The organism is Streptomyces sp. NPDC020780 (assembly GCF_044334475.1).
In the GTDB taxonomy this organism is placed as follows: domain Bacteria; phylum Actinomycetota; class Actinomycetes; order Streptomycetales; family Streptomycetaceae; genus Streptomyces.
The window spans coordinates 172,795-229,265 of record NZ_JBIRTB010000006.1; the positions used below are offsets into that span (position 1 = coordinate 172,795).

53 protein-coding genes and 1 tRNA gene (2 of these 54 only partly in view) are annotated in these 56,471 nt (G+C 71.5%); 37 read left to right on the forward strand and 17 right to left on the reverse strand.

The window, feature by feature from the left end; translation table 11 throughout:
• A protein-coding gene (gene bla, locus ACH4VO_RS13595) for a class A beta-lactamase (protein ID WP_360995575.1) crosses the window boundary here: on the forward strand, positions 1–655 show its 3' portion. Its footprint begins 335 nt before the window's first position; the window shows 655 of its 990 coding nt (coding positions 336–990); the start codon falls outside the window, past its left edge; its stop codon occupies positions 653–655.
• Between the two features lie 148 nt (positions 656–803).
• The gene (locus tag ACH4VO_RS13600) at positions 804–4,193 is read left to right on the forward strand and encodes a BTAD domain-containing putative transcriptional regulator (RefSeq protein ID WP_360995573.1); all 3,390 of its coding nucleotides are present in this window, start codon (positions 804–806) and stop codon (positions 4,191–4,193) included.
• 33 nt (positions 4,194–4,226) lie between these two features.
• On the opposite strand, the gene ACH4VO_RS13605 is transcribed toward ACH4VO_RS13600, so the two are convergent.
• Positions 4,227–5,231, reverse strand: coding sequence for a beta-ketoacyl-ACP synthase III (locus tag ACH4VO_RS13605; protein WP_360995570.1), 1,005 nt, complete (start codon positions 5,229–5,231; stop codon positions 4,227–4,229).
• A gap of 195 nt (positions 5,232–5,426) precedes the next feature.
• On the opposite strand from ACH4VO_RS13605, the gene ACH4VO_RS13610 reads away from it, so the two are divergent.
• The 15 genes from ACH4VO_RS13610 (at position 5,427) to ACH4VO_RS13680 (ending at position 19,377) form a co-directional block, all read left to right on the forward strand.
• Positions 5,427–6,932: a DHA2 family efflux MFS transporter permease subunit gene (locus ACH4VO_RS13610; protein WP_360995567.1), complete on the forward strand. Its 1,506-nt coding sequence runs from the start codon at positions 5,427–5,429 to the stop codon at positions 6,930–6,932.
• 309 nt (positions 6,933–7,241) lie between these two features.
• Positions 7,242–8,957: an AMP-binding protein gene (locus ACH4VO_RS13615; protein ID WP_360995564.1), complete on the forward strand. Its 1,716-nt coding sequence runs from the start codon at positions 7,242–7,244 to the stop codon at positions 8,955–8,957.
• Positions 8,954–9,931 carry a ribonucleotide-diphosphate reductase subunit beta gene (locus ACH4VO_RS13620; RefSeq protein WP_069171639.1) on the forward strand — a complete coding sequence of 326 codons (978 nt, stop codon included), beginning with the start codon at positions 8,954–8,956 and terminating at the stop codon, positions 9,929–9,931. Before ACH4VO_RS13615 ends, ACH4VO_RS13620 begins: the two co-directional genes overlap by 4 nt.
• Before the next feature lie 54 nt (positions 9,932–9,985).
• Positions 9,986–10,249 carry an acyl carrier protein gene (locus ACH4VO_RS13625; protein WP_069171640.1) on the forward strand — a complete coding sequence of 88 codons (264 nt, stop codon included), beginning with the start codon at positions 9,986–9,988 and terminating at the stop codon, positions 10,247–10,249.
• A gap of 30 nt (positions 10,250–10,279) precedes the next feature.
• Entirely contained in the window at positions 10,280–10,963 is a 684-nt protein-coding gene (locus ACH4VO_RS13630) for an SGNH/GDSL hydrolase family protein (protein WP_360995559.1), read from the forward strand.
• The gene (locus ACH4VO_RS13635) at positions 10,960–12,579 is read left to right on the forward strand and encodes a GMC family oxidoreductase N-terminal domain-containing protein (protein WP_360995557.1); all 1,620 of its coding nucleotides are present in this window, start codon (positions 10,960–10,962) and stop codon (positions 12,577–12,579) included. Before ACH4VO_RS13630 ends, ACH4VO_RS13635 begins: the two co-directional genes overlap by 4 nt.
• A 46-nt stretch (positions 12,580–12,625) precedes the next feature.
• Positions 12,626–12,997, forward strand: coding sequence for an SCP2 sterol-binding domain-containing protein (locus ACH4VO_RS13640; RefSeq protein WP_360995554.1), 372 nt, complete (start codon positions 12,626–12,628; stop codon positions 12,995–12,997).
• A gap of 148 nt (positions 12,998–13,145) precedes the next feature.
• A complete protein-coding gene (locus tag ACH4VO_RS13645) occupies positions 13,146–14,408 on the forward strand; it encodes an acyl-CoA dehydrogenase family protein (protein ID WP_360995552.1) in 1,263 nt (420 codons plus the stop codon).
• Positions 14,405–14,686: a hypothetical protein gene (locus ACH4VO_RS13650; protein ID WP_360995550.1), complete on the forward strand. Its 282-nt coding sequence runs from the start codon at positions 14,405–14,407 to the stop codon at positions 14,684–14,686. Before ACH4VO_RS13645 ends, ACH4VO_RS13650 begins: the two co-directional genes overlap by 4 nt.
• Positions 14,683–15,615, forward strand: a complete 933-nt coding sequence (locus ACH4VO_RS13655; RefSeq protein ID WP_360995547.1) for a hypothetical protein — start codon at positions 14,683–14,685, stop codon at positions 15,613–15,615. The genes ACH4VO_RS13650 and ACH4VO_RS13655 overlap by 4 nt, the downstream gene beginning before the upstream one ends.
• A complete protein-coding gene (locus ACH4VO_RS13660) occupies positions 15,612–16,514 on the forward strand; it encodes a ThiF family adenylyltransferase (RefSeq protein WP_360995545.1) in 903 nt (300 codons plus the stop codon). Before ACH4VO_RS13655 ends, ACH4VO_RS13660 begins: the two co-directional genes overlap by 4 nt.
• On the forward strand, positions 16,511–17,443 hold the full coding sequence (locus ACH4VO_RS13665; RefSeq protein WP_069171647.1) for a diiron oxygenase: 933 nt from the start codon (positions 16,511–16,513) through the stop codon (positions 17,441–17,443). Before ACH4VO_RS13660 ends, ACH4VO_RS13665 begins: the two co-directional genes overlap by 4 nt.
• An 18-nt stretch (positions 17,444–17,461) precedes the next feature.
• Complete coding sequence (locus ACH4VO_RS13670; protein ID WP_360995542.1) at positions 17,462–17,827, forward strand: DUF4873 domain-containing protein; 366 nt, start codon at positions 17,462–17,464, stop codon at positions 17,825–17,827.
• 30 nt (positions 17,828–17,857) lie between these two features.
• On the forward strand, positions 17,858–18,625 hold the full coding sequence (locus tag ACH4VO_RS13675) for a dienelactone hydrolase family protein (protein WP_360995539.1): 768 nt from the start codon (positions 17,858–17,860) through the stop codon (positions 18,623–18,625).
• Positions 18,626–18,759: 134 nt separating this feature from the next.
• The gene (locus ACH4VO_RS13680; protein ID WP_360995537.1) at positions 18,760–19,377 is read left to right on the forward strand and encodes a helix-turn-helix domain-containing protein; all 618 of its coding nucleotides are present in this window, start codon (positions 18,760–18,762) and stop codon (positions 19,375–19,377) included.
• A 59-nt stretch (positions 19,378–19,436) separates the two neighbouring features.
• Here ACH4VO_RS13680 and ACH4VO_RS13685 read toward each other — a convergent pair whose 3' ends face one another.
• On the reverse strand, positions 19,437–21,020 hold the full coding sequence (locus ACH4VO_RS13685; protein WP_398440939.1) for a BTAD domain-containing putative transcriptional regulator: 1,584 nt from the start codon (positions 21,018–21,020) through the stop codon (positions 19,437–19,439).
• A gap of 224 nt (positions 21,021–21,244) precedes the next feature.
• On the opposite strand from ACH4VO_RS13685, the gene ACH4VO_RS13690 reads away from it, so the two are divergent.
• The gene (locus ACH4VO_RS13690) at positions 21,245–21,787 is read left to right on the forward strand and encodes an RNA polymerase sigma factor (RefSeq protein WP_360995534.1); all 543 of its coding nucleotides are present in this window, start codon (positions 21,245–21,247) and stop codon (positions 21,785–21,787) included.
• 209 nt (positions 21,788–21,996) lie between these two features.
• Here ACH4VO_RS13690 and ACH4VO_RS13695 read toward each other — a convergent pair whose 3' ends face one another.
• The gene (locus ACH4VO_RS13695; RefSeq protein WP_360995531.1) at positions 21,997–22,713 is read right to left on the reverse strand and encodes a DUF5324 family protein; all 717 of its coding nucleotides are present in this window, start codon (positions 22,711–22,713) and stop codon (positions 21,997–21,999) included.
• 339 nt (positions 22,714–23,052) lie between these two features.
• Between ACH4VO_RS13695 and ACH4VO_RS13700 the strand changes: the two genes are divergently transcribed.
• Positions 23,053–23,580, forward strand: coding sequence for a peptidylprolyl isomerase (locus tag ACH4VO_RS13700; RefSeq protein ID WP_360995529.1), 528 nt, complete (start codon positions 23,053–23,055; stop codon positions 23,578–23,580).
• A gap of 250 nt (positions 23,581–23,830) precedes the next feature.
• A complete protein-coding gene (locus ACH4VO_RS13705; protein WP_360995525.1) occupies positions 23,831–24,736 on the forward strand; it encodes a rhomboid family intramembrane serine protease in 906 nt (301 codons plus the stop codon).
• A gap of 255 nt (positions 24,737–24,991) precedes the next feature.
• On the opposite strand, the gene crgA is transcribed toward ACH4VO_RS13705, so the two are convergent.
• Positions 24,992–25,246 carry a cell division protein CrgA gene (gene crgA, locus ACH4VO_RS13710; RefSeq protein ID WP_358684644.1) on the reverse strand — a complete coding sequence of 85 codons (255 nt, stop codon included), beginning with the start codon at positions 25,244–25,246 and terminating at the stop codon, positions 24,992–24,994.
• A gap of 178 nt (positions 25,247–25,424) precedes the next feature.
• On the opposite strand from crgA, the gene ACH4VO_RS13715 reads away from it, so the two are divergent.
• The 5 genes from ACH4VO_RS13715 to ACH4VO_RS13735 all read left to right on the forward strand — a co-directional run bounded on the left by ACH4VO_RS13715 (position 25,425) and on the right by ACH4VO_RS13735 (position 29,271).
• Entirely contained in the window at positions 25,425–26,150 is a 726-nt protein-coding gene (locus ACH4VO_RS13715; protein WP_360995522.1) for a DUF881 domain-containing protein, read from the forward strand.
• Positions 26,151–26,281: 131 nt separating this feature from the next.
• On the forward strand, positions 26,282–26,467 hold the full coding sequence (locus ACH4VO_RS13720) for a hypothetical protein (RefSeq protein ID WP_360995518.1): 186 nt from the start codon (positions 26,282–26,284) through the stop codon (positions 26,465–26,467).
• A complete protein-coding gene (locus tag ACH4VO_RS13725; protein ID WP_360995515.1) occupies positions 26,464–27,102 on the forward strand; it encodes an aminodeoxychorismate/anthranilate synthase component II in 639 nt (212 codons plus the stop codon). The genes ACH4VO_RS13720 and ACH4VO_RS13725 overlap by 4 nt, the downstream gene beginning before the upstream one ends.
• Positions 27,099–28,499 (forward strand): class E sortase, encoded by a 1,401-nt coding sequence (locus ACH4VO_RS13730; protein WP_360995513.1) that lies wholly within the window; start codon positions 27,099–27,101, stop codon positions 28,497–28,499. The genes ACH4VO_RS13725 and ACH4VO_RS13730 overlap by 4 nt, the downstream gene beginning before the upstream one ends.
• A gap of 37 nt (positions 28,500–28,536) precedes the next feature.
• The gene (locus ACH4VO_RS13735; protein WP_360995510.1) at positions 28,537–29,271 is read left to right on the forward strand and encodes a class E sortase; all 735 of its coding nucleotides are present in this window, start codon (positions 28,537–28,539) and stop codon (positions 29,269–29,271) included.
• Positions 29,272–29,517: 246 nt separating this feature from the next.
• Here the strand turns inward: ACH4VO_RS13735 and pknB are convergent, their stop codons facing one another.
• The 6 genes from pknB to ACH4VO_RS13765 all read right to left on the reverse strand — a co-directional run bounded on the left by pknB (position 29,518) and on the right by ACH4VO_RS13765 (position 37,583).
• A complete protein-coding gene (gene pknB / locus ACH4VO_RS13740) occupies positions 29,518–31,524 on the reverse strand; it encodes a Stk1 family PASTA domain-containing Ser/Thr kinase (protein WP_360995507.1) in 2,007 nt (668 codons plus the stop codon).
• A gap of 168 nt (positions 31,525–31,692) precedes the next feature.
• Positions 31,693–33,150: a penicillin-binding transpeptidase domain-containing protein gene (locus ACH4VO_RS13745; RefSeq protein WP_360995505.1), complete on the reverse strand. Its 1,458-nt coding sequence runs from the start codon at positions 33,148–33,150 to the stop codon at positions 31,693–31,695.
• Positions 33,147–34,547 (reverse strand): FtsW/RodA/SpoVE family cell cycle protein, encoded by a 1,401-nt coding sequence (locus tag ACH4VO_RS13750; RefSeq protein ID WP_360995502.1) that lies wholly within the window; start codon positions 34,545–34,547, stop codon positions 33,147–33,149. Before ACH4VO_RS13750 ends, ACH4VO_RS13745 begins: the two co-directional genes overlap by 4 nt.
• A gap of 23 nt (positions 34,548–34,570) precedes the next feature.
• Positions 34,571–36,046, reverse strand: a complete 1,476-nt coding sequence (locus ACH4VO_RS13755; RefSeq protein ID WP_360995653.1) for a Stp1/IreP family PP2C-type Ser/Thr phosphatase — start codon at positions 36,044–36,046, stop codon at positions 34,571–34,573.
• 141 nt (positions 36,047–36,187) lie between these two features.
• On the reverse strand, positions 36,188–36,703 hold the full coding sequence (locus ACH4VO_RS13760; RefSeq protein ID WP_360995499.1) for an FHA domain-containing protein: 516 nt from the start codon (positions 36,701–36,703) through the stop codon (positions 36,188–36,190).
• A gap of 10 nt (positions 36,704–36,713) precedes the next feature.
• Positions 36,714–37,583, reverse strand: a complete 870-nt coding sequence (locus ACH4VO_RS13765) for a DUF3662 and FHA domain-containing protein (protein ID WP_360995496.1) — start codon at positions 37,581–37,583, stop codon at positions 36,714–36,716.
• Between the two features lie 315 nt (positions 37,584–37,898).
• Here ACH4VO_RS13765 and ACH4VO_RS13770 point away from each other — a divergent pair.
• The 4 genes from ACH4VO_RS13770 to ACH4VO_RS13785 all read left to right on the forward strand — a co-directional run bounded on the left by ACH4VO_RS13770 (position 37,899) and on the right by ACH4VO_RS13785 (position 42,095).
• Positions 37,899–37,981: transfer RNA gene (locus tag ACH4VO_RS13770), tRNA-Leu, on the forward strand.
• Between the two features lie 1,155 nt (positions 37,982–39,136).
• The gene (locus ACH4VO_RS13775; RefSeq protein ID WP_360995493.1) at positions 39,137–40,597 is read left to right on the forward strand and encodes a DUF2252 domain-containing protein; all 1,461 of its coding nucleotides are present in this window, start codon (positions 39,137–39,139) and stop codon (positions 40,595–40,597) included.
• A gap of 57 nt (positions 40,598–40,654) precedes the next feature.
• Entirely contained in the window at positions 40,655–41,704 is a 1,050-nt protein-coding gene (locus tag ACH4VO_RS13780) for a hypothetical protein (protein WP_360995490.1), read from the forward strand.
• Between the two features lie 46 nt (positions 41,705–41,750).
• Positions 41,751–42,095 carry a rhodanese-like domain-containing protein gene (locus ACH4VO_RS13785; RefSeq protein WP_360995488.1) on the forward strand — a complete coding sequence of 115 codons (345 nt, stop codon included), beginning with the start codon at positions 41,751–41,753 and terminating at the stop codon, positions 42,093–42,095.
• Between the two features lie 326 nt (positions 42,096–42,421).
• Here the strand turns inward: ACH4VO_RS13785 and ACH4VO_RS13790 are convergent, their stop codons facing one another.
• The 5 genes from ACH4VO_RS13790 to paaA are packed head-to-tail and all read right to left on the reverse strand — an operon-like array spanning position 42,422 to position 45,982.
• A complete protein-coding gene (locus ACH4VO_RS13790) occupies positions 42,422–43,483 on the reverse strand; it encodes a 2Fe-2S iron-sulfur cluster-binding protein (RefSeq protein WP_360995485.1) in 1,062 nt (353 codons plus the stop codon).
• On the reverse strand, positions 43,484–43,978 hold the full coding sequence (gene paaD / locus ACH4VO_RS13795; protein WP_360995481.1) for a 1,2-phenylacetyl-CoA epoxidase subunit PaaD: 495 nt from the start codon (positions 43,976–43,978) through the stop codon (positions 43,484–43,486).
• A complete protein-coding gene (gene paaC, locus ACH4VO_RS13800; protein WP_360995478.1) occupies positions 43,972–44,673 on the reverse strand; it encodes a 1,2-phenylacetyl-CoA epoxidase subunit PaaC in 702 nt (233 codons plus the stop codon). The genes paaD and paaC overlap by 7 nt, the downstream gene beginning before the upstream one ends.
• Positions 44,670–44,960 carry a 1,2-phenylacetyl-CoA epoxidase subunit PaaB gene (gene paaB, locus ACH4VO_RS13805; RefSeq protein ID WP_069171673.1) on the reverse strand — a complete coding sequence of 97 codons (291 nt, stop codon included), beginning with the start codon at positions 44,958–44,960 and terminating at the stop codon, positions 44,670–44,672. Before paaB ends, paaC begins: the two co-directional genes overlap by 4 nt.
• Positions 44,957–45,982 (reverse strand): 1,2-phenylacetyl-CoA epoxidase subunit PaaA, encoded by a 1,026-nt coding sequence (gene paaA, locus ACH4VO_RS13810; RefSeq protein WP_360995475.1) that lies wholly within the window; start codon positions 45,980–45,982, stop codon positions 44,957–44,959. The genes paaB and paaA overlap by 4 nt, the downstream gene beginning before the upstream one ends.
• A 115-nt stretch (positions 45,983–46,097) precedes the next feature.
• Between paaA and ACH4VO_RS13815 the strand changes: the two genes are divergently transcribed.
• From ACH4VO_RS13815 to ACH4VO_RS13825, 3 genes are read left to right on the forward strand one after another with little or no spacing between them, the layout of a single operon-like run.
• Positions 46,098–47,018 (forward strand): DUF5819 family protein, encoded by a 921-nt coding sequence (locus ACH4VO_RS13815; protein ID WP_360995472.1) that lies wholly within the window; start codon positions 46,098–46,100, stop codon positions 47,016–47,018.
• Positions 47,015–48,286, forward strand: coding sequence for an HTTM domain-containing protein (locus ACH4VO_RS13820; RefSeq protein ID WP_360995469.1), 1,272 nt, complete (start codon positions 47,015–47,017; stop codon positions 48,284–48,286). Before ACH4VO_RS13815 ends, ACH4VO_RS13820 begins: the two co-directional genes overlap by 4 nt.
• Complete coding sequence (locus tag ACH4VO_RS13825; protein WP_398440940.1) at positions 48,283–49,062, forward strand: TrmH family RNA methyltransferase; 780 nt, start codon at positions 48,283–48,285, stop codon at positions 49,060–49,062. The genes ACH4VO_RS13820 and ACH4VO_RS13825 overlap by 4 nt, the downstream gene beginning before the upstream one ends.
• An 81-nt stretch (positions 49,063–49,143) precedes the next feature.
• Here the strand turns inward: ACH4VO_RS13825 and paaN are convergent, their stop codons facing one another.
• Positions 49,144–50,844 (reverse strand): phenylacetic acid degradation protein PaaN, encoded by a 1,701-nt coding sequence (paaN, locus tag ACH4VO_RS13830; RefSeq protein WP_360995466.1) that lies wholly within the window; start codon positions 50,842–50,844, stop codon positions 49,144–49,146.
• Between the two features lie 123 nt (positions 50,845–50,967).
• Between paaN and ACH4VO_RS13835 the strand changes: the two genes are divergently transcribed.
• Positions 50,968–51,561 (forward strand): TetR/AcrR family transcriptional regulator, encoded by a 594-nt coding sequence (locus tag ACH4VO_RS13835; RefSeq protein ID WP_360995463.1) that lies wholly within the window; start codon positions 50,968–50,970, stop codon positions 51,559–51,561.
• 81 nt (positions 51,562–51,642) lie between these two features.
• On the opposite strand, the gene ACH4VO_RS13840 is transcribed toward ACH4VO_RS13835, so the two are convergent.
• Positions 51,643–52,164, reverse strand: a complete 522-nt coding sequence (locus tag ACH4VO_RS13840) for an Lrp/AsnC family transcriptional regulator (RefSeq protein ID WP_360995461.1) — start codon at positions 52,162–52,164, stop codon at positions 51,643–51,645.
• 211 nt (positions 52,165–52,375) lie between these two features.
• Between ACH4VO_RS13840 and pdhA the strand changes: the two genes are divergently transcribed.
• From pdhA to ACH4VO_RS13860, 4 genes are all read left to right on the forward strand, one after another.
• Positions 52,376–53,530 (forward strand): pyruvate dehydrogenase (acetyl-transferring) E1 component subunit alpha, encoded by a 1,155-nt coding sequence (gene pdhA / locus ACH4VO_RS13845; RefSeq protein WP_360995458.1) that lies wholly within the window; start codon positions 52,376–52,378, stop codon positions 53,528–53,530.
• On the forward strand, positions 53,527–54,558 hold the full coding sequence (locus ACH4VO_RS13850) for an alpha-ketoacid dehydrogenase subunit beta (RefSeq protein WP_360995455.1): 1,032 nt from the start codon (positions 53,527–53,529) through the stop codon (positions 54,556–54,558). The genes pdhA and ACH4VO_RS13850 overlap by 4 nt, the downstream gene beginning before the upstream one ends.
• Entirely contained in the window at positions 54,558–55,988 is a 1,431-nt protein-coding gene (locus ACH4VO_RS13855) for a dihydrolipoamide acetyltransferase family protein (protein WP_360995452.1), read from the forward strand. Before ACH4VO_RS13850 ends, ACH4VO_RS13855 begins: the two co-directional genes overlap by 1 nt.
• Positions 55,989–56,310: 322 nt before the next feature.
• On the forward strand, positions 56,311–56,471 hold the 5' end (the start) of the coding sequence (locus ACH4VO_RS13860) for an NTP transferase domain-containing protein (protein ID WP_360995449.1). 715 nt of this gene lie beyond the right edge of the window; the window shows 161 of its 876 coding nt (coding positions 1–161); the start codon lies at positions 56,311–56,313; its stop codon lies off the right edge, out of view.

Genomic DNA, 56,471 nt, shown 5'->3' on the forward strand with positions numbered 1-56,471 from the left:
TGCCATGCTGGAGCGGAACACCCTGCGGCAGCTCGACCGGCTCGTGCGCTACGGCCGTGAGGAGCTCATCAGCAACTCACCGGTCACCGAGCGCCACCTCGCCACCGGAATGACCCTGCGCGAGCTGTGCGACGCCGCGGTCCGCTACAGCGACAACGCCGCCGCCAACCTCCTCTTCCGTGAGCTCGGCGGGCCGGGAGGTCTGCAGGACGCCCTCCGCGCGCTCGGCGACCGGGTCACGCGGTGCGACCGCTACGAGGTCGCCCTCAGTGACGGCGTTCCGGGCGACCCGCGCGACACCAGCACGCCCCGCGCCCTCGCCACCGACCTGCGTGCCTACGTCCTCGGCGACACCCTCCCCGCCGGCAAACGGGCCGTACTGACGGACTGGCTGAAGCGCAACACCACCGGGGACGACACCATCCGCGCCGGTGCCCCCGACGGCTGGCAGATCGGGGACAAGACCGGCACCGGCGGTTACGGCACCCGCAACGACATCGCCGTCGCCTGGCCCCCCGGCGGCGCCCCGATCACCCTGGCCGTCCTCTCCGACCGCGGCACGAAGGACGCCGCGCGCGACGACGCCCTCCTGGCCCGCGCCGCCCGGGCGGCTTTCGGCGCCCTCCTCCGCACGCAGGCCGGCGCTCCCGGGTAGTGCTGGACGGGTGTCATCGCGTTACGTTCGCCACATAGAACACAAAGTGCCCACTCTGAGACGTGTGTTCGACAACCCTGGGCCCTGCACGGGTGACGTAGCCATGGGGCCCGCCCGGCGATCGTCGCACTCTTGAGCGGAGTCCACTGTGATCGACCTGCGGGTGCTGGGACCGGTACGGGCGTTGGACGGCGGACGCGACCTCGACATCGGGCACGCGCGGCAGCGCAGCCTGCTGGCCATGCTGCTGGTGGACGTGAACAACGTGGTGCCCAGCAACCGGCTCGCCGAGCTCGTGTGGGACGACCGGCCGCCGGGCCGGGCGCGCAACACGCTCGCCGGCTACGCGACCCGGTTACGCAAGGTCCTGGCCGGCGCACCCGGACGGCCGTCCCTGGTGTCCCGGGACGGCGGATACGTCCTGCGGGCCGACCCCGCTGCCGTGGACCTGTACCGCTTCCGGGCCCTCACCTCCCGGGCCGCCGCGGCCGAGGGCGACGAGGAGCGCTGCGGGCTCCTGCGGTCCGCGCTGGCGCAGTGGACGGGGACCGCGCTCGGCGACCTGCTGGGAACCCGCGTCGAAGCGCTGCGCACGACCCTGGACGGCGAGCGGCAGGCCGCCCTGCTGGAATTCTTCGACGCGCGGCTGAGACTCGGCCGCCCCCAGGACATCCTCACCCAGCTCCAGCGGATGACCGAGGAACGCCCGTACGACGAGGAGCTGGCGCTCCGGCTGGTGCTGGCCCACCGGGACAGCGGAAACCCGGCCGCGGCGCTGCGGACGTACGAGGCGGCACGGGCGCGGCTGGCCAGTGAGCTGTCGACGCGTCCCGGCGAGGCGCTGCGGGCAGCCGGCGAGCGGCTGCTGAACCCCCGGCGGCCCGCTGAGGAGACGGGCACCGCCCTCGCGGTGGCCACGCGGGCCCGTGACCGGCTGCGGATGCCCCGGGGCGCCGGGTACTTCGCGGGCAGGGAACGTGAACTAGGCGAGCTGGACGCGCTGTTGACGCCGAGACGGGCCGCCACGGCGGCCGCCGCTCCGCCGGGCACCAACCTCGCCGTGATCAGCGGTATGGCCGGGGCGGGCAAGACGACGCTCGCCCTGCAGTGGGCGCAGCGGGTCCATGCGGCCTTCCCCGAGGGGCAGTTCTTCGTGGCGCTGCGGGGCCACGAGCCGCACCTGCCGCCCCTCGAGCCGACCGAGACGCTCGCCCGGGTCCTGCTCGCACTGGGGCTGCCCGCCGCCGACATCCCGTTCGGGCTCGACGAACGCGCCGCCCTGTACCGGACGCTGCTGGTCGGCCGCCGCGTGCTGATCGTCCTGGACGACGCGGCAGGCCCCGCGCAGGTGCGCCACCTGCTGCCGCCGAGCGCCGAAGGCAGCGCGGTCGTGGTGACCTGCCGGGAGCGGATGCCGGGACTGACCGCCACGTACTTCGCCGGCGAGGTGCTGCTGGACGCGCTGGACGCCACCTCGGCGCTCGCGCTGCTGTCCTCGCTGGTCGGCAGCGCGCGTGTGGCGAACGATCCGGCGGCGGCGGCCGGCATCGTACGGGCCTCCGGGCGGCTGCCGCTGACCGTACGGCTCAGCGGCGCCTATGCCGCGAACCACCCCGACGAGCCGCTGGGGCAGGTCCTCGCACGGGTCCCGACGGCGGACAGTGCGGACGCGCGCGGGGCGATGGGCCGCGCGCTCGACCTCTCGTACGGGAAGCTGCGGGCGGACCAGCGCCGGCTGTTCAGGCAGCTGGGCGTCGTCCCGGGCACCGAGTTCGGACGGGACGCGGTGGCGGCGCCGGCGGACGGCTCGTTCGCCGCGCTGGAGGAGCGCATCGGCGCGCTGGTCGGGGCCAACCTGCTGTCCGAGTACGCCCCGCGCCGGTACCGGATGCACGCCATGGTCAAGGAGTACGCGGTGGGGCGCGCGGGTGACGAGGACTCGTGGGAGGTGCGCCGGGACGTCCTGCTGCGGCTTCTGGAGTGGTACCGGCAGGCTGTGGAGCAGGCCAGCAGCGCCAACGGCATCCAGCGGGCGGGGGCGCACCGGGGCGCGGGCACGGCGCCCTCCGGCCCGGGTGCCCGGCCCAGGACGGACGCGGGTACGGGCGCGGATGCGGATACGGCTCCAGCGGATGCCGGCTCGCACGGCCCCCACGAGCCCCACGCACCCCACGAGCCCGGCAGCCCGGACGTCGGCGGCCTCGGTGACGGCGAGTTCGGCATGGACTGGCTGGACCGGGAGAAGGCCAATCTCTGCGCGGCCGTCAAGCTCGCCGCCGAACTGGGCCTGGGACCGGCGAGCTGGCGGCTGGCCGACGCCATGCTCGGCTACATCAGGCTGCATCCGGGCGGCGACGACTGGTCGGCCGCCGTGGAGGCGGCGCAGAGCGCGGCGGCCAGGTCGGGGAACCAGCGGGCGAACACCGCGATGCTGCTCAACGTCGCCGACTCGCGGTACCGCAAGGGCCGCTCCGCCAGCGAGCGGAGGCTGGCCCGGGAGGCACTCGCCGTCAGCCGGGACGGGGCGTGGCGGACCGGCGAGGCCCTCTCCCTGTCGGTTCTGGGCCGGTCCTACTGGGCGGTCGGGGCCATCGGGACGGCCGACCGCTACCTGCGCGCCGCGCTGCGCATCCACGAGAGCGTCGGGGACCTGGCGGGCCAGGCCAACGCCCTGGGCCGGCTGGCCCGCAACGCCTACGACACGGGCGACCCGGGGTCCGCCCTGCGCGACTTCCGCAGGGCTCTGGAGCTGGCGGAAGCGGCGGGTTCCCGGTTCGGGCAGATCCGGGTCCCCGCCTACATCGCGCTGACGCTGCGCCAGCTGGGGCAGTACACCGAGGCCGGCCAGTGGTGCGAGGTGGCGATCCGCCTGAGCCGCGACGTGGAGTTCCACGAGGGTGTGGCCATCGCGCTGACCTGCCGGGCGGCGCTCTTCAGCGACCTGGGCGAGCACGCCCGCGCGGTGGCCGCCGCACGGGAGGCGCACGTCGCGATCCCGCACCTGTCGGACCCCCGCATCGAGGCGGACTGCCTGATCCGGCTGGGCGGGGTGGAGGCCGCCGCGGAGCACACGGACGTGGCCATGCGCAGCTTCGGCAAGGCGCTGCTGCTCGCGGAGCGGATCGACTACCGGCAGGGCGTGGTGCGCGCCCAGGCGGAGAGCGCGGCCACCTACGTACGGCTGGGGCTGTACGAGGAGGCCCTGGCGGCCGGCCGGCGTACCCGGCGGGCCCTCCAGGGGTGCGACATGCGCCTGGTCGCGGCCCAGATGCTGGTCCTGGAGGCGGACTGCGCTCTGGCGTCCGGCCGGTGCGCGGCCGCCGTCGCGGGCTACCGCCGGGCCTCCGCGCTGTACCGGACGGCGGGCCACCGGCTGGGGGAGGTGCGGGCTCTGCTGTCCTGGGGCCGCGCCGCCGGGACCGTACCGGGGCACGGGCGCCCCGACCGGCCCTGGCACCGGGCGCTGCGGCTGGCCGGGCCGCTCGCCATCCCGGAGGCGGACACCCTGCGGGCCCTGCTGGGCACCGGGGCCCGGTGAGGTACGGCTCCGGGGCGCCCGGTGCGGGGCCGCTCAGACGCGGACCACCGTCCCGGCGTACGTGAGGCCGGCCCCGAAACCGATCAGTACCGCGAGGTCGCCCTCCCGCAGGGCCCCCGAGGTGCGCATGCGGTCCAGGGCGAGGGGGATGGAGGCCGCCGAGGTGTTCCCCTGGTCCACGATGTCGCGGGCCACGGCGACGTCGTCGGGGAAGCCCACGCTCTCCGCGACCGCCTCGATGATCCGCAGGTTCGCCTGATGGGGGACGAAGGCCTGGACCTCGCCGGGCCCGACGCCCGAGCGGTCCAGCACCTCCCGCACGAGACCGGGGAGGCGCGTCACCGCCCAGCGGAAGACCGACGAGCCCTGCATGCGGATCACGGGCCCGTCGTGCGCCGGCTCCTCCCGTACGGTGATCGCCTCGCCCAGCGCGGGGTCCGTGCCCCACACCACGGTCCCGATGCCCGGCTCCGTACCGCGTCCCACCACGGCCGCGCCCGCCCCGTCCGAGAACAGGAAGGCGGTGGAGCGGTCCTGCGGGTCGAGGATGTCCGACATGCGTTCCACCCCGATGACCAGGCAGGTGCGGGCCTGACCGGAGTTCACGGCCGTGGCCGCCAGGGCCAGTCCCACGGTGAAGCCGGCGCAGGCGGCGCCGACCTGCCAGGCGGCGCCGGGGACGCCCAGCCGGCGGCCGATCTCGACGGCGAGCGCGTGCGCCGCCGCCCCGGTGCCCGGTCCGCCGATGTCCGACATGGTGGCGACCAGCACCTGGTCGACCTCGTCCGGCGCGATCCCGGCGTCGGCGAGCGCCTTCCCGGCGGCGGTGGCCCCCATCTCGGCCAGCGTCTCGTCGGGGCCGGCGAAGCAGCGGGTCCGGATACCGCTGCGGCGCAGGATCCACTCGGGTGACGAGTCCAGGGTGCGGCAGACCTCCTCGTTGGTGACGATCCGTCGGGGCCGGTAGCCCCCGATGCCGAGCAGCACCGCGTGGTGGCGGTCCGGCCCGGGGACGTGCGCGGCGTGCGTGGTGTTCACACGGACTCCTGTCGTCGCTCGCAACTGCGTCCTTGCGTGTGTTCTCCCTCGATTGCTCCTTCGAAGTGATTACGCGCTGGAGGGCACGACCCCGCGTGACACCACGGCGACAGAGTGCACGGTTTCCGCTTGACAAGCACATACCGACGGTATGTACTCACATACCCAAGGAATGTTAGTTGGAAGGATCGACAGGTGACCTCAGTACCGCTTGCGTCTCGCGCCGAGCCGTCGAGTGCGGGGAAGACACTGCTGCTCACGTCGGCAGCCACGTTCATGGCCTTCCTCGACACGACGATCGTCAACGTGGCCTTCCCGGCCCTGCACGAGGACTTCCCCAAGGAGTCCGTGACCGACCTGACCTGGGTGGTGACCAGCTACGGCATCCTCTTCGCCGCGCTGCTGACGCCGGCCGGGCGCTTCGCCGACATCCTGGGCCGGAAGAAGCTCTTCCTGTGGTCGGTCGGGCTCTTCAGCCTCGCGTCCCTCGCCTGCGCCGTCGCACCGAACATGGAGCTGCTCATCGCCGCCCGTGCGGTCCAGGGCATCGGGGCGGCCGGCATGATCCCGTCCGCGCTCGGACTGGTCCTGTCCGAGACACCCGCCGAGAAGCGGGCCGAGGCGATCGGCATCTGGGGTGCGGCCGGATCGATGGCCGCCGCCGCCGGCCCCGCGCTCGGCGGTCTGCTGGTCAGCGAGATCGACTGGCGGGTCGTGTTCATCCTGAACGTCCCGATCGGCCTGGCCGTGATCTTCGGCGCCCTGCGGCTGCCCACGCGGCCGGTGGAGAAGACGCAGCTGCCCGACCTGCTGGGGACGGCCACCGTCACCTTCGGTATCGCCGGTGTCGTCATCGGCCTCACCAAGGGCGGCGACTGGGGCTGGGACGCGGTGCGGACCTGGGCGTGGATCGGTGCCGGCATCGTCCTCATGGCCTACTCGCTGGTGCGCTCCGGCAAGCACCCGGCCCCGGCCGTGGAGACCTCCCTGTGGCGGACCCCGATGTTCGCGGCGGCCAACCTCACCGCGTTCCTGCTCGGCGCCGGCCTGTTCGTCTGGTTCCTGTCCGGGCCGCTGTACCTCACCACGATCTGGCACTACTCCGTGCTCAAGGCCGGTCTCGCCGTTACCCCCGGCGCGGTGCTCTCCGCGGTCGCGGCCATCACCGTCGGCCGCCGCCTGAAGCCGGAACAGCAGCGCCCGGTGGTCGTCGTGGCCGGTATCGCCTTCCTCGGCCTGAGTATCTGGGCGTACACGGGACTCGGTTCCGACCGCGAGTTCCTGGCGCTGTGGCTGCCGTACGGCGCGCTCGGCGGAGCGGTGATCGGTGCCGCGCTCACCAGCGTGACGACCGCGGCGTCCATCTCGGTACACCCGCTGAAGTTCGCCACCGGCACCGGTATGGCCACCACCGCCCGCCAGTTCGGCGGTTCCGTCGGTGTCGCCGCGATGGCGGCGGTGTTCGCGGCGGGAGACCTCAGCACCCCGCAGCCGTACCTCAACGCCTTCCTGCTGGCCGGCATCTTCATCGCCGCCGCCGCGATCCCGGCGTTCGGCATGTTCACCAAGAAGTCGATGGCGCAGATCGCCGAGACGCAGGCGCAGATCCAGGCCTACATGCGGGCGCAGGCCGAGGCAGCCGCCCAGGCCGCGGCGGCCGCGCCCCCCGTGGAGGGTGCCGCCACCGCGGACCGCGGCTGACCTCCCTCGCTCCACCCCGAACGCCGGCCGCGGTTCCATCCCCCGTGGCCGCGGCCGGCCCCGGCGGGGCCGCGGCTCCGCAAGGAACCGCGGCCCCGCTGCGCGTTCCCCCGACGCGGCTCCGGCCCCGGCGCTCCCGTGCCCGCCACGACGCCGCCCCGCGGCTCTGTGGCCCGGTGCGCCCGGCCCGAACCCGCCCGCCGCGGGCGCGTGCCGGGGCGCACCGAGAAATCCGCGATCGCCGCGAGGGGGTGGCCCCGGTGGCCCGTAATACAGGACGAGAGCCCATCGGTTGGATGAGGGGAATTGATGAACACAGTCCTCGACTGGCTGGACTCCCCCGCGCCGGAGCGTGGAATCCACTACTACCGAAACGGCGACTGGCACCTGCGTGACTACGCGGACATCGCCTCGGCGGCCCGCCGGACCGCCGCCTTCCTGCATGCCAACGGCGTCACCAAGGGCGTCGTGTCCCTCCTGATCGAGGAACCCGAGAGCTTCGTGCCGGCCTTCCTCGGCACCATGTACGCGGGGGCCACCCCGTCCCCGATCGCCTCACCCGTCACGTTCGGCGGGCACGACGCCTTCACCGAGCACGCGGCCGCCGTCCTCGGCGCCGCCACTCCGGCAGCCGTGCTGACCGACGCCCACCTCGCCCCGCTCGCCGCCGCGGCGTGCGCGAAGGCGGGGACGGGCACACCTCTGGTGCTGCCCGATCCGGCCGGGCTGCCCGCCGCCGACGACCTGGCACCCCGGGCAGCGGAGCTGGCCTTGCTGCAGTTCACGTCCGGTTCCAGCGGAACCCCCAAGGGGGTCCGGGTCACCGGCGACAACCTCACGGCCAACGTCCGGGCCATCCACGGCTGGCTCGGGGTGACACCCGAGGACTCCTGCTCGTCGTGGCTCCCGCTCTACCACGACATGGGCCTCATCGGGACGTTCCTGGGGTCCGTCGTCGCCCAGATCGACCTGTGGCTGATGAGCCCGGTCGACTTCATCCGCTCCCCGGCCCGCTGGCTCGACTGCCACGGCCGGCACGGGGTGACCATCACCACCGCGCCCAACTTCGGCTACGGGTACGCGACCTCCCGGGTACGCGACGAGGAACTGGCGGGCACCGACTTCTCCACGTGGCGGGTCGCGATGAGCGGTGCCGAGCGGGTGGACGCACGGGTGGTCGCCGACTTCACCTCGAAGCTCGCCCCGCACGGCTTCGACTCCCGGGCGCTCACGCCCTGTTACGGCATGGCGGAGACGACGCTCGCCGTCACCGGCGTCCGCCCCGGTCGCGGGGCGCGCATCGTGCGGCCGTCCGGTCCGCTGGACACCGGCGCACCGGTGACCGTCGCCGGCTCGGGCACCCTCGGTACCGACCGTCCCGAGGACCCCGCGGGCTGGATCGCCTCCTGCGGTACGCCGGTTCCCGAGACCGCCGTCGACGTCGTCGGCGAGGACGGGGACCCGCTGCCCGACGGCACGTTCGGGGAGATACGGGTCAGGGGCACCTCCGTGGCCGACGGCTACGAGTCACCCGATCCCGCCGCGAGCACGCCCTTCGGCGACGACGGACTGCGCACGGGCGACGCCGGTTTCCTGCTCGACGGCGAGCTGTACGTGGTCGGGCGGATCGGCGACAGCATCAAGGTCCGCGGCCGCAAGGTGCACGCCGAGGACCTGGAAGCGGCGCTCACCTCCGTACCCGGGGTGCCGCCGGGCCGCTGCGCGGTGGCGCTCGGCGACCGCGACGGCCGCCAGGGAGCGGTGATCGTCGTGGAGGCGTCGGGCGACGGCTGGCTGGACGCGGTGACCGGCGTACTGCGCTCCGCCCTGGACGCCTCGGTCTCCGTGACCGTGGTGCGGGCCCGGCGCGGCACCGTCCCCCGGACCTCCAGCGGCAAACCGCGCCGCCGGCTGCTCTGGCGCCGGGCGGGGGAGAACGCGCTCGCCGGCGACGTACTGCATAGCACGCACAGCGACCGACCGACAGCACAGAACGCACCGGGACTGGATGGGGCAGCCATATGAGCGTCACGACCACCGGGCTCGTACTCGACGTCACCGAGACGGCCCCCGAGACCTCCGCCGAACAGCGCGGCCGGCTCGCGAACTCCGCCGACCTCTACCGCCGTTGGGAGCGCCAGCAGTGGGCCGTCGCCCAGGTCGACCCCGCGCGGGACGCGGCGACCTGGCAGGCCCTCACCCCCTTCTCCCGAGCTCAGATGCTCGGCTCGCTCGGCGAGCTCGAGGTCGGCGAGGTCACGGTGACGCACACGCTGGGAGCGCTGATCGACGCCCCGCCCACCGAGGACGACCGGATCTTCCTCTGCACCCAGCTCGCCGACGAGGCGCGGCACGTGCGGTTCTTCCAGACCTACCTGGAGGAGGGCTGCCGCACGAGCCTCGACGCGGTCGAGGAGGGCGCCGACTACGCGGAGGTGTTCACGCCCGAACTCACCCGGGCGACCGACGCCGTGCGGGCCGACCACGCGGACCGCGAGTCCTGGTACCGGGCCCTCGTCTACTACCACCTGATCACCGAGGGCGTGCTCGCCGCCACCGCCCTGCGCACCACCCGCTTCCTCGCCCGCCGGCTGAAGCTGGCGGCACTGGAGGAGGGCCTGACCAACGTCACCCGTGACGAGTCGCGGCACGTCTCCTTCGGCCTGCGGGCCGCGCAGGACGGCGTCGCCGGCGGATTCGCCCAGGTGGTCGGCGACGCCCACTTCGAGTCGCTCGGCGTGGCGGCCTGGGTCCTCATCGGCCCCTCCCGGCACAACCCGGTACCCGCGCTCCGCGCGGCGCTGCTCAGCCGCGCCGCCCAGATCCAGGGCAGCGTCGAGATCGCCCGCGAGCGCCTGGTGAAGCAGCTGCGGCTGGTGGGGCTGCCGGAGCTGACCGAGAAGGCCACGGCCTCCTGGGACCAGGCGGTGGAGACCGCCCTCGACGCCTACGCGGAGCGCTGGGACGCGCCGCACCCCATCCGCGCCGCCGCGGCCTGAGCCGTGCCGGACCTCCGACACCACGAAGAAGACAGCGAAAGGGACCACGAGGACATGGACGACAACACGCTGCGCGCGCAGGTCCGGCAGATCGTCGGGGAGATGAGCCCGCTCGGGGCCCGCGAGGCGCGGTCCGAGGACCGCCTCGTCGAGGAGCTCGGCTACGACTCGCTCGCCGTCATCGAGCTCTCCCTGCGCATCGAGCAGGAGTTCCCGCTCGCCGACCTCGGCACGAACACCACGCCCGACATCACCACGGTGAAGGACATCGAGGACTTCGTCGACCAGCAGCAGGCGGCGCCGAGCGACGCCGCCTGATCCGCCCGCCCAGAGAAGGACCACGAGAAGATGACGACACACGATCTGCGCAGTGAGGCGGACGACCCGCTGACGCTCTCCCACGAGGAGTCCGTGCGGCTGCTCCGGGGAGCGCCCTGGCAGCGGCTGGCCGTGATGGGCGACAGCTTCGCCGCCGGTCTCGGCGACCCCAGCGAGGGGTACGCCCATGTGCCGTGGCCGCAGCGCGTCTCGGCGGCCCTCGGTTCGGGCAAGCCCGACTTCGGCTACCTGAACACCGGCGTCATGGGCAAGCGCACCGGCGCCGTACGGGCCGAACAGCTCGAGCGGGTCCTCGCGTTCGAGCCGGACCTGGTCAACGTGGCGGCCGGTGGCAACGACCTCTTCGACGCCGAGCCGGACCTGGACGGCGTCGAGGCGGACCTGGACGCCATGTACACGGTGCTGCGGGCGCACGGTGCGGACATCTTCACCTTCACCGTGACCAACGTCTTCGAGTCGGTCCCGGAACTGGCGGTCTTCAGCGACCGTACGGCCGCGCTCAACGAACGCATCCGCGCGGTGGCCGCGCGCCACGACGCCGTGCTGATCGAGATGTGGAGCCACCCCGTGCGGCTGCGCCCCAACCTGATGAGCGCCGACGGCATCCACTTCGCGATGGAGGGGCACGCCGCCCTCGCCGCGGAGATCGTCAAGGCACTCGGCGCGCGGATCGCGGGCGGTGCGCGGACGTGAGGGGAGCCGAGGGCACCGTACGCCACATCGTGATCGGGGCGGGCTCGGCCGGCTGTGTGCTGGCCGAGAGGCTCAGCGCCGACGGGGACGGGCAGGTCCTGCTCATCGAGGCGGGCGGCCCGGACCGGCGCGCCGAGATCAGCATCCCGGCCGCGTTCCCCGCCCTGTTCGGTACCTCGGCCGACTGGGGTTACCGTACGGCCCCGCAGCCGGGCCTCGGCGGTCGCAGCCTGAACTGGCCGCGCGGGCGCACGCTGGGCGGCTCGTCCTCGCTCAACGCCCAGATCTGGACCCGCGGGCACCGGGCGGACTTCGACGGCTGGGCCGGGGACGACGGGTGCGCCGGCTGGTCGGCCGACGAGGTGCTGCCGTACTTCGAGCGGGCCGAGGACCGCTCCGGTACGGGCGCCTACGGCTCCGGTGGGCCGATCCGCATCGAGGACCTCCGCGATCCCAGCCCCGCCACCGCCGAGTTCCTGGGCGCCTGCGCCGAGGCGGGGCTGCCCGCCCTGGACGACGGGAACCCGCTGGAGCCGGAGGGCGCGGGACCGGTCCGGGCCACCCAGCGCGGGGGACGGCGGTGGAGCGCGGCCGACGGCTACCTGAGGCCCGCGCTGCGGCGGGGGAACCTCACCGTCGTCACGGACGCCCACGTCGAGCGCGTCCTGATCGAGGACGGCCGCGCGGTCGGCGTCGCCTGCGCGACCGCCGACGGACCGGTCGAGGTGCGTGCCGACGGCGAGGTGATCCTGGCGGCGGGCGCGATCGGCTCCCCGCAGCTGCTGATGCTGTCCGGCGTCGGCGACGCGGACGAGCTGCGGCGGCACGGCATCACCGTCCGGGCCCACTCACCCCGGGTCGGGCGGGGTCTCGCCGACCACCTCTACGTGCCGCTGGCGTTCGAGGCGCACGGCCGGGTCACCCCTGGCGTCACCGACCAGCAGGGCGAGATCGCGGAGTTCCTGCGGGGCCGGCGCGGCCGGCTGACGTCGAATCTCGCGGAGGCCGTCGCGTTCCTGCGCAGCGACCCGGCGCTCACGGCCCCCGACCTGGAGTTCGTGTGGATGCTGGTGCCCTTCCTCGACCAGGGGCGGGCACCGCAGGCACACGGCGTCACCCTGGGTGTGGTGCTGCTGCGGCCGCGCAGCCACGGCACCGTACGGCTCGCCTCGGCGGATCCGGCGGCGCACCCGGTGATCGACCCGCGCTATCTGTCCGACCCGGACGGCGACGACCTGCGGGTGCTCACCGAGGGGGTGCGCCGGGCCCGGGAGGTCCTCACCCGGCCCGCGCTCGCCGGGCGGCTCGGCGAGCCGCTGACACCGGGGGCTCTGGACCCGGACCCCGGCACGGTGCACGCCCTGACCCGGACCCATGCCGAGACCCTGTACCACCCGGTCGGCACCTGCGGCATGGGGGCGGCCCCGGAGGCCGTACTCGATCCGCGGCTGAGGGTGCGGGGAGTGGCGGGGCTGCGCGTCGTCGACGCCTCCGCGTTGCCGTCCCTGCCGCGCGGCCACACCCACGCGCCCACCGTGATGCTCGCGGAGCGTGCGGCCGAACTGATCCTCGCCGACGCCGCGGAGCGCCGCGCCGGTGCCCTGTCGCACCGCTGACCCGCCGCCCCACGACCAGCCCCACCAGACGAAAGGCAGTACGACTGTGACCGTTCAGGACCCGCAGCTGTTCATCGAGGCCTTCCGAGCGGCCTTCTCCGACGCGGATGTCGCGGCCCTGCTCAAGGAGCGCGAGTTCTCCGTCCAGTTCGTGGTGACGGGGGACGCCCCCAGGGCCTTCCTGCTGGACTTCGACGGCGTGCACGAGGGAGCGCCCCACCCGGCGAGCCTGCGGCTGGAGGTGCGGCCGGAGACGCTGCACCTGATCCTCCTCGGCCAGCTCGGCGTGACCCAGGCGGTCGTCGCCCGCGGCCTCGTGGTGAAGGGCCCCGTCCCCCAGGTCCGCCGGCTGGCGGACCACCTGCCGGCGATGGGGCGCGCGTACGCCGGGCTCGTCCTGGCGCCGGCCTCCGCCTGAGAAGCGCGACGGCGGGGCGTGCGGCACCGGCCGTACGCCCGCCCCGCCGCCGGAGTGCCCCGCCGCCGGAATCAGGACCGGCACACCACCACGGGACCGTGTCCGGCACCGTCCGCACCCTTTCCGCCACCACAGAAAGCCGACCGTCGTGATCGCGACCACCACCACCGCCGTCCCGAACGCCCCGACCCTCTCCGACCTGAGCGCCCTCAACGCCGCCGCCATGCCCTCGCTGTTCCAGCTGCCGCCCGAGGTCGAGGAACTGCGCGAGGAGGTACGAGAGTTCGCGCAGACCGTGGTGAAGCCGCGGACCCTCGCCAACGACCTCGCCCCCGCCGACGCCTTCGACTGGGAGATGGTCGAGGCCGGCCACCGGCTGGGTCTGCTGCGTCTGACCATCCCCAAGGAGCTCGGCGGCCGCGGCATGGGCGTGCTCGGCGTCTCCGTCGCCATGGAGGAGCTCGCCTCCGTCTGCCCCAGCACGGCCCTGATCTTCGGCGCCTCACTGCTCGGCCAGACCTCCGTGCTCTTCTCGGGCGACCAGCAGCTCCAGTCCCGCTTCCTGCCCCCGTTCCTCGGGGACGAGCCGGTCCTGGCCTGCAACGCCATCACCGAGGAGACGGCGGGCTGCGACCTGCTGATACCCGAGCACGCGGAGCTGGCCGAGGACGTGATGACGGCCCGCCGGGACGGTGACCACTTCGTCCTCGACGGCATCAAGCGCTTCATCACCAACGGCAAGACGGCCGAGTGGGCGGCCGTCTTCGCCAACATCGAGGGCCACCCCGGTGCCACCGGCCTGACCGTGTTCATCGTTCCGCTGGACACCGAGGGCGTGACCCGCGGCGAGGTCGCCGACAAGATGGGCTACCGGGCCTGCCTCGGCACCACCCTCCACTTCGACGGCGTCCGGGTCCCGGAGGAGAACATCGCCTTCGGCGAGGGCGGCGGCTGGAACTACCTCACCGTCCAGTCCAACCAGGCCCGTTCGATCGTCGCCGCCATGTCGACCGGCGTCGCCCGCGGCGCCTTCGAGATCGCCAAGGAGTGGGCCGGCGAGCGCGTCCAGGCGGGCAAGCCGCTGTACGAGCACCAGTTCACCGCCCGGAAGCTGGCCGAGATGTCCTCGAAGATCGAGGCCTCGCGGCTGCTGTACCTCCAGGCGGCCTACCAGGCCGACCACATGATGCCCGCCCCCGTCTACGGCCCGGCCGTCGCGAAGATGTTCGCCGACCGGGCGGCGATCGAGGTGGCGGAGGAGGCCATGTCCATCGTCGGGGCCCGCGGCTACTGCCGTGACCACGGGGTGGAGAAGCTGGTGCGGGAGTCCTTCGGCGCCCGTATCTACGAGGGCACGCCGGAGGTGCTGGCCCTGGCCATCACCGGTGCGCTGTACGGGCGCCGGCTGTGACGGCGGCCCCGCGCACCGACCGGGCGACCGCGCCCCGGGCGTCGGCACCCCGGGCCCCGGCTCCGCGGCCGGCCGCGCCCCGGTCGGCCGCGCCGAGGCCGGCCCCCGCGACCGCGCCGCGGGCGCGGGCCGCCGCCGCGCTCTCGGCCGCCTCGTACGTCGAGGCCACCCTGGCCCGCTGCACCTCCCTGCTGCTGGGCCCGCCCCTGGCACCGGAGACCGCGGGCACCCCGTCCAGGACGCCCGCCGCCGGCTCCCCCCAGGGGAGGTCCTCGTGACACCGCAGACCGTCGAGGACGCCGCGACGACCGCCGAGGACGCCCGACGGGCGCGCTACGTGGAGCACGTGCTGGCCCTCCACGACCGGATGAGTCTCGCGGGCCTGGCCGAGCAGGCCGATCCGCTGTACCTGGCCCGGCGCCCCGACGGCCTGACCGTGCTCGCGGTGCCGCAGTCCCGGCTCCCCGAGCGCTACCGGCTGGCCATCTACGGGTTCCGGCTCGCCCAGTACCTGCGGTCCCGGTTCGCCAGCGATCGCATCGCGTTCGCCCGCGGCCTCTTCGCGGAGCCGCTCGGCGTGGGGCACGGCGAGGAGATCCACGTCATCGGCATGGAGGAGTCGACCGGCGCGATCCTGCGCTACGTGTCCGTCATCGCCACGACGGACACCGCACCCCTGCCCGTGACGCACCCGGACCGCTCCCCGTTCCCGTGCGAGGTGGCCCACGGCATCAACCTCTTCGACCACGTGCCCCTGGACGAACCGGTCACCGGTCAGGAGGTCTGGGAGATCAAGCGCCTGATGCAGCGCTCCTCCCAGCGCGACACCTCACCGGCCCGGCGGCTGCGCCTGTCGCTGGAGCTGATGCTCGGCTTCTACACCGTCCTGGCCGGACTCTCGCCCCGGCCGAAGTTCCTGGTCGGCGACGGGGAGGAGGGCCTGGCCGTGCGGCGCCTGGCGCGCAGCCTCAAGGAGATCACCGTCATCGAGGGCACCTGCCCCTCGCTGGCCGAGGACGACCTGCTCTTCCCGGCGTACGTGGAGCGCGCGGTGGTCAAGCCGTTCGTGGCCCGTGTGCCCCGCGGGGAGGAGCTGGACGGACTCGTGCACTGGCTCGACGGCGCGCTGGACGCGACGAACCCCCTCGCCGGCTTCCAGCAGCTGGTCGGCCGCGTCGGGGGAAAGATCCGGAGGGTAAGGATATGAGCACCACCACCGCGGCCCCCGCGGCGGCGACGGCCGCGGCCGGCGTCCCCGAAGACCCGGAGACGTACTACCGCTCCCTGACCGAGCGCAACCGGGGCCTGATCCCGGACACCGTGCAGGAGCGGCTGCGCCGGGCCACCGTCCTGGTGGCGGGGTGCGGCTCGACCGGAGGGGCGGCCGTCGAGCCGCTGGCCCGGCTGGGCACGGGGCGCTTCGTGCTCGCCGAGCCCGGGGAGTACGAGCTCAACAACCTCAACCGGCAGAGCGCCACGCGCGCGGACATCGGCCGCAACAAGGCGGAGGTCGCCGCCGAGCGCATCCGTGCGGTCAACCCGTTCGCCGAGGTCCGCGTCGACACGGCGGGCATCCGCCCGGACGCCCCCGAGCTGCTCCTGGACGGCGTGGACGTGGTCGTCGACGGCGTGGACGTCACCACCCTGGGCGGCTGGCAGGCCAAGTACGCCCTGCACGTCGCAGCGGCCCGGCGCCGCCTGCCCGTCGTCTCCGGCTACGACCTGGCGGGCACCCAGCACGTGCGCTGCTACGACTACCGCACCGAACCGGCCCCCCTCGCCGGCGCGGTCAGCGCCCAGGACGTCGCCGAGGGCGCGCTGTGGACGCTTCTGCTGCAGGTGATCCCCCGGGAGATCGTCCCGGCCGACCTGATCGCGGACGTCACCGCACACCGTGCGGACCCGGACTACAGCGTCCCCCAACTCGTCTACGCATCCCACCTGTTCGGCGTACTCGCCGCCCGGTACGTGGTCGAGATCCTCGCCGGCCGCCCGGTCCGCGAACAGCTCACGGTCGACGTGCACCGGCTGGTCTCGGCGGACGCCGGACTGCCGGGCACCCCTTCGGAAAGCACTCAGCGCGCACAGGACAAGGAGTCGCGATGACCACCGCCACCGACCGCCCGGGCCGCCGCTCGGGCGACCCGCTCGTCCGGCAGACCAAGAAGGCCGCGCAGCTGCTCGTCGCGTCGGCCCGGCATTCCTACGACCCGCGCGTCGACGTCAACTGGGACGAACCGCTGGAGGAGGGCAAGTGGTTCCTGCCCGAGAAGCGGATATCCCTCTTCGGCACGGAGCTGTACGACTCCCTCCCCATGGAGCAGAAGCTGCTGCTCAGCCGTGAGGAGCTGGCCTCGTCGCTGGCCGCGGGCGTGTGGACCGAGCACATCCTGCTGCACCTGGTGTCCCGGTACGCCTACAAGCGGGACATCACCAGCCCACAGGTGCAGTTCGCGCTGACCGAGGTGGCGGACGAGGTCCGCCACATGATCATGTTCGCCCAGCTGGTGGAGAAGACCGGGGCGGAGTTCTACCCCGTGAACCCGAAGACACAGCGGTCCGGTCTCCTGCTGAAGACCTTCGCGCCGGTCCCCGCGCTGTGGGCGATGCTCCTGCTCACCGAGGAGTTCTTCGACCGCTTCCAGCGTGAGCAGGCGAACGACGAGACGGTGCAGCCGCTGGTGCGCACGGTGGCCCGCATCCACGTCGTGGAGGAGGCCCGCCACATCAGCTTCGCCCGCACCGAGCTGGAGCGGTTCGTGCCGACGCTCTCCAAGCGGCGCCTGCAGCTGCTCCGCGACTTCCTCGCCGCCGTGGTGAAGTCCGTGCGCCGCGACCGCTACAACCCGCTGATGTACGAGCGGGCGGGCCTCGACCCGAAGACCTGCGTGGAGGCCGGCCGGAACAACCCCGTCGGGCTGGTGAACGGGGCGTACGGCGCCGAGCGGATCGCCCCGTACTACAAGTCGATCGGCCTGATCGGCGGGCGCTCGGAGAAGGTGTGGCGCGAGGCGGGTTGGCTGAAGGACGCCTAGAGGAAAGGGAAGTGGACCGTGGAAGATGACGGATACGAGGGTCCGGCGGTACTGGTCGTGGAAGACCGGGCCGAATTCGCGCTCCGGGCCCGGCTCACCGGCCGGTTCCAGCCGCTGGACGGCCGCTACCGCTGGTACGGACGCCTGGAGGCGCACGAGGAGCTGACCCGGCTGGTCGGCGACCGGAGCGCCGGCGTCGTGCTGCGCACGGCCGAGGGTGACGCGGTCGGCCGCATCACCGAACCCGATCTGTGGAACCGGTACCGGATCGAGGGCATGAGCGTGCCCCCGTTCCGTGTCCCGTTCAGTCTGGAAGAAGTGGGGGAGCAGGACTCCTCCACGCACGAAATTCCCGTAGTCGACACCGTGCACGAAGAAATGTAAGACACACCGAACAACGGAGGCCCCGCGCCCATGTGCTTCGACGAAGACGCCATTCCGCCGGTACCGATCGTTCCGGATTCTGTCACCGAGAGCCGGTATCTGGAATTGACCGCCGAGGACGGCAACACATTCGCCGCATTCACCGCCGCGCCGGCCGGCGGCACGCGTACGGCGATCGTGATTCTTCCCGACGTCCGCGGGCTGTACGGGTTCTACACGGAACTGGCCGAACGCTTCGCCGAGAACGGCGTACGGGCGCTCGTCGTCGACTACTACGGACGTACGGCGGGTGTCGGAAAACGGGAGAAGGATTTCCCGTACGCCGAGCACATGGCCAAACTGAGGCCCCGTGAGCTGTACGCCGACCTGAGCGCGGCCATCGCCCACCTGCGCTCGGACGAGGGCGGCGCGGCGAGCGCCGTCCTCACGGTCGGCTTCTGCATCGGCGGCCGGCTCGCGGTGATGGCGGCGGCCGGGAACTTCGACCTGGCCGGCGTGATCGGCTTCTACTGCTGGCCCGCCGACGGACCGGACGGTTCCGCAGGTCCGACCGGCCGGGCGGCCGACCTCGCGGCGCCGGTGCTGGCACTGATGGCGGGGGACGACCCGGGCATTCCGCAGGCCCATGTGACGGCGTTCGACGAGGCCCTGACCGAGGCGGGCGTCGACCACGAGGTCGTCACCTACCCCGGCACCCCGCACAGTTTCTTCGACGCCAAGCGGGACGCCTACGCGGACGCCTCCGCGGACGCCTGGAGCCGGGTCCTGCGGTTCGTGGACCGCGTCGGCGCCCCCTGAGAACTCGGCTGACGGGGCTCCTGGCGGCGAAGCGCCGGGCCGGGACAGGGCGGAACACATACGTATGGAAGGAATGAAAGTGCGTGTAGCCTGGAAGACCAGCTGAAGGCGGTCGACCCTCGGGGAGTGTGAACATGCCCACCACTCGTACGAGAACGCGTCTGACGCAGCGCGAACGGTCCGACAGCACCATCGAGGAGCTGTTGCGCGCCGCCCGCGCGCTGTTCGCCGAACGCGGCTACCACGCGACATCGCTGGATGCCGTCGTGGAGGCCGCCCACCTCACCAAGGGCGCCCTCTACCACCACTTCTCCGGAAAGCAGCACCTCTTCCGGGCGGTGTACGAGCGCGAGCAGGCCCGGCTCACCCACATCGTGGCCCGCGCCTACCTCGACGCGAAGCCGGACTCCTGGGAAGCGGTGTTCGTCGGGGCGAGGGCCTTCCTCGTGGAGGTCCTCGCGACCGACGTCCAGCGCATCAACCTCCTCGACGCCCCCGGCGCGCTCGGCACCGAGGAGATGCGCGAGATCAACTCCAACTGCATGAAGATGATGGAGGAGGGCGTCCGGCGCGCGGCCGCGACCGGCGACATCGCACCCCACTCCGTGACCGCCCTCACCCACCTGTTGTACGGCGGCCTGTGCGAGACGGCGATGGCGGTGGCTCGCGCCGAGGACCAGCAGCAGGCCCTCGACGCGGGCATCACCGAACTGCGCTCCCTCTTCGACGCCCTGGCGACAGCGCCGCGCTGAGCGGGTTCCTCCGGCCCGAGCGGGCGCCCGTGCCGCCGCGTGGCACGGGCGCCCGCGCTCTACCCGGCCCGGCCCGCCATCGCCGCCGCGAGGTCGGCCAGGGGCAACCAGGGCCGTACGAGCGCCTGTTCGGCGGCCGCGCTCAGCGCCCGCGGCGAACGCCCGCACAGGTCGATGATCCGGGACACCTCCGCCGGCTCGGCCTCGACCCGGCGCTCCCCGAGGATCCCCGCCAGCATGCGCTGGGCCTGCTGGACACTGAGCTCCCGCAGCCCCACGGTGCGCAGCGCGGTCAGGCGCGGGAGGCTGCCGGCGTCCCGCGCGGTCACCAGGAGGGCTCCGGCGGACGGGCCGGGCCGCAGCACCTCGAGCTGCTCCGGTGAGGCGAGGTCGTCGAGCACGATCAGCACCCGGACGTCCTTCAGCGCCTCCTGGCCGAACGCCACAGGGTCGGCCTCACCCGGCGGTACGACCACGCCCAGGCTGCGCAGCACGTACCGCAGCACGTCGTCCCCCGAAGGGGCCCGGTCGCGCGTCGGTAGGGTCGCGCGCACGCCACGGGCCGGGTCGGCCGGCCCGTGCCGTCGGTCCGGCGTCCGCCCGGGCACGTGCGCGCACCCGTGCCGGACCGGCCCGGCGCTGCTGCCGTGCAGGGCCACGAAGATCTGCCCGTCCGGGAAGCGGTGCGCCACCCGGTGCGCCCACTGGACCGCCAGCGCGGTCTTGCCGATGCCGGGCGGCCCCAGGATGACCCGGGTGACGGGGTGCCCGTCGGCAGCGGTGACGGACCCGTCGAGCATCGCGAGTTCCTGCTCCCGGCCGACGCAGCGGATGCCGCGCGGCAGCTGACGGGGCACGGACGGGGCCGCTCCGGGTCGGGGCCCGGCAGCGGCCAGGTCGGGATCGGCGCGCAGGATGGTGGCGCGCAGCGCCTTGGTCTGCTGGGCCGGGTCCACCCCCAGCTGGTCCGCGAGCCGACGGCGCAGCGACTCGTACGCCTCGACGGCCTCGGTCCGGCGGCCGGCGTGGTGCAGACCGGTCATGAGGTTGCGGATGACCAGCTCGTTGTCCGGATACAGGTCGGCGAGCGAGTGCAGCTCGTCGAGGAGCCCGGTGCTGCCACCGAGCCGTAGTTCACCCTCGTGGCACTCCACGAGGGCCGATAAGTGCTCCCGCTCCAGCAGCCACCGCGTCCTGGTGGCCCACTCCCCGGAGACTCCGCCGAGCGGCCTGCCGCTCCAGCCGCCGAGCGCCTCCCGGAACAGCCGTGCGGCCGTGCGGGGGTCCGTCCCCGTGGCCCGGGCGGTCGCCACGGTCCGGCGGAAGCGGTGCAGGTCGATCGTGTCCGGATCGGCCTCCAGGACGTAACCGCCGTGCCGGCGGCGCAGTACGGCCCCGTTCCCGTCGTCGGCGCCCTCCAGCGCCCCGCGCAGCCGCGATATGTAGGAGTGAATCATGTTCCGCGCCGACTTCGGCGGGTCCGCCCCCCACGCCCGGCTGATCAACTCGTCGGGCATGACTACTTCATTGGCACTGACGGCGAGCATCGCGAACACGCAACGCTGTTTGGTCTGTCCCAGTTCTACTGCGATATCCCCGGTGGCCCGGTACTGCACAGGCCCCAACAACTGAACAAGAGCCACGCTTGCCCACTCCCCCGTGTGCGCGCTGTCTCGGATCGTTCCGCCGATGAGATTGACCGACTTCGCTCTGGTGAACGAAGCCCGTCACGATGTGGCAATTCTTGATTTTCGCTGAACGGCCCCCGCCGTGGACGGTGAGGCAGGAAATGCTTTCGTCAAGTTTTCCCGCACCGCGCCCGTCGAGGGTGGCTCCTGCCACCACGACCTCGCACGCGGGAGCTGATGTGACGCGCACCCTGTCCCACCCCTGCACAGAGAAGGATCGGCACCACCACCGCTGGAATCTCGTACTCGCCGAGCGTGAGCGCCTGCTGCGTCTTGCCGTCAGCCGGCTCGGACGTACCTCGGACGCGGAGGACTGTGTCCAGGAGGCCATGCTCCGGGCGGTGGCCTTCGACGCGCTCGACGACTCCCGGGTCGCCGCGTTGCTCACCACCATCACCCTGCGCCTGTGCGTGGACCACCAGCGCGGTACCCAGCGCGACCGCAGGCTCGCCGTCCGGGTCCACGTCCTGCGCCGGCCCGAACCGGATGCCCACTCCGAGGTGGAGCACCGGGTCTGCGACCGGGCGGCGGGCGCCTGGCTGCTGACCCAGCTCACCGGGCTCGGCAACCGCGAACGGGACGTGCTGCTCGCCCGGGCACGTGGCCTGAGCACCGCCGAGACGGCGAACGCGCTGCAGATCACCTACAAGTCGGCGGAGAGCGCCTTCACCCGGGCCCGTAGCCGGCTCCGGGCGCTCTACCACCAGGAGATGGCCCGCTGACCCCGCCCACGCACAGGAGCGGGAGGCCGTCCCCGACGCCACGCGGACGAGCGGGAGGCGGTTCCGTGCCTTCAGGGCAGGCGCCGGAGGCCGTCCCCCGCGGGCGAGCCTGGGCCCCTCGGCCGCGCACACGACGAGAGGGGCGCCGGGACCTCGCGGTCTTCCGGCGCCCCTCTCGTTCGGGATCGCGCGGTGCTCTGCCGGGCCGGTCAGGGGCGGTCCTCTCGGTCGCCCTCGCCCGTGCTGCCCTCGGAGTCGTGCTCCTTGGCCCTGACCTCCGGGTCGAGCACGGCCCCGCCGCTGCCGTCGACCGAGGCCAGCGGGGCGCGGTCGTCGGCCACCTCGGTGGGGGCGGGCGGTTCGACCAGCCAGTCGGGGTTGGCCTGCTTGTCCCACCACTTCCAGGCAGCCACGGCGCCGCCCACCAGCAGGCCCACCACGAGGACGCCCTTGCCCACCCGGCCGGCCTTGGCCCGCCGCTCGTGCTTCCTGGCCAGCTTCTGGATCTCCTTGGCGGTCACCTGGCCGCGCAGCGCCGCCAGGGCGGCCAGGCTGCGCGCGGTGGCCTCCTCCGCCATGGGCTGTGCCGCGGCGACCGCGGACTCGACGCGCGGCACGGTGAAGTCGGCCGCGCTCCGGGCGGCCCTGCGGGTCCGCACGGCCGCCCGGTGCGCGGCGTCGTCCACCTTGGGAGGGACATGGGTCAGCGCCTGTTCGACGCGGGGGGCGAGATGCGCGTCGTACTGGACACGGGCCTGCGCGGCTGCCTTCGACACCTTGGGCGCAAGCAGTGCGCGAGCCTCCTGTGCGTAGTGCGCGGCCTGTTCCTTGGCCGTGTCGGCGTACGGCGCCACCACGTCCGCGGCGTGCTGCGCGCTGTCCTTCGCCGAGTAGGTTGCGGCGCGCACGCTGTCGATGCGGGTCACGGGATCCTCCTCCTTGGTGGCGGGTAGGTACTCCGCCTATCCACCCATGTCGAAATCATGCCTTCCGGGACCCCGAGCGCCAGACGGGACGGGCATCCGGGTCATGAACGGGCAATGCGGTGCAAGGGGAGCCTGCCGCCGACCCTGCCACGGTTCGGGCCGGGGCGCGCCGTGAGTCCCGCACCTGGCCGCATTTGTCCCATAGGAAGTGTGGAAAACGTGCAGGAAGGTGGGCAACACGGTAAGCGCCACCCGTTTCCGGGCTGGAGACCGGCCGGCCGGGGGTGCGCCCCGTGCGAGGATCGGGGGTCCTCAGTGGAGTCTCACGGAAGGCAGCCAGTGGCCGAGCAGCTTTACGCCACCTTGAAGACCAGCCAGGGCGACATCAGGATCCGGCTCCTGCCGAACCACGCGCCCAGGACGGTCAGGAACTTCGTCGAGCTCGCCACGGGCGAGCGTGAGTGGACCCATCCGGCCACCGGGCAGAAGTCCAGGGGCAAGCTGTACGACGGCACCGTCTTCCACCGGGTCATCAGCGGCTTCATGATCCAGGGCGGCGACCCGCTGGGCAACGGCACGGGCGGCCCCGGCTACGAGTTCGCGGACGAGTTCCATCCGGACCTCGCGTTCACCACGCCGTACCTGCTGGCGATGGCCAACGCGGGGCCGGGCACGAACGGTTCGCAGTTCTTCCTGACGGTGGCGCCCACCGCGTGGCTCACGGGCAAGCACACCATCTTCGGCGAGGTGGCGGACGACGCGGGCCGGAAGGTCGTGGACGCCATCGCGGCGGCTCCCACCAATCCGCGTACCAACCGTCCGCTGGAGGACGTCGTCATCGAGTCGGTCGTCGTCGAGTCCCGCTGACCGGCGGGTGCCGTCGCGGACCTGTCACGGACCTGCGGCGGGCCGGAACAGCCGGCTGCCCGGCCGCCCGGTCGCTCGCCGGACAACCGGGTCGCCCGGGTCGCCCGGGCCGCCCGGGCCGCCCGTTCGTCAAGCCGGGAACCAACCGCCCTGTTCGTCCGTACTGCTACATAACGGGCGATCGGGGCGGTCCTCTGCGTGCCGGCTCCCCGCGCGCCCTTCCGGACGAGGACCGAAGGGGCCATGACCGATGGAGCAGCAGCCGCCACTGGGCCAGGACGCGTCAGCGGCCGGTGACAGAGCCCTCACGTGCTACCGGCATCCGGACAGGGAGACGGGCATCCGCTGTGTGCGGTGCGAGCGGCCGATCTGCACCGACTGCATGATCGACGCCTCGGTCGGCTTCCAGTGCCCGGAATGCGTCCGTCAGGGGTCCGGTACGGGGCACCGCCCCGGGGCCGCCCGGCCGCGCACGGTGGCGGGCGGGACGGTCACGGCCGACCCCAGGCTGATCACCAAGATCCTGCTCGGCATCAACCTCGCGGTCTTCATCGCCGTGTCGATCGCCGGCCCGCCTCTGCTCAAGGACCTGCTGCTGTTCGGGCGCGCCTCCGACGGGGACCCGTCGGCCGGCATCCAAGGGGTCGCGGAGGGCCAGTGGTACCGGCTGCTGACCTCGATGTTCCTGCACCAGGAGGTCTGGCACATCGCGTTCAACATGCTGGGGCTGTGGTGGCTGGGCGGCCCGCTGGAGGCCGCGCTCGGCCGGGTCCGCTACCTCGCCCTGTATCTGCTCTCAGGACTGGCCGGCAGCGCCCTGACCTACGTGATCGCCGACCCCGCACAGGGATCGCTCGGAGCTTCGGGGGCGGTCTTCGGGCTGCTGGGCGCGACGGCCGTCCTCATGCGGCGCATGAACTACGACATGCGGCCGGTGATCGTCCTGCTGGTGGTGAACCTGATCTTCACCTTCAACCCGTGGGGTGCCATCGCCTGGCAGGCACATGTCGGCGGCCTCGTGGCGGGGACCGTGATCGCCTTCGCCATGGTGCACGCCCCGCGGGAGCACCGGAATCTCGTGCAGTACGGCGTCTGCGGACTGGTCCTGCTGGCGGTCCTGGGGATGGTCCTCGCCAGGACCGCTGTCCTCATCTGACCGGAATCTGTTGCTCCCCGGTCGAACTTGTCCACAGAGTGTGCCGGATCTTGTGCATGACGTGGGGAACAGGTGTGCCCCTTGTCGCTGAACCGGCTTTTTCCCGTCAGGACAAGGGGCGTGGCGTCTCGTGGCGCGAGAGGCCGTAGTCACACCGGCGTCAACTTCGACGAAGGTTATCCACAGATCGTCTGACCTTTTCCCCCGCCTGTGGATAACTCTGTGGGTAACTTCAGGGCAGGGGTACCCGCAGCGTCACTTCCACTGGGTGGAGACGCCGAAGCCGCCGGCGATGAAGCCGAAGCCCACGACGATGTTCCAGTTGCCCAGTGCGTCGACCGGCAGGTCGCCCTCGGTCACGTAGAAGATCACGATCCAGGCCAGACCGATCAGGAAGAGCGCCAGCATCACCGGCGCGACCCAACTGCGGTTGGTCAGCTTTATGTTGGTGGACTGCTTCGCCGGGGGAGGCGTGAAGTCGGCCTTCTTGCGGATACGTGACTTCGGCACGAGGGACTCTCCTGTCGATGCGCTGCGTGACCGCGCAGGGATCTGTGGCTGGCGCCGGGGCGCAAGGGGGAATGCTGCCTCCCCGGGGCGTCCGTTAGCGTAGTGCTTCCGTGGCGCCTAAGGAGATAAGGGTACGTTGAGCAATTCTGCCGACTCCCCCCGAGGTCCCGGCCGGCGCATGTCCCGATGGGCCGTCCAGGGCCTCACCGCCGGTGTCTTCGCACTGGCCGGACTGATCTTCGTGACCAGCGCCAACACGGCCAAAGGCACCGATATCCGCACGGACTCCTCTCTTCTGAAGCTGTCCGACCTCATCCAGCAGCGCAGCGACAAGAACGCTGAACTCGACGCGTCGACCGCCTCCGTACGGGCGGACATCGACACGCTCGCCCGGCGTGACGACGGGAGCACCCGGGCCCAGGACGCCGAACTCGACGCGCTGGAGAAGGCCGCCGGCACCACGAAGCTCACCGGCGAGGCCCTGTCGGTCACCCTGAACGACGCACCGCCCAACGCCACCGCCAACCCCGGATACCCCGAGCCGCAACCCAACGACCTGGTCATTCACCAGCAGGACCTGCAGGCGGTCGTCAACGCCCTCTGGCAGGGCGGGGCCCGCGGAATCCAGGTGATGGACCAGCGGCTGATCTCCACCAGCGCGGTGCGCTGCGTCGGCAACACGCTCATCCTGCAGGGGCGGGTCTACTCCCCGCCGTACAAGATCACCGCCGTCGGCGACCGGGGAAAGCTCAGGAAGGCGCTCGACGACTCCACGTCCATCCAGAACTACCAGCTGTACGTCAAGGCCTACGGGCTGGGCTGGAAGGTCCAGGAGGACGACCGGACGACTCTCCCCGGCTACTCCGGCACGGTGGATCTCCACTACGCGCGGCCCGTGGAGTAACGGACCGCCGGCCGTCCCACGTCCCGGCGCCGTACCACCTGCGGCGGACGAGGGCCGGCCGCTTTCCACAGCTGACCCACGCCTGTCCCCCGGCCCTTTAGTCTGGTGCCGTACCGAATGGAGGCGACAGCATGTACGGCTGGATCTGGCGGCATCTGCCGGGCAACACATGGGTGCGGGGACTGCTCTCGCTGGTGCTGGCCCTGGCCGTCGTCTACGCGCTCTTCCAGTACGTCTTCCCCTGGGCGGAGCCGCTGCTCCCGTTCGGTGACGTGACGGTGGACGGCGCGAGCACCGGAGCGGGGGCGGCCCGATGAGCGCGCGCATCCTCGTCGTCGACAACTACGACAGCTTCGTCTTCAACCTCGTGCAGTACCTCTACCAGCTCGGCGCCGAGTGCGAAGTGGTGCGCAACGACGAGGTGACCACGGCACACGCCGAGGACGGCTTCGACGGAGTCCTGCTGTCGCCGGGCCCCGGCACACCCGAGCAGGCGGGCGTCTGCATCGAGATGGTGCACCACTGCGCGAGGAGCGGCGTCCCCGTCTTCGGCGTGTGCCTGGGGATGCAGTCGATGGCCGTGGCCTACGGCGGGGTCGTGGACCGCGCACCCGAGCTGCTCCACGGCAAGACGTCGCCCGTGCTCCATGAGGGAAAGGGTGTGTTCGCCGGTCTGCCGTCCCCCTTCACCGCGACGCGCTACCACTCCCTCGCCGCCGAACCGGCCACGGTCCCGCCCGAGCTGGAGGTGACGGCACGCACGGCCGACGGCATCATCATGGGCCTGCGCCACCGCGCGTTCGAGGTCGAGGGGGTGCAGTTCCATCCCGAGTCGGTGCTCACCGAGCACGGGCACCTGATGCTCGCCAACTGGCTGGAGCGGTGCGGAGACGCGGGCGCCGTCGCGAGATCGGCGGGGCTCGCTCCGGTGGTGGGCAAGGCCGCCGCGTGACCGCACGCCGACCCGAACCCGATGCCGGACAGGAAGGCCCGTCCGCCCAGGGGGCGTATGAGGCCGACGGCACGTTCGAGTCGGCGGTGGAACGGCTGGCGGACCCGCTGAACGACCCGTTGCCGGGGCAGCACGCATCGCCCTGGTTCCGGGCGGAGACGCCCGCGTCCGGCCACCCGGCCCAGCAGGTGCCCCCGGCGGCCGCTCAGCAGGCCCCCCAGGGCAGCCGGCGGCCGCCGGAGCCCCCGGACGAGTGGTACGACCCGGAGGGGTACGAACGCGACTGGTACGGGCAGCGGGGGCCGGAGCCGGTCCCCGTCCCCCGGCCGGCCCCGGGACCGGTCCCCGCCCCGGCGGGGGTGGACGAGACCGTCGCGCTGCGGTCGGTCGCCGCGCGTAGGGCGCCCTCTGTACAGCCGGAGCCCTCCACACCGCTCATGCCGGACGAGCCGGTCACGGCCGTCATGCCGGTCACGACCGTCCCGCCCGACGCGCAGCTCCGGGACGGGGCCGGCACGAAGCCCGAGCCCGCCGAGCTCCCGTCCGAACCCCTGCCGACGGGTGGGCGGGCGGAGCGGCGCCGTGCCGCGAAGGGGCGAGGAAGACGGCGCGGGGAGACCACCCGGCGCCCGGCGGACGCCGGAGCGGTGTCCGCCGCGTCCGCGGCGCAGCCCGCCGTGCCGATGTCCCGTCTGGAGGCCCGGCGCGCCGCCCGTGCCGCCAAGGACAGCCCGGCGGTCGTGGCCAGCCGGGTCGTCGGCGAGGTGTTCATCACCTTCGGGGTCCTGATGCTCCTGTTCGTCGCCTACCAGCTGTGGTGGACCAACGTCCGCGCCGATCAGATCGCCGGCCGTGAGACGCACAAGATGCAGGACGGCTGGGCGAACGGTGCGCGCTCGCCCGGGGTGTTCGAGCCGGGGCAGGGCTTCGCCATCATGCACATCCCCAAGCTCGACGTGGTCGCGCCGATCGCCGAGGGGATCAGCAAGGAGAAGGTCCTCGACCGCGGAATGATCGGCCACTACGGCGAGGGCAAGCTGAAGACGGCCATGCCGTCGGCGAAGCAGGGCAACTTCTCGGTGGCCGGTCACCGCAACACCCACGGCGAACCGTTCCGCTACATCAACAAGCTGAAGCCCGGTGACCCGATCGTGGTCGAGACGCAGGATGCCTACTACACGTACGAGATGACCAGCATCCTTCCGCAGACGTCGCCGTCCAACATCTCGGTCATCGACCCCGTGCCGCGGCAGTCCGGTTTCACCGGCCCCGGCAGATACATCACGCTGACCACCTGCACCCCGGAATTCACGAGTACGTACCGAATGATCGTGTGGGGCAAGATGGTCGACGAGCGGCCGCGCAGCAAGGGGAAGCCCGACGCGCTCATCGGCTGACGCGGGGCTGGACGACATCACGACAGGGGCGGGTGCGGTGGCAGCGAGGACCGAGCAGGAAGAGCGCGCCGAGGAGTCGGCGCCGCCGGTGCGACGCGGGAGCCGCGGTCCCGTCGCGACGGTCGTGAGCTTCTTCGGCGAGCTGCTGATCACCGCGGGGCTGGTGCTGGGTCTCTTCGTCGTCTACTCGTTGTGGTGGACCAACGTCCTCGCCGACCGTGAGGCCGGCAAGCAGGGGGACAGCGTCCGGGGTCACTGGGCCGAAGGCCGCGGCCCCGGCGAGCTCGACACGAAGGACGGCATCGGCTTCCTTCACGTCCCCGCGATGAAGAACGGCGAGGTGCTGGTCAAGAAGGGCACCGACACCGAGACCCTCAACAACGGCATCGCGGGCTACTACACGGATCCCGTGAAGTCGGCCCTTCCCTCCGACGCCCGGGGCAACTTCGCGCTCGCCGCCCACCGGGACGGCCACGGTGCCAAGTTCCACAACATCGACAAGGTGCGGAAGGGCGACGCGGTCGTCTTCGAGACCAAGGACACCTGGTACGTCTACAAGGTCTACGCGGAGCTCCCCGAGACGTCGAAGTACAACGTCGACGCGATCGCCCCGGTGCCGAAGGAGTCGGGCGTGAAGAAGCCCGGCCGCTACATCACGCTGACGACCTGCACGCCGGTCTACACGTCGAAGTACCGCTACATCGTGTGGGGCGAGCTGGTGCGCACGGAGAAGGTGGACAGCGACCGTACGCCCCCCGCCGAGCTGCGGTAGGGCCCGCCCGGGCCGGCCGGGCGACACCGACGGGTGAAACGCGAGGGCCCCGGTCACCGTGGTGGTGACCGGGGCCCCTGTCCTGTCTGAGCCGGGACGACCGGCGACGCCTGGCACGCACACGCGCCGCGTGTGCCGGGGCACCCGATACATCCGGTATCGGGTGCCCCTCCGCCGTGCGCTCGCACGCACCGGACGCCGCCGGTCCTGCCCTCCGCGGGGACGGCGCCGCTGTCGGCACGCGCCCTAGTTCGACGGCCCGCCGAAGAAGCCGCCCCCGCCCCCGCCGCCGCCGTTGCCGCCCCCGCCGTTGCCGCCACCGGGCAGCGTCTGCACGGTGACCGCGCTGTTCTTGTCGACCATCTCGCCCACTCCGGGCTGGAAGCCGAGGACGAGGGCCTGGTCGCTCTTGTCACCCTGGACGTCGCCTAGCTGCAGTCCCGCCTGGGCCAGCAGCCCCTTGGCGTCCGCGAGCGTCTTCCCCGTCAGGTCGGGGACCGCGACCTTCTCCGGCTCCGGCGGGCCCTTGGAGACCTTGAGGACGATCTGGACGTCCTTGGCCTCCTTGCCCGGCCCGGTCGGCGTCTGCTCGACGACCGTGTCCTTGGGCTGCGTCGAATCGACGTCGGTCCGGGAGACGTTCGTGAAGCCGATGCCCTTGAGCTGGGCCTCGGCGTCCGCGTAGCTCCGGGTGCGCACGTCGGGCAGGTCGAGCAAGGCCTGCTTGGCCACCGTGAGGGTGATCTCGCTGTCCTTGGCGACCTTGGAGCCGCCTTCCGGGTCCTGCTTGATGACCGTGTCCGGGGTCGCATCGGACTCGGCCGAGGTGATGTTGACCGTGAAGCCCTTGTCCTCCAGCTCCTGACGGGCGGTCTCCTCGGACTTCTCCAGGACGTTCGGCACCTCGACCTTCGGGGCGCCGGTGGAGACGACGACCTCGACGGTCTCGCCGGTCTTCATCTGACCGTCCGCCGGGGTCTGGCTGCAGATCTTGCCCTCGTCCTGGTTCTCGCAGGGCTCCTTCGCGCCGACCTTCAGGACGACCTCGGCGTTGTCCGTGAGCCGCTGGGCCTCCGCGACCGTGGAGCCGACCAGCTTCGGTACGTCGATGGTGCCGCTGCTGCCCTCGTTGTCGCCGAAGACCGAACGGCCGATGAGGATCGCACCGATCAGCACCAGGACGCCGGCGACGATCAGCAGGATCGTCGACGTGCTGCTCTTCTTCTGCTGGCGCCGGCGGCCCGGCCGGTCGTCGTGTCCGTAGCCGCCGTCGTCCGGATTGACCGGGGGCAGCATGGAGGTCGGGGCGCCGCCCGGGTCCGTCTGGCGCAGGGCCGTGGTGGGCTGGTCGTTGCTGTAGCCGTCGTAGCCCCCGTAGCCCGCCGCGCTCATGGCCGCCGTGGCCGCGACCGGCTGCCCGTCGAGGCAGGCCTCGATGTCGGCGCGCATCTCGTCGGCCGACTGGTAGCGGTAGTCGGGGTCCTTGGTCAGTGCCTTCAACACGATCGCGTCCATCTCGGGCGTGATCTCGGGGTCGAAGTTGCTCGGCGGCTGCGGCTCCTCGCGCACGTGCTGGTAGGCGACCGCGACGGGCGAGTCCCCGACGAACGGGGGCCGCACGGCGAGCAGTTCGTAGAGCAGGCAGCCGGTCGAGTAGAGGTCGGAGCGCGCGTCGACCTGTTCGCCCTTGGCCTGCTCCGGAGAGAGGTACTGGGCGGTGCCGATGACGGCGGCGGTCTGGGTCATCGTCATGCCGGAGTCACCCATCGCGCGGGCGATACCGAAGTCCATGACCTTGACCTGACCGGAGCGCGTCAGCATGACGTTCGCCGGCTTGATGTCGCGGTGGACGATCTGGGCGCGGTGGGAGTACTCCAGGGCCTGGAGGATCCCGACCGTCATCTCGAGCGTGCGCTCGGGCAGCAGCTTGCGCCCCGAGTGCAGGAGCTCCCTCAGCGTCGAACCGTCGACGTACTCCATCACGATGTACGGGATGGAGACACCGTCGACGTAGTCCTCGCCGGTGTCGTAGACGGCGACGATCGCGGGGTGGTTGAGCGAGGCGGCAGACTGGGCCTCACGGCGGAACCGGGCCTGGAAGGACGGGTCGCGGGCGAGGTCGGCCCGCAGCGTCTTCACGGCGACGGTGCGGCCGAGCCGGGTGTCGTGAGCGAGGTATACCTCGGCCATGCCACCACGGCCGAGCACCGAGCCCAGCTCGTACCGGCCGCCGAGGCGACGCGGCTCTTCCATAACTGATCCAGCCCTCTCCGTCAGTCCCGACCGCACCCGTGTGTGGTCCGGCGGTGCGCTGTTCGCGCTAACGCTACCGGGCACGCCCGGCGTGATCGGCCCGCACCCGTCAGCTGATATCCGACCGGTATCCCAATGTGCTGGTGTGGACGGAAGTTGTGACGAGTGTCACTTCTTCCCGTCGAGTACCGCCTTCATCACACTCTTGGCGATGGGGGCGGCCAGACCGCCGCCGGAGATGTCGTCACGGTTGGCGTTGCCGTCCTCGACGACCACGGCGACGGCCACCGGGGAGCCGCTGTCGGTCTTCGCGTACGAGATGAACCAGGCGTACGGCTTCTCACTGTTGTTGAGGCCGTGCTGCGCGGTTCCGGTCTTGCCGCCGACCGTCACCCCGTCGATCTGAGCGTTCTTGCCCGTGCCGTCCTTGACCACGGTCTCCATCATCTGCTGCAGCTTCTGGGCGTTCTCCCCCGAGAGCGGCTGGCTCAGCTGCTCCTTCTCGTGGGTGTAGATGACGTCCAGGTTGGGAGCCTGCCGCTGGGCGACCATGTACGGCTGCATGAGCTTGCCGTCGTTGGCGATCGCGGAGGCAACCATGGCCATCTGGAGGGGGGTGGCGCGGTTGGACGCCTGACCGATGCCCGCCATCGCGTTCTGCGGGCGGTTGTCCTTCGGGTAGATGCTGGCGTCCGCGCGGACCGGGGTGAAGACCTCTTCGTTGAAGCCGAACTTGTCGGCCTGCTCGATCATCTTGTCGTTGCCGAGGTCGTCGCTCATCTTGCCGAAGACGGTGTTGCAGGACCAGCGCAGCGCCTCCCGGAGCGAGGCGTTCTCGCACGGGATGTTGCCCTCGTTCTGCAGCAGGTTCGTCGACTGGGGGAGCCGCCAGGGAAGGGGCGAGTCCGTCTTCGCGTCGATGTCCGTGTAGAGGCCGTTCTCCAGCGCCGCGGCGGCCGTGACGACCTTGAACGTCGAGCCGGGCGGGTAGGTCTCCCGCAGGGCCCGGTTCAGCATCGGCTTGTCCTCGTCCTTCAGGAGCTTCTGCCGGGCGTCGGAGTCCTTGAGGGAGTTCCCGGCGAAGACCGAGGGGTCGTAGGAGGGGGTACTGGCCAGTGCCAGGACGGCGCCGGTCTGCGGGTCGAGCGCGGCGACGGCGCCCTTCTTGCCGCCCAGCCCCTTGAACGCGGCCTTCTGCGCGGCGCCGTTCAGGGTGGTGACGATGTTCCCGCCGGTCTTCTTCTCGCCCGTGAACATCGAGAGCGTGCGGTCGAAGAACAGCTGGTCGCTGTTGCCGGTGAGGATGCCGTCCTCGATGCTCTCCAGCTGCGACGAGTCGAAGGCCTGCGAGGAGTAGCCGGTCACGGGCGCCCACATGGGGCCGTTCTTCCAGACCCGCTTGTACATGAAGTCGCTGTCCTTGGTCTCGACGGAGCCGGTGACCGGTTCGCCGTCGACGATGATGTTGCCGCGCTCGTGCGCGTAACGCTCGATCTGGACGCGACGGTTGTGTTCGTTGGCGTTGAGCTCGTCGGCCCTGACGTACTGCAGGTAGTTGGTGCGGACGAGCAGGGCCAGGACGAGGAGGCCGCAGAACATCGCGATGCGGCGGAGCGGCTTGTTCACGGGCGGACCACCTGGGTCATCTCGGCGTCCGGGGACGGTGCGGGGGCCGGGGCGGGGCGGCGGGCGGTGTCGCTGATTCTGATCAGGATGCCGATCAGTGCCCAGTTGGCGATCACGGAGGAGCCACCGGCGGCGAGGAAGGGCATGGTCATACCGGTCAGGGGGATGAGCCCCATGACACCGCCGGCGACCACGAAGACCTGGATGGCGAAGGAACCGGAGAGGCCGATCGCGAGCAGCTTGCCGAACGGGTCACGGGCGGCGAGTGCCGTACGGACACCCCGCTCGACGATGAGGCCGTAGACGAGCAGGACGGCCATCATGCCGGCCAGACCGAGCTCCTCGCCGACGGTGGCGAGGATGAAGTCGGAGTTGGCCGCGAAGCCGATCAGGTCGGAGTTGCCCTGGCCCAGGCCGGTGCCGAGGGTACCTCCGGAGCCGAAGGCCATCAGGGACTTGGCCATCTGCTCGCTGGCGGCCTCCTTGCCCCAGCCCGCGAACGGGTCGAGCCAGGCGGTGACGCGGTCCTGGACGTGCGGCTCGAACGTGGCCACGCCCACGGCCCCCGCGGCGGACATCAGCAGACCGAAGACGATCCAGCTGGTGCGCTCGGTGGCGACGTACAGCATGACGACGAACATGCCGAAGAACAGCAGGGAGGAGCCGAGGTCGGTCTCGAAGACGAGGATGAGGATCGAGAACGCCCACACCATGAGGATCGGCCCGAGGTCGCGGCCACGGGGCAGGTAGAGCCCCATGAAGCGGCGGCTGGCCAGAGCGAGCGCGTCCCGCTTGACCATGAGGTATCCGGCGAAGAACACCGCGATGATGATCTTCGCGAACTCTCCCGGCTGGATCGTGCCGACGCCGGGGATCTTGATCCAGATCTTGGCGCCGTTCACGGCGGGGAAGAACATCGGGAGGATCAGGAGGAACAGCGCCACCAGCATCGAGATGTAGGTGTAGCGCTGCAGGATGCGGTGGTCCTTGAGGGCGATCAGGACGCCGACCATGATCGCCACGCCGACGGCCGAGAACATCAGCTGCTTCGACGCCGCGGCCACGAAGTTCTCGGTCGCCTGGAACCGTTCCGACTGGTCCAGCCGCCAGATGAGGGCCAGCCCCAGCCCGTTCAGCAGCGTCGCCAGCGGCAGCAGCAGCGGGTCCGCGTACGGGGCGAACCGCCGCACGGCGAGATGCGCCACGCCTCCGAGCAGGGCGAGGCCCAGTCCGTAGCCGAGCATGCCGGCGGGCAGTTCGCCGTGGAGGGCGAGGCCCACGTTGGCGTAGGCGAACACCGAGATGAGGACGGCGAACGCGACCAGCGCCAGCTCGGTGTTACGGCGGCTCGGCGCGTCGATCGCGCCGATCGTGGTGGTGTTGGTGACAACGCTCATGGTGCTGAAGGCCCCCTACGGCTTTACTGCTTACCGCACTGCGGGACCAGCTTCTTCTCTTCCTCCGAGAGGCTGGGGCCGGGAGTGGGGGTCGCGGTCTTCTTGTCGCCCTTGGCGGGGGGCGTGGCGGATGTGCTGTCTGCGTTCTCGTTCTGGTTCTTGGCGGCTTCCGCCTCGGCCGCGCGGCGCTGCGCGTTCTTCTCGCACGCGGACGCCTGTACTTCGAGCTCGCTGACCTTCTGGCGGGCATCTGCGAGGTTGCCCTCGGCGATCGTCGCCTCCACCTGCTTGCGCTGGTAGGGCGGGAGGTACTTCAGTTCGATCTCGGTGCTCTCTTCGACCTCGGAGAGCGACACCCAGGCGAGGTCCTGGCTGATGCCGCGGAACAGCGCGACGTTCTCGTCCTTCGTACCCACGTAGAACTGCGTCTGGGTCCAGCGGTAGCCGCCGTACACGCCACCGCCGATGACGGCCAGGGCCAGCACGACGTAGACCGACCGCTTCAGCCACTTGCGGCCGCCGCGGGGCTTGGTGAAGTCCTCGTCGGTGTACGAGTTCAGGGCGCTGTCCGGACCGGAGCCGTAGCCCAGGTCGTCGCCGCTGCCGGGCGGGCCGAAGCCTCCGGAGGGCGGCGGGGCGGAGCGGCCGAGGCCCGCCGCGCGGCCCGCGGGCGTCTCCATGGCGCGGCCGTCGTTCGCCTGGGCGGCCTGGTTCTCGGCGACGGCGCCGACGATGACCGGGGTGTCGTGGAGCTGCCCGGCCAGGGTGTCGTTGCTGTCGACGTCCAGCACGTCGGCGACGATGCAGGTGATGTTGTCGGGGCCACCGCCGCGCAGGGCGAGCTGGATGAGCTCCTGGATGGTCTCCTGCGGGCCCTGGTAGCTGGCGAGGGTCTCCTCCATCGTCTGGTGCGAGACGACGCCGGAGAGACCGTCCGAGCAGATCAGGTAGCGGTCACCGGCGCGGACCTCACGGATGGAGAGATCGGGCTCCACGTGGTCGCCGCTGCCGAGCGCCCGCATCAGCAGGGAGCGCTGCGGGTGGGTGGTGGCCTCTTCCTCGGTGATCCGTCCCTCGTCGACCAGACGCTGCACCCAGGTGTGGTCCTGGGTGATCTGCGTCAGGACGCCGTCGCGCAGGAGATAGGCGCGCGAGTCGCCGACGTGGACGAGGCCGAGGCGCCGACCGGTCCAGAGCAGGGCGGTGAGCGTGGTGCCCATGCCTTCGAGCTGGGGGTCCTCCTCGACCATGTCACGCAGCTGGTCGTTGGCCCGCTGGACCGCCGTGCCCAGCGAGGTGAGGATGTCGGAGCCCGGCACGTCGTCGTCGAGCTGGACGAGCGTGGAGATCACCTCGGAGCTGGCGACCTCGCCGGCCGCCTGACCGCCCATGCCGTCGGCGATGGCCAGAAGGCGGGGGCCGGCGTAACCGGAGTCCTCGTTGCCCTCCCGGATCATGCCCTTGTGCGATCCGGCGGCGAAGCGCAGCGACAAGCTCATGCGCACCTCGCCCGTCGGCTCGCCGGTCGACTGTCGCGCCAGCCGGTCTCGAGCCACACTGCCCACCTTCCGGTCGGGAGCCGCACCGGGTCCTTCGTCAGGACCGCCGCGGCTCGCTCGCTCCGCTCGCTCATTGTCGTACTACTTCCGCAGCTCGATGACGGTCTTACCGATGCGGATCGGCGCGCCCAGCGGAACAGGTGTCGGGGTGGTGAGCCGGGTCCGGTCGAGATAGGTGCCGTTGGTGGACCCGAGGTCCTCGACGATCCACTGGCCGTCACGGTCCGGGTAGATCCTGGCATGCCTGCTGGACGCGTAGTCGTCGTCCAGCACGATCGTTGAGTCGTGCGCCCGGCCCAGCGTGATCGTCTGGCCCTGGAGTGCGACCGTGGTGCCGGTGAGCGTCCCCTCGGAGACGACCAGCTTCGTGGGAGCCCCACGCCGCTGGCGCCCCGGCTGCTGGCGCTGCTGAGGGGGTGCCGCTTGCTGTTGGCGGCCCTGCTGCGGGCGCGTGTCGGCGGCAGTGCGGCGTGAGCCGCGCTGCGTGACACGCGTTCCGAACAGGTCGCTGCGAATGACCTGGACGGCCACGATTACGAATAGCCACAGAACAGCCAGGAAACCTAGCCGCATGACCGTAAGGGTCAGCTCTGACATTGCCCCCGCTTCACCCTTCGGCTTGCCGGTAAACGATGGTGGTGCTGCCCACGACGATTCGCGAGCCGTCGCGGAGCGTAGCGCGGGTGGTGTGCTGCCCGTCCACCACGATGCCGTTGGTGGACCCGAGATCCTGGATCGTCGAGGGCGTTCCGGTCCGGATCTCACAGTGCCGGCGCGATACGCCGGGGTCGTCGATCCGCACGTCGGCGTCGGTGCTTCGTCCCATCACCAACGTCGGGCGGGAGATCTGATGGCGGGTGCCGTTGATCTCGATCCAGCGCCGCACCTGGGCGTCCGGCACGGGGCCGGACGCGGGCGGGCGCCAGTCGCTGGAAGGGCCGCCGGGACGCCCCGCGCCCGGCGGCGGGGCCGCGGGCATGGGCGGGGGTGAGGAGGCCGGGGGATAGCCGTAACCACCCGGTGCCTGAGGAGCGGCGGGGCGGTTCGGCGGGGCGTAGGGCGCGGGACCGCCCTGCTGGTCCTGCTGCCCCTGTTGTGACGAACTCGACGCCAGGGTCCGGCTGCGTACGCGGTAGAGCCCCGTGTCGAGGTCGTCCGCCTTCTCCAGGTGGACCTTGATCGGGCCCATGAAGGTGTACCGCTGCTGCTTGGCGTAGTCCCGGACGAGGCCGGAGAGTTCGTCGCCGAGCTGCCCCGAGTAGGGGCTGAGCCGCTCGTAGTCGGGCGTGCTGAGCTCGACGATGAAGTCGTTGGGGACGACGGTCCGCTCGCGGTTCCAGATCGTTGCGTTGTTGTCGCACTCGCGCTGGAGCGCGCCGGCGATCTCGACCGGCTGCACCTCGGACTTGAAGACCTTGGCGAAGGTGCCGTTGACCAGACCTTCGAGACGCTGCTCGAAACGCTTCATGACTCCCATGGGGCACCTCCTCCGGTGTCGTCATCCCTGTACTGCTTACTGATCGTATCCACGCGTCGGGAAATCGGCTGGTTCCCCTTGTCTGCACAGTGGATGAGTGTCACCTCTCACACGGATCGTAGAGGTGCCCTCCCGACAGTGTCCCGCACTCCGCGTGTACTCAGGAGGAGTGGGGGCGGCCTCTTCGGGTTCCCGGTGCCCGACGCGGGTTGCGCGAAACAACGGATGTGAATCCACCCTGTCCAGCGTGCTAATCTTCCGGATGTCGCCAGGCGCTCGCACCACACGGTGAGAGAGTCTGAAAACACCACTCATGCGCGAGTGGCGGAACGGCAGACGCGCTGGCTTCAGGTGCCAGTGTCCTTAGGGACGTGGGGGTTCAAATCCCCCCTCGCGCACAACGGGTAGTTGCTCGCAACTGCCGGGTTGGTTCGACAGAACCCCCGCTCCGGAGAAATCCGGAGCGGGGGTTCTTCGTTGTGGCCCGTGGAGGCTTCGGTGGGGCTTTGGTGGCGCCTTCGGTGGGGGCTTCGGTGGGGGCTTCGGTCGGGTCTTCGGGTGGCCGGTGCGGGACGGCCGGCTCACGGGTCAGGGCGTCTACCTGCTCCGGGGACCGTCCCGAACTACCTGGGGGCGACCGCCCCGTCGGACACCGGCGCCACGGTGGTTCGGACGGTCTTCACCGAGGTCGCCGCTCGAGGTGACGAATGTCGCGCCCACGGCGGACGACGGCGAGCCGACCGGGCGGGGCCTTCTCTGCGTGCTGGTGGCCGCCGGTATCGGGTCCTACGCCCCGGTCGAGGTGATCGGCGGCGCGGGGGCGGTGCCGCGTCGCTGCTCGCGGCCGCGCAGGCGGTCGGGGGCCTCCCCCCATGGTGAGCGCCGTCGGCGCTGTGTTCCGCCGGGGGCCGCTCGGTCCTGTGGATCACGGCCTCGGTGGCCTGTGGGCGACGGCCTGGCTCTGCTCGGCGGCATTTTGCCGATCGGGGTCGGCCTTCCCGCACTTCTGAAGCGATGGACCACGCCACGCTCGACGTGATGGTGCCGTTCGGCATGCCCCGCTTCGCGCGTTCCGGCGGCGTCTTCCGTCCGGAGCTCCCACTCGGCTTCTTCGGGTTCGCTCCATGCCCTCTGGATCGGGGCGGGCTTCGTCCAAGAAGTGCGCGGCCACGTGCACTTCGGCGGTTACGGACTGGGCGGACAGGTGCTGGTGCCGGCGCTGTGGTTCCTGGCGGAGCGGGCGGTCCTCGGCATGGTGGGCGTAGCCGGGCCGAGGGGGTGCCGTGGCGCTGCGGTGCGGTGCGGTGGGGTTCCGCGGGGCGGCACCTCCCGCTGCGGAGGCCTCCGCCGAGGGGAGACGGAGGAGGCGGTCGGCGTCCGAAGCTGCCGGCAGGGTGCCTCGGGGGAGCCGTGGCCGGCGGGCGAGGTACGGTGCCGGCGGCACGGCCCGCGCGGGTTGTCCACAGGAGAAGACGGCCGGCGCGGCGCGGTTGTACGGTCGTGCGCAGGTGATGCGGGACGGGACAGCGGCAAGGCGGGGGAGGCGGCGCTCCATGAGTGAGGTCGATGCGACGGTGCCGGCGCGGAGCGCGGCAGAGGGAGGAGCACGCATTCCGGTCGTGCCCGGCTTCGCGCAGCGCCGGGACGGAGGGCGGCGGTCGGCGGAGGATCCCGGGAGATCGCCGAAGGCCGTCGGTAAGGCGCTGCGGCTCCAGGTGCCCCGCTCCGTCCACGGATCCCTCGTCCTGCCTGCCGGCCGGCCCGACGCGGTCCAGGCGGTGGAGGAGTCGAACCGGGGCCGGGTGCCCGCACTGACGCCCATCCGGGTGGGGCGGATGGCCGCCACTCCGTTCGCCTTTCTACGCGGCTCGGCCGGGCTGATGGCCCACGACCTGACCGGCACACCGGTCACGGGGGTCGGTGCTCAGCTCTGCGGTGACGCGCACGCGGCCAACTTCGGGCTGTACGGCGATGCGCGCGGCAATCTGGTGATCGATCTCAACGACTTCGACGAGACCGTGTTCGGCCCGTGGGAGTGGGACCTCAAACGGCTCGCCACGTCGCTGGTCCTCGCCGGCCGCGAGGCGGGCGCCGACGAGGACACCTGCCGGCAGGGTGCGTACGACACGGTGGGTGCCTACCGGCGCACGATGCGTCTGCTCGCCGGACTGCCCGCCCTCGACGCGTGGAACGCCATCGCGGACGAGGAACTCGTCTCGCACACGGACGCGCGGGATCTGCTGGGCACGCTGGAGCGCGTCTCCGCCAAGGCACGCAACAACACCAGCGCCCGTTTCGCCGCCAGGTCCACGGAGGAGTGCGAGGACGGCGGACGCCGCTTCGTCGACGCCCCGCCCGTGCTGCGCCGGGTGCCGGACGCGGAGGCGGCGGCGGTCGCGGCCGGTCTGGAGGGTTACCTCTCGACGCTCTCGGAGGACCGGACCCCGCTGCTGGCCCGCTACGCGATCCACGACGTGGCCTTCCGTGTGGTCGGCACGGGCAGCGTCGGCACCCGCTCCTACGTCGTGCTGCTGCTCGATCACCGTGGTGAGCCGCTGGTCCTTCAGGTCAAGGAGGCCAGGCCCTCCGCCCTCTCCCCCTTTCTTCCCCAGGCAGGCTTCCAGGTGCCGGAAGTGGCGCACGAAGGGCGCCGGGTGGTGCTCGGGCAGAAGCGGATGCAGGTGGTCAGCGACATACTGCTCGGCTGGGCCGAGGTCGAGGGCAGGCCTTTCCAGGTGCGCCAGTTCAGGAACCGCAAGGGGAGTGTGGATCCGACAGCGCTCGCGGCGGACCAGGTGGACGACTACGGGCGGATGACCGGTGCCCTGCTGGCCCGGGCTCACGCGCACAGTGCCGACCCCCGGCTGCTCGCGGGCTACTGCGGGAAAAATGCCGAGCTGGACGACGCCGTGGCCGATTTCGCGGTGCTCTACGCGGACCGTACGGAGGCGGACCACGCCGAGCTCGTGCGGGCGGTCCGTGCCGGTCGCACACCCGCCGAACTCGGTGTCTAGCGGGTCCGCTGCTACCGCGCGTCCTCGTGGTGCGGGCCGTGGCCATACGCTGGACGGGTGAGCCAAGAAGCCGCCGGGGTGCCGACCACCCGGAACGACGTAGACGCGCAGGACCGGGATCAGGACGAGAGCCGGCCGAGCGAGCCGGAGCACGCGCACCGCGCGTCCCCGGCTGAGCTGCCGGACGGTCCGGACGAGGAACCGGAGGCCGGTCACCACCCTGGTGGGGCGACGGTCGGTGACAGGGCCGAGGGCGGTTCCGGGGCTGGTGGGGGTGCAGGCCGCGGTGCTGGTGGCGATGACCAGGGCGTGCCTGCGGACCCGTCGGGAGCCCCCCGGCCCGAGGAGCGGCTCGCGAAGGCTGTCAGGGCGGCCGAGCAGGCTCTGATCGAGTTCGAGATCGCGGTGGAGACCTTCCGCGTCGAGGTCGACAACTTCTCCCGGCTGCACCACCAGAAGCTCGGCCCGATGTACGCGCGCCTGGACGAGCTCGACGCACAGATCGCGGAGGCGCGGGCCGCGAAGACGGGGGATCCGGAGGATCTGCGCAAGGCCCAGGAGGCGCGGGCGATTGTCATGCCGATGCCGGGGGTCGAGGAGCTCTTCCACGACTGGATGGACTCCGACGGGCTGTCGCCGGAGGCGGCGGCCATGCTCACGGAGCAACCTGTGCGGCCGCCGAAGCGCGTCAGGCCCAGCGAGGAGGCGCGCAAGCTCTACAGGGAGCTGGCACGCATGTCCCACCCGGACCTCGCGTCGGACGAGACCGAGCGAACGAGGCGCGACGAGTTCATCGCGCGTGTCAACGCCGCATACGGGCGTGGTGACGTCGCGCTGTTGCAGGAACTGGCAGCGGAGTGGGCGGCGGGCCCGGTCGCTCCGGAGCTGCAACTGAGCGAGAGCGAGGAGCTCTACGCCCGGCTGGAGTGGCTGAGCCGCCGCAAGGAACTGCTCACGGCTCTTGCGCGGGAACTGGAGGAGAGCGCGATCGGCTCCATGCTGCGGATGGCGCCCGAGGACCCCGACGGACTGCTGGAGGACATCGGGGAGAAGCTCCTGGCCGAGGTTGCCGAGCGTGAGGCGGAGCTGACGGCACTGGTGCAGTAGCGTTTGAGGAGACCCTGGCGCGTACGTACGAGAGAAGGCATGACCCATGAATTTCGCTCCGCTGCCCTCGGTGGACGTAGCGGCGGTGCCGTCGGACGGCTTCGTGCTGGACGTCCGGGAGATCGACGAGTGGGCGGCGGGGCATGTCGAGGGCGCGCTCCACATCCCCATGAGCGAATTCGTGGGGCGCTTCGGTGAACTGACCGAGGCAGCCGACGACGGGCGGCGCGTCCATGTGGTGTGCCGGGTCGGCGGCCGGTCCGCCCAGGTAACCCAGTACCTGGTGCAGCAGGGCATCGACGCGGTGAACGTCGACGGCGGAATGCTCGCCTGGGACGGAGCCGGCCGCCCGATGGTCACGGAGAACGGGAACGCGGCCTTCGTCCTCTGACTCCCCGCTGCCGCTCCGGCCGTTCCAGCCACTCCGGCCTTCCTCCTGCCGCTGCCGCCGCCACTGCTTGCGGGCCGTTCGCGGAGGCGGAGTGGGTAACGGCCCGCAACCAGAGGAGTGGCGGGGTGGCGAAGTGGTACGGAGGTGGATGGGCGGAGGCAGGGACCGGGCGCCGACAGGGCGGTCTACCCGCTCGGACCGCTCGCCCCGAGCGCCGCGAAACGGCGTCGACGCGTAGGACTCGCCTCCGGAGGTCAGCTTTCCCTCCGCTCTGCCTGTACGTCCGTAAGCGGGACGACCGCCGGGGCTCACCGGCGCATGGCCGTTCAGCGGTCGAAGTCGATCTCCACCTCCGGGGTGGCGGGGTGCGACTGGCAGGCGAGTACGAAGCCGGCTTCTGTCTCCTCGGGCTCCAAGGCGAAATTCCGGTCCATCCGCACCTCACCCGACACCAGGAAGGCACGGCATGTTCCGCAGACGCCGCCCTTGCAGGCGTAGGGGGCGTCCGAGCGGCTCCGCAGGACCGTCTCCAGCAGCGATTCGCCGTCCTGGACCGGCCAGCTGCCGGAGCGGCCGTCGAGCGTCGCCGTGAGCGTGCTCTCCGCGGGAGCGGTCACCCGGGCTGTTGGCGGCGCAGTTGTCTTCTCGTCGGAGACGTGGAAGATCTCCTGGTGGATCCGGGTGCGGTCGACGCCGAGCGCCCGGAGGGCACGTTCAGCCTCCCGCACGAGGCCGAACGGCCCGCACAGGAACCAGCCCGCCACGTCGGGTACCGACACCAGCGCGGGCAGCAGCCCACCCAGCCGCTCCCGGTCCAGCCGGCCGGAGGCGAGCCCGGCGGCCTGTTCCTCCCGTGACAGCGCGGTCACCAGCTGGAAGCGGTCCGGATAGCGGTCCTTGAGGTCGGCCACCTCGTCGAGGAACATTGTCGAGGCCGCTGTCCGGTCGCTCCGGATCAGGCAGAAGCGGGCTTCCGGTTCACGCGCCAGCAGCGTTGCCGCGATCGACAGCACCGGTGTGATGCCGCTGCCTCCGACGATCGCCGCGAAGTGGCCGGGGCGGGGGCGAAGGACGAAGCGGCCCATCGGAGGCATGGCTTCCACCTCGTCACCGACCGCCAGTTCCTTGAGGGCGTACGTGGAGAACACCCCGCCGTCGACCATGCGGATACCCACCCGCAGCTCGGGAGGGTCCGGCTGCTCGGCGGCAGGAGCACAGATCGAGTACGACCTGCGGATCTCCTCGCCACCGGCGCCGTACCGCACGTTGAGATGCTGACCCGGTGTGTGGCGGAAGGTTTCGCGCAGGGCGGGGGGCACGGCGAAGGTGACGGCCACCGCGTCGTCCGTGATCCGTTCGATCGCGCTGACCCGGAGCGGATGGAACATCTACAACTCCTTGAAGTGGTCGAACGGTTCGCGGCAGGCCACGCAACGGCGCAGCGCCTTGCACGCCGTGGAGGAGAACCGGCTCAGCAGCTCCGTGTCCGTGGAACCACAGTGCGGGCAGCGCACCGAGAGGGTCAGCGGCACGGGTCCGGACGGCCCGCCCGGTCGCGGCGGCGCTATCCCGAACTCCGCCAGCTTGCGACGCCCCTCGTCACTGATGTCGTCCGTCGACCACGCGGGAGCCAGCACGGTGACCACGGAAACCTCGGCCACACCATGGTCGTGCAACACCCGCTCGATGTCGGCGGACATGGCCTCGATCGCCGGGCAGCCCGTGTACGTCGGTGTGAGGTGGACCGTGACGCGGTCGGGTCCGTCCATCCGCACCCCGCGGAGTACACCGAGCTCGTCCAGAGTGAGGACCGGCAGCTCCGGATCCGGCACCGAGCCCGCGAGCCGGTGGAGCTCCGCCTCCAGCAGGGTTTCCGTCACCATGACGCCCCCGGGTGGCTGCGGTGCAGATGCTGCATTTCGGCGAGCATCCGCCCGAACGGCTCGGTATGCAGGCCCTGCCTGCCGGCTCCCGCGCCCCACGCGCCGCTCTGCGGGCCCGACGGAAGGGTCAGGGTGGCCCGCTCGACCACGGATCCGACGGCGGACGACCAACTCCCGCGCAGCGACTCCCGGTCGACGTCGAGTCCCTCCACCGGTTCGAACAGCTCGCCGGTGAACCGCCACAGAGCGTCGAGTCCGCGCTGCATGCGCTCGTGGCTCTCGGCCGTGCCGTCACCCAGCCGCAGGATCCACTGCTCGGCGTGGTCCCGGTGGTAGGCGACCTCCTTGACGGCCTTCGCAGCCAGGTCGGCGAACTCCCCCGTCCCGGCGGCCAGTTGCCCGTACAGGAGGTGCTGGTAGACCGAGAAGTACAGCTGGCGCGCGATGGTGTGGGCGAAGTCGCCGTTCGGCTGCTCCACCAGCTGGACATTGCGGAAGGACCGCTCCTCGCGGAGGAAGGCCAGCTCGTCCTCGTCCCCGACGAACGAAAGCAGCATCCTCGCCTGGCCCAGCAGGTCCAGGGCGATGTTGGCCAGCGCCACTTCCTCTTCGAGGACGGGCGCGTGACCCGCCCACTCGCCCAGGCGGTGCGACAGCACCAACGCGTCGTCGCCGAGGGCGAGGGCCGCGCTCACAGGTGCTTCACCCCTTCCGGAATCTCGTAGAACGTGGGATGGCGGTAGGGCTTGTCCCCGGCCGGTTCGAAGAAGGAGTCCTTCTCGTCGGGTGAGGAGGCCGTGATCGCCGTCGACGGGACCACCCAGAGGGAGACGCCCTCGGAGCGGCGGGTGTACAGATCGCGGGCGTTGCGCAGGGCCATCTCGGCGTCCGGTGCGTGCAGGCTGCCCGCATGGGTGTGGGACAGCCCGCGGCGGGAGCGCACGAACACCTCCCACAGAGGCCAGTCGGTCGAGCTGCTCATGCGGTCGCCTCCACGGTCTCTGCGGCCGCTCCGGACGTTCCGGGTCGTGCCGCGTGTCTGTCTGCGTAAGCCGCCGCCGCGTCGCGTACCCAGGCGCCCTCTTCGTGGGCCCTGCGTCGCTGGGTGAGCCGCTCCTCGTTGCACGGGCCGTTGCCCTTGAGCACCTCCTGGAACTCCGTCCAGTCGATCGCTCCGTAGTCGTGCTGCCCGAGTTCCTCGTTCCACCGGATGTCCGGGTCCGGCAGGGTGAGACCCAGGGCCTGTGCCTGCGGGACGCAGATGTCGACGAAGCGCCGGCGCAACTCGTCGTTGGAATGGCGCTTGATCTTCCAGGCCATCGACTGCGCCGAGTGGGCGGAGGCGTCGTCGGGGGGACCGAACATCATGAGGGACGGCCACCACCAGCGGTTCACCGCGTCCTGCGCCATCTCGTGCTGGGCAGGAGTGCCGCGGCTGAGGGCGAGCAGCAGCTCGTACCCCTGGCGCTGGTGGAAGGACTCCTCCTTGCAGATCCGTACCATCGCACGGGCGTAAGGGCCGTAGGAGCAACGGCAGAGCGGCACCTGGTTGGTGATCGCGGCGCCGTCCACCAGCCAGCCGATCGCCCCCACGTCGGCCCAGGTGAGTGTCGGGTAGTTGAAGATCGAGGAATACCGCTGGCGGCCGGCGTGCAGCTTGTCGAGCAGCTCCTCGCGGCTGGTCCCGAGGGTCTCCGCCGCGCTGTACAGATACAGCCCGTGCCCGGCCTCGTCCTGCACCTTCGCCATCAGGATCGCCTTGCGGCGCAACGAGGGTGCGCGCGAGATCCAGTTGGCCTCGGGTTGCATGCCGATGATCTCGGAGTGCGCGTGCTGCGCCATCTGACGGACCAGCGAAGCTCGGTACGCGTCGGGCATCCAGTCCCGCGGCTCGATCCGGTCGTCAGCCGCGACAGCGGCGTCGAAGGCCGTGGCGCGCGCCGCGGCCGCCGCTGCCCCGTCTGCCGTCCCCTGCGTCGCTTCCTCCGCAGTCACTGCCGTCATCCCGGACTCCCTACCGACCGATCGTTCGGTTCCTTGGCTTCAATGGTGAGTCGGAGGCCCGTAGGGTGTCAACCCTGTGGATAACTGAGCGGTGATCGACGGTGATCGGGGCGGGATGGATTCGGACCACGGTGGGCGTACCGACGGCGTGGAAGAGCGCTCCTGGCCGGAGATGCCGCGCCGGAACGGCGCCGGTTCGAGCGACGGGCCCGAGACGGTAGCCCCGCCTCCGGAGCAGGGGGACGCCGCAGCGGACGCGGCCGCCGAACCCGCGGGGATACCGGGCCCCGGGCCTTACGGCCGAGATCATTCGGGGACGGACACGTCGACGGCGCCGGGCTCGAATCCGGCCCCGCTGCGGCGGGAGGGCCGGGGGATAGCCGGTCTGTCACTTCCCTACCAGATCGTCGCAGCACTGGCGCTCTCCGTGATGGGACTCGTGGCCTGCGGGCACCTCGCCATGGTGTTCCTGCACGTGGCCCCGTCCAACACCCTGACGAAGCAGCACGGCGAGGACATCGACGACTGGATCTATCCGGAATTCGAACAGAACTGGAAGCTGTTCGCCCCGAATCCGCTGCAGCAGAACATCGCCGTACACGTGCGTGCCGAGATCGACGGGGTGGACGGCATCACCACCACGCGCTGGATGAGCCTCTCCCACGAGGACGGCCGGGCGATACGCGGAAATCCCCTTCCCAGCCACGTTCATCAGAACGAACTGCGGCGGGCCTGGGACTTCTACACCGGGTCCCATGACAACGAGAACCGCCCCAGTGGCCTGCGGGGAGAACTGTCCGAACGCTACATCCGACGGATCGTGATGCTTCGCCTCTCCGCGCACGACTACGGGGGCACGGTCGAGCGGATCCAGGTGCGGTCCTCGATCCGTTCCGTCGGTGCTCCGCCGTGGAGCAGCGAGAAGATCAGCACCGAGCCGAACTACCGGGTGCTTCCGTGGTGGACCGTGACCCCGTCGGACCTGCCGCAGGCCGGCGCCGATCAGGTGTCGAACGGTGCCGAGGGGGAGAAGTGAGCACGTCCGCCGAGCCGCGCGGCGGCGTCCGGAACCCCGACCGCTCCCTCGCCCGCGCCATCCAGGGGGTCACTGCCGGGCCGCTGGGCGTGTACCAGAGCGCCGTCGTCCGTATCGGTGTCTCCGCCACGTACCTGCTGTTCCTGCTGCGGGAACTCCCGAACCGCCGGGAGCTGTACGGCCCCGACGGCCCGTGGCGCTGGGACATGGCGCGGGAGCTCATCGCCGGTAACGACGCCTTCACCGTCCTGATGTGGTCGGACAGCATGCTCTGGTTCGAGAGCGTCTACGGACTCACGCTGATCTCCGCCGCCCTTCTGATGCTCGGCTGGCGGACCCGCGTCACCTCGGTCGTGTTCATGGCCGGCGTGCTCTCGCTGCAGAACCGCAGCATCTTCATGGGGGACGGCGGCGACAACGTCATCCATCTGATGGCGATCTACCTTGTGCTCACCCGCTGTGCACAGGTCTGGTCGCTGGACGCGCGACGTGCCGCACGGGAGGCCGCACACCGCGCGGCGGGGCACGGGCCCGCACGGGACGTCGTGGGCCCGGCCCTGTGGGCCGTATCGGGTGCTGTCCTGCTGCCCGCCATGGCGATGGACGGACTCGGCGGAACCTGGTGGCTGCGGACGCTCCTGGGCGTGCTGTGGGTGGGCAACGGCCTCTGGTGGGCTTTGCGCCGCTACGCACCCGACCGTGAGCTCCGCACCCTGCTCGACGTCCTGGCCAACCTGGCCCACAACGCCGCCCTTCTCGTGATCATGGCCGAGGTCTGCCTGATCTACGCGACCGCGGGCTGGTACAAGATCCAGGGATCCCGCTGGCAGGACGGCACAGCTCTCTACTATCCCCTCAAACTCGACTACTTCGCCCCGTGGCCGGCGCTCTCCGGTCTGCTCGCGTCCAGCGCGCTGGCTGTCATGGTGCTGACGTACGCCACGGTGATGGTGCAGGTCGCCTTCCCCTTCACCCTGTTCAACCGGCGGGTCAAGAACGTCCTGCTGGTGGTCATGATCGGGGAGCACGCCGGGATCGCCGTTCTCCTCGGACTGCCGTTCTTCTCCATGGCGATGATCGCGGCGGACGCCGTCTTCCTGCCGACGGTGTTCCTGGTGTGGCTGGGTGAAAAGGTGACCTTCGGCCGGCGGCGGCTCGTCTCCCGGGCGACGGGCAGAGCCCGGGTGCCGGGACAGCGGCGGCCGGACGACGGTGATCAGGAGCCCCTGCGGCACGGCGGGGGCGGGGGCCATACGCTCGTCGGGTGACCAGCGAGACCGGCAGTGCAGAAGATCCTCGAGCAGCAGCAGCGGACCCGTCCACGGCGACCGGACCGTCCGGGGAAACGGGTCCCTCCCCGGCGACGGACCTGTCCGCGGACCCTGATCCGTCCGCGGAGCCCATCCAGTACGACGACGGGTACGGCAACCAGATCGGGGTCGGCCCGCACCCCGTGCCCTGGCCCGAGGGGGAGCGCTACGACGCCGAACTGCTCGCCCTGGGCGACCGGCGCAACGTGGGCGACGCCTACCGGTACTGGACGCGTGAGGCGATCGTCGCCGATCTCGACCTGCGGCGGCACGACTTCCACGTGGCGGTCGAGAACTGGGGCCACGACTTCAACATCGGCTCGGTGGTGCGCACGGCCAACGCCTTCCTCGCCAAGGAGATCCACATCGTGGGCCGGCGGCGCTGGAACCGGCGGGGTGCGATGGTCACCGATCGCTACCAGCATGTGCGTCACCACGCCGACACCGCCGACCTGACCGCCTGGGCGGCCGCCGAGGGGCTGCCGATCATCGGTATCGACAACCTCCCCGGCGCGGTGCCCCTCGAACGCACGGTCCTGCCCCGGCGGTGCGTGCTGCTGTTCGGACAGGAAGGCCCGGGGCTGACCGAGGAAGCCCGGCGGCACGCGTCGCTCGTGTGCTCCATCGCGCAGTTCGGATCGACGCGTTCGATCAACGCGGGAGCGGCGGCGGCCATCGCCATGCATGCCTGGGTCCAGCGGTACGCGGACATTCCGGAGCCTTCGAGCGGGTGACCGGGGAGGTGGCCCAGCCCCCGCTCCGCCGGGCGGCGTGTGGCGCCCGCCGTGGCAGGGCGCGGCGGTGCGCGACGGGCGTCAGGCCTGGCGGCGGACCTCCACCACGCGGAACCGGTTGGAGACGAAAGCTCCGTCACACAGCGCCGCATTGGCCGCCGGGTTGCCACCCGAACCGTGGAAGTCGGAGAAGGCCGCCGTCTGGTTGACGTACACCCCGCCGGTGAGATTCAGCGAGAGCTGGGCCGATTCGTCGAAACAGACGTCCTCCACCGCTCGCTCCACCTCCGGGGACGTGGTGTACGCGCCTACCGTCATCGCGCCCTGTTCCCGGATGGTGCGGCGCAGCAGATGCAGTGCGGCGGTCGTCGATTGGACGGCGACAGCGAACGAGACCGGCCCGAAGCACTCGGAGAGACAGGCCGCCCCACCGTCCGGCTCGGTGCCGTCGAGCTTGACGAGCACGGGTGTGCGCACGACAGCTTCCGGGAAGTCGGGGTTGGCCACCTGGCGGGACGGGAGGGCGACCTCGCCCAGCCCTGCGGCCGCATCCAGGCGCGCCCGCACGTCCGGGTTCACCAGGGCGCCGAGCAGCCCGTTGGCTCGGGCGTCGTCACCCAGGAGGCCGGTCATGGCCCCCGCGATGTCCGTGACCACGTCCTCGTAGGTCTTGTGGCCCGCGTCGGTCGGCACACCGTCCCGGGGGATGAGCAGGTTCTGCGGGGTGGTGCACATCTGACCGCTGTAGAGGGACAGCGAGAAGGCCAGGTTGGAGAGCATGCCCCGGTAGTCGTCGGTGGAGTCGATGACGATCGTGTTGACGCCGGCCTTCTCCGTGTAGACCTGCGCCTGCCTGGCGTTGGCCTCCAGCCAGTCGCCGAAGGCGGTGGAACCCGTGTAGTCGATGATCTTGACCTCGGGTCGCAGCGCCAGGGTCCTGGCGATGCCTTCGCCGGGCCGTTCGGCGGCCAGCGCGACGAGATTGGGGTCGAAACCCGCCTCGCCCAGGACTTCTCGGGCCAGCTGTACGGTGAGGGCGAGCGGCAGCACCGCCCGCGGATGCGGCTTGACCAGGACCGGATTGCCGGTGGCCAACGAGGCGAACAGGCCCGGGTAGCCGTTCCAGGTGGGGAAGGTGTTGCAGCCGATCAGCAGCGAGATACCCCGGCCGACCGCGGTGTAGGTCTTGTGCAACCGGAGCGGATCGCGCTTGCCCTGGGGCTTCGACCAGTCGGCGGCGTGCGGCGTGCGTGTCTGCTCCGCGTAGGCGTACGCCACCGCTTCCAGACCGCGGTCCTGCGCGTGCGGTCCGCCTGCCTGGAAGGCCATGACGAACGCCTGCCCGCTCGTGTGCATCACGGCGTGGGCCAGTTCGTGCGTACGTGCGCTGATCCTCGCGAGGATTTCCAGACAGACCAGGGCCCGGGTCTCCGGCCCGGCCGCCCGCCAGTCGCTCATGGCGGCGCTCATCGCCGGGAGCAGGACGTCCGGGTCGGCATGCGGGTACTCGACGCCGAGCTTCGGCCCGTACGGCGAGACCTCGCCGCCGGCCCAGCCGTCGGTGCCGGGCTGGCCGAGGTCCAGCCGGGTGTTCAGCATGGCGTCGAAGGCGGCCTTGCCCTCCGCCGCGCCCAGGCTGCCGGCGAGGCCGCCCTCGCCGTAGGCCTTGGGATGCTCGGGGTGCGGGGACCAGTAGGCGCGCGTACGGATCGCGTCGAGTGCCTGGTCGAGCGTCGGACGGTGGGTCTCGGACAGCTTCTCGGGGGAAAGCTCGGCGGCCATGACGGACCAACTCCTCGTCGAGCCGGGCAGGGACGTGCGGACGGAGTTAGAGTAACCGAACGATCGGTCGGGACAAGGGGCCCCGAAGGACCTGTGGACAACTCATGGGGGAGGATCGCGGTCATGACCACGGCCAAGCGGGACACGTACACACCGGAAACCCTCCTCACCGTTGCCGTGCGCGTCTTCAACGAACGCGGCTACGACGGCACCTCCATGGAGCATCTCTCCAAGGCGGCCGGAATCTCCAAGTCGTCGATCTACCACCATGTGACGGGCAAGGAGGAGCTGCTGCGCCGCGCGGTGAGCCGGGCGCTCGACGGTCTGTTCGGCATCCTGGAGGAGCCGGGGGCGACGCGCGGGCGGGCGATCGCACGGGTCGAATACGTCACGCGCCGCACCGTCGAGGTCCTGATGGGCGAACTGCCCTACGTCACGCTGCTGCTGCGTGTCCGGGGGAACACGAACACCGAGCGCTGGGCCCTGGAGCGGCGCAGGGAGTTCGACCAGCGGGTGTCCGAACTGCTCAAGGCCGCTGTCGCGGACGGCGACCTGCGGGCCGACGTCGACATACGCCTGGCCACCCGCCTCCTCTTCGGCATGGTGAACTCCCTGGTCGAGTGGTACCGACCGCAGCCGGGCGGCTCGCCGGAGGGGGAGCAGCTGGCCGACACGGTCGTGCAGCTGGCTTTCGAGGGGATGCGGGCCAGTCGCTGAGCCGGCCCGTATCAGGGCCCGTGCGGCCCGGCCACCCGTCCCTCGCCGTTCCGGCCGGGAGCGGCTTCATGATCGATGCACCTACGCGAGCTCGGCCGGCCGATCCGGGCGCGGGCCGAGGTCGGTCTCCTCGAAGACCAGCAGGGTGCGGGTGGAGAGCACCTCGGGTATGGCCTGGATCCTGGTCAGGACCAGTTCCCGCAGCGCCCGGTTGTCCGGCGTGTGCACCAGGAGCAGGACATCGAAATCGCCGCTGACCAGGGCGATGTGGGTGGCGCCCGGCAGCGCCCCGAGCTGCTCGCGCACCGTGCGCCAGGAGTTCTGGACGATCTTCAGCGTGATGTACGCCGAGGCGCCCTGTCCCGCCCGTTCGTGATCCACACGGGCGCTGAAGCCGCGGATCACCCCGTCCTCCACGAGCCGGTTGATGCGGGCGTAGGCGTTGGCGCGCGACACGTGGACCCGTTCGGCCACGGCGCGTATCGAGGCCCGGCCGTCCGTCCGCAGGATGCGGAGGATGTCGCGGTCCACCGAGTCGAGCGGCCTGGCGGGTGACACCTGGCCGGGGTCCGCACCGCCGGCGGCCATTTGTTCAGCGGCCATCTGCCCGTGCCTCCCTGTTGTGGACGACCTGCCCCTATCCCAGGCTGTGGAGAACCGTTTGTCCACAGGCTGACGGTGCCTGTAGCCAAAATGCCTCCACGACCGAACAATCGGTAGGTGAGGCACTCCGCACCCGGCGCCTCGCTTCCGCCTCGATATTTCCGCAGATTTCGACACCCTCGATGTATCTCGATGCCAGGAGGTGCTTCACATGACGGTCCAAGAGCTGCCCGGCGCGGCCGCTTACCGGCCCACGCCGCCCCCGGCCTGGAAGCCGCTCACCGACCCTGCGCCGCTGCTCCCGGACCCCGAGCCGTACCGGGTGCTCGGCACGGACGCCGCAGCCGACGCCGACCCCGAGCTGCTGCTGCGTCTCTACGCCGAGCTGGTGCGTGGCCGCCGGTACAACACCCAGGCCACCGCGCTGACCAGGCAGGGCCGGCTTGCCGTGTACCCCTCCAGCACCGGCCAGGAGGCCTGCGAGGTCGCGGCAGCGCTCGTCCTGGAGGAGCGTGACTGGCTCTTCCCCAGTTACCGCGACACGCTTGCCGCCGTGGCCCGTGGTCTGGGCCCGGTCGAGGCACTGACCCTGCTGCGCGGGGACCGGCACACCGGATACGACCCGCGTGAGCACCGCATCGCCCCGCTGTGCACCCCGCTCGCCACCCAGCTGCCGCACGCGGTGGGGCTGGCCCACGCGGCGCGGCTCAAGGGCGACGACGTCGTGGCGCTGGCCATGGTGGGTGACGGCGGGACGAGCGAGGGCGACTTCCACGAGGCGCTGAACTTCGCTGCGGTCTGGCGCGCTCCGGTCGTCTTCCTCGTGCAGAACAACGGCTTCGCCATCTCCGTACCCCTGGCCAAGCAGACCGCCGCCCCGTCCCTGGCTCACAAGGCCGTCGGGTACGGCATGCCGGGCCGGCTGGTCGACGGGAACGACGCGGTCGCGGTGCACCAGGTACTGGGCGAAGCGGTCGCAAGGGCCAGGCGCGGTGGGGGGCCGACGCTGGTCGAGGCGGTCACGTACCGCATGGAGGCCCACACGAACGCCGACGACGCCACCCGTTACCGCGGCGACAGCGAGGTCGAGGCGTGGCGTGACCACGACCCGATCCTGCTGCTGGAGCGTGACCTGACCGGCCGGGGGTTGCTGGACGAGGAGCGGATCGGGACGGTGCGGGAGGCGGCGGAGCGCATGGCCGCAGGCCTGCGTGAGCAGATGAACGCCGATCCGGTGCTGGATCCGATGGACCTGTTCACCCACGTCTACGAACAGCCGACCGGACAGCTGCGCGAGCAGGCCGCCCGGCTGCGGAGCGAGCTCGAAGCGGAGCACGACGAGAGCGGTGCGGAGGAGAGGCGATGACCACGGCTGCGGCGACGGCCGGGCAGCGTGAGAGCGCGGTCAAGCCCGCCACGATGGCGCAGGCGCTCAGGCGCGCGCTGCGCGACTCGATGGCCGAGGACCCGACGGTGCATGTGCTCGGTGAGGACGTCGGCACCCTCGGCGGGGTCTTCCGGGTCACCGACGGCCTGGCTGAGGAGTTCGGCGACGGCCGGTGCACGGACACGCCACTGGCCGAGGCGGGCATCCTGGGTGCCGCCGTCGGCATGGCGATGTACGGGCTGCGGCCCGTGGTGGAGATGCAGTTCGACGCTTTCGCCTACCCGGCGTTCGAGCAGTTGGTCAGTCATGTCGCCAAGATGCGGAACCGCACCCGGGGTGCCATGCCCCTACCGATCACGGTGCGCGTTCCCTACGGAGGGGGAATCGGGGGTGTCGAGCACCACAGTGACTCCTCCGAGGCCTACTACATGGCGACGCCCGGGCTGCACGTCGTCATGCCGGCCACGGTCGAGGACGCGTACGGGCTGCTGAGGCAGTCGATCGCCTCCGACGATCCGGTGGTCTTCCTGGAGCCGAAGAGGCTCTACTGGGCGAAGGCGGCCTGGTCGCCGGACGCACCGGCCGCGGTGGAGCCGATCGGGCGGGCCGTGGTGCGCCGGCCGGGGCGCAGCGCCACCCTGATCACCTACGGCCCGTCCCTCCCGGTGTGTATGGAGGCAGCCGAGGCCGCCACCTCGGAGGGCTGGGACCTCGAGGTGGTCGACCTGCGCTCGCTGGTGCCGTTCGACGACGAGACCGTCGCCGCGTCGGTGCGGCGCACGGGGCGCGCGGTGGTCGTCCATGAATCCTCCGGATTCGGCGGCCCGGGCGGCGAGATCGCGGCGCGGGTCACCGAGCAGTGTTTCCACCACCTCGAAGCGCCGGTACTGCGGGTTGCCGGGTTCGACATCCCCTATCCGCCGCCGATGCAGGAGCGCCATCATCTGCCCGGCGTGGACCGGGTGCTCGACGCGGTGGCCCGTCTTCAGTGGGAGGCCGAGAGCTGATGGCCCAGGTGCTCGAGTTCACGTTGCCGGACCTCGGCGAGGGACTGACCGAGGCGGAGATCGTGCGGTGGCTGGTGGAGGTCGGCGATGTGGTCGCCATCGACCAGCCGGTCGTCGAGGTCGAGACGGCCAAGGCCATGGTGGAGGTGCCGTGTCCGTACGGCGGCGTCGTGACGGCGCGGTTCGGTGAGGAGGGTACGGAGCTTCCCGTCGGCGCACCGCTACTGACCGTGGCGGTAGGAGCGACGGGCCCGGACTCCTGCAGGACTCCCGCCGACGCGGCCTCGGCGCCGGTGTCCGGTGCGGCCTCCGGCGCGGCCTCCGGCGCGGAGTCGGCTCCGGTGTCCGGCGATGCCCCCGGTGCGGTATCAGGGCCGGCGGGTGAGGCATCCGGAAACGTGCTGGTGGGCTATGGCACGGGAGCACCCGCCGCACGGCGCCGCAGGGTCAGGCCGACGTCCGTCACGGCTCCCCCTACGGCCACGCGGCCCATGCCGGAACGATCCCTTGCGCCCACCCCTGCCGTGGAGGTACCGGGACCCGTGGCGGTCATTTCCCCGCTGGTACGGAAGCTGGCGCGGGAGCACGGTCTCGACCTCCGGCAGGTCCCGGGTTCGGGGCGGGACGGGCTGATCCTGCGTACCGACGTCGAATCCGCGATCAGGAAGGGCGACGCGGAGCGTTCTGCCGCCGCGCCGGCCCCGGTCACCGGTCAGGCACCCGTGGTGGCCGGCGAGCGCATCGCGCTGCGCGGAGTCCGGGGCGCGGTCGCGGACAAGCTGGCGCGCAGCCGGCGGGAGATTCCGGATGCCACGTGCTGGGTCGACGCGGACGCCACCGAACTGATGGCGGCGAGGGCCGCGATGAACGGCGCCGGTGGCGGCGGTTCGGTGCCCAAGGTCTCGGTGCTCGCTCTGCTGGCCCGTATCTGCACGGCGGCACTGGCCCGGTTCCCGGAACTCAACGCCACGGTCGATGCCGAGGCTCGGGAGGTCGTCCGTCTGCCGGAGGTCCACCTGGGCTTCGCGGCGCAGACGGAACGGGGGCTGGTGGTGCCCGTCGTCCGCGGGGCCCAGGCCCGCAACGTGGAGTCGATCGGCGCGGAGATCAGCCGGCTGACGGAGGTGGCGCGTGCCGGGAAGCTGACCCCCGCGGACCTGACTGGCGGCACGTTCACACTGAACAACTACGGAGTCTTCGGGGTCGACGGCTCGACACCGATCATCAACCATCCGGAAGCGGCGATGCTCGGGATCGGCCGCATCGTGCCGAAACCCTGGGTGCATCAAGGGGAGCTGGCGGTGCGACAGGTCGTCCAGCTGTCGCTCACCTTCGACCACCGGGTCTGCGACGGCGGCACCGCAGGTGGCTTCCTGCGGTATGTGGCCGACTGCGTGGAGCAGCCGGCGGTGCTGCTGCGCACGCTGTGACCTGACGGTGGTCCGCCGCGACCGGACACGGCCGGACCGTCCCGGCCCGGTCGGACTGTGTCCGTGCCCCGCGGACGGGTGTCTGCCCCCGGCCGGAGCGTGCCCACGCCTGTGCGGGCCGGGGGCGTACGGGCATGGACCGGCCAGGGCGGTCGGCATGCGGGCCGGAGGTGTACGGGCGTGGGCACGCTCCGGCCAGGGCGGTGGGCGCGCGGGCCGGGCCGGTCGGGGCCGTGCTGGCCCCCGTTCTTTCCGGCGCCGGCTCCGGGAGCAGTCCCGCCCCGGGGTGATTGGCGGATCGGACGGCCCGCATACTCGGGTCATGACCGCGTATGACGCCATCGTCCTTGCCGGAGGAGCCGCCGAGCGGCTCGGGGGAGCCGACAAGCCCGGGCTCCAGGTGGGTGGACGGGCGCTGCTGGACCGCGTACTCACGGCCTGTGCCGACGCGGGCACCACCGTCGTGGTGGGCGGGCGCAGACC

Excerpts from the sequence above, each read along its gene's own strand:
- ACH4VO_RS13615 (WP_360995564.1), top strand. The coding sequence starts at position 7,242 with ATGAACACAGTCCTCGACTGGCTGGACTCCCCCGCGCCGGAGCGTGGA.
- ACH4VO_RS13620 (WP_069171639.1), top strand. The coding sequence starts at position 8,954 with ATGAGCGTCACGACCACCGGGCTCGTACTCGACGTCACCGAGACGGCC.
- ACH4VO_RS13625 (WP_069171640.1), top strand. The coding sequence starts at position 9,986 with ATGGACGACAACACGCTGCGCGCGCAGGTCCGGCAGATCGTCGGGGAG.
- ACH4VO_RS13630 (WP_360995559.1), top strand. The coding sequence starts at position 10,280 with ATGACGACACACGATCTGCGCAGTGAGGCGGACGACCCGCTGACGCTC.
- ACH4VO_RS13660 (WP_360995545.1), top strand. The coding sequence starts at position 15,612 with ATGAGCACCACCACCGCGGCCCCCGCGGCGGCGACGGCCGCGGCCGGC.
- ACH4VO_RS13665 (WP_069171647.1), top strand. The coding sequence starts at position 16,511 with ATGACCACCGCCACCGACCGCCCGGGCCGCCGCTCGGGCGACCCGCTC.
- ACH4VO_RS13675 (WP_360995539.1), top strand. The coding sequence starts at position 17,858 with ATGTGCTTCGACGAAGACGCCATTCCGCCGGTACCGATCGTTCCGGAT.
- ACH4VO_RS13680 (WP_360995537.1), top strand. The coding sequence starts at position 18,760 with ATGCCCACCACTCGTACGAGAACGCGTCTGACGCAGCGCGAACGGTCC.
- ACH4VO_RS13705 (WP_360995525.1), top strand. The coding sequence starts at position 23,831 with ATGGAGCAGCAGCCGCCACTGGGCCAGGACGCGTCAGCGGCCGGTGAC.
- ACH4VO_RS13715 (WP_360995522.1), top strand. The coding sequence starts at position 25,425 with ATGTCCCGATGGGCCGTCCAGGGCCTCACCGCCGGTGTCTTCGCACTG.
- ACH4VO_RS13720 (WP_360995518.1), top strand. The coding sequence starts at position 26,282 with ATGTACGGCTGGATCTGGCGGCATCTGCCGGGCAACACATGGGTGCGG.
- ACH4VO_RS13725 (WP_360995515.1), top strand. The coding sequence starts at position 26,464 with ATGAGCGCGCGCATCCTCGTCGTCGACAACTACGACAGCTTCGTCTTC.
- pknB (WP_360995507.1), bottom strand. The coding sequence starts at position 31,524 with ATGGAAGAGCCGCGTCGCCTCGGCGGCCGGTACGAGCTGGGCTCGGTG.
- ACH4VO_RS13750 (WP_360995502.1), bottom strand. The coding sequence starts at position 34,547 with ATGAGCGTTGTCACCAACACCACCACGATCGGCGCGATCGACGCGCCG.
- ACH4VO_RS13755 (WP_360995653.1), bottom strand. The coding sequence starts at position 36,046 with ATGAGCTTGTCGCTGCGCTTCGCCGCCGGATCGCACAAGGGCATGATC.
- ACH4VO_RS13760 (WP_360995499.1), bottom strand. The coding sequence starts at position 36,703 with ATGTCAGAGCTGACCCTTACGGTCATGCGGCTAGGTTTCCTGGCTGTT.
- ACH4VO_RS13765 (WP_360995496.1), bottom strand. The coding sequence starts at position 37,583 with ATGGGAGTCATGAAGCGTTTCGAGCAGCGTCTCGAAGGTCTGGTCAAC.
- ACH4VO_RS13775 (WP_360995493.1), top strand. The coding sequence starts at position 39,137 with ATGAGTGAGGTCGATGCGACGGTGCCGGCGCGGAGCGCGGCAGAGGGA.
- ACH4VO_RS13785 (WP_360995488.1), top strand. The coding sequence starts at position 41,751 with ATGAATTTCGCTCCGCTGCCCTCGGTGGACGTAGCGGCGGTGCCGTCG.
- ACH4VO_RS13790 (WP_360995485.1), bottom strand. The coding sequence starts at position 43,483 with ATGTTCCATCCGCTCCGGGTCAGCGCGATCGAACGGATCACGGACGAC.
- paaD (WP_360995481.1), bottom strand. The coding sequence starts at position 43,978 with ATGGTGACGGAAACCCTGCTGGAGGCGGAGCTCCACCGGCTCGCGGGC.
- paaB (WP_069171673.1), bottom strand. The coding sequence starts at position 44,960 with ATGAGCAGCTCGACCGACTGGCCTCTGTGGGAGGTGTTCGTGCGCTCC.
- paaA (WP_360995475.1), bottom strand. The coding sequence starts at position 45,982 with ATGACGGCAGTGACTGCGGAGGAAGCGACGCAGGGGACGGCAGACGGG.
- ACH4VO_RS13815 (WP_360995472.1), top strand. The coding sequence starts at position 46,098 with ATGGATTCGGACCACGGTGGGCGTACCGACGGCGTGGAAGAGCGCTCC.
- paaN (WP_360995466.1), bottom strand. The coding sequence starts at position 50,844 with ATGGCCGCCGAGCTTTCCCCCGAGAAGCTGTCCGAGACCCACCGTCCG.
- ACH4VO_RS13835 (WP_360995463.1), top strand. The coding sequence starts at position 50,968 with ATGACCACGGCCAAGCGGGACACGTACACACCGGAAACCCTCCTCACC.
- ACH4VO_RS13840 (WP_360995461.1), bottom strand. The coding sequence starts at position 52,164 with ATGGCCGCTGAACAAATGGCCGCCGGCGGTGCGGACCCCGGCCAGGTG.
- pdhA (WP_360995458.1), top strand. The coding sequence starts at position 52,376 with ATGACGGTCCAAGAGCTGCCCGGCGCGGCCGCTTACCGGCCCACGCCG.
- ACH4VO_RS13850 (WP_360995455.1), top strand. The coding sequence starts at position 53,527 with ATGACCACGGCTGCGGCGACGGCCGGGCAGCGTGAGAGCGCGGTCAAG.
- ACH4VO_RS13855 (WP_360995452.1), top strand. The coding sequence starts at position 54,558 with ATGGCCCAGGTGCTCGAGTTCACGTTGCCGGACCTCGGCGAGGGACTG.